53 protein-coding genes (1 of these 53 cut by a window edge) are annotated in these 56,314 nt (G+C 72.3%); 33 read left to right on the forward strand and 20 right to left on the reverse strand.

Features of this window, described 5'->3' with window-relative positions; all coding sequences use genetic code 11:
* Positions 1 to 418: 418 nt before the first annotated feature.
* The 3 genes from ACIRQH_RS32725 to ACIRQH_RS32735 form a co-directional block, all read right to left on the reverse strand.
* A complete protein-coding gene (locus ACIRQH_RS32725) occupies positions 419 to 1,876 on the reverse strand; it encodes a catalase (RefSeq protein WP_404228335.1) in 1,458 nt (485 codons plus the stop codon).
* A gap of 228 nt (positions 1,877 to 2,104) precedes the next feature.
* Positions 2,105 to 3,001: a 2-hydroxy-3-oxopropionate reductase gene (locus ACIRQH_RS32730; RefSeq protein ID WP_404228338.1), complete on the reverse strand. Its 897-nt coding sequence runs from the start codon at positions 2,999 to 3,001 to the stop codon at positions 2,105 to 2,107.
* 44 nt (positions 3,002 to 3,045) lie between these two features.
* Positions 3,046 to 3,885 carry a TIM barrel protein gene (locus tag ACIRQH_RS32735; RefSeq protein ID WP_404228341.1) on the reverse strand — a complete coding sequence of 280 codons (840 nt, stop codon included), beginning with the start codon at positions 3,883 to 3,885 and terminating at the stop codon, positions 3,046 to 3,048.
* A 220-nt stretch (positions 3,886 to 4,105) separates the two neighbouring features.
* Between ACIRQH_RS32735 and ACIRQH_RS32740 the strand changes: the two genes are divergently transcribed.
* The 7 genes from ACIRQH_RS32740 to ACIRQH_RS32770 all read left to right on the forward strand — a co-directional run bounded on the left by ACIRQH_RS32740 (position 4,106) and on the right by ACIRQH_RS32770 (position 10,055).
* Positions 4,106 to 4,366, forward strand: coding sequence for a hypothetical protein (locus ACIRQH_RS32740; protein WP_358820850.1), 261 nt, complete (start codon positions 4,106 to 4,108; stop codon positions 4,364 to 4,366).
* Positions 4,363 to 4,731: a helix-turn-helix domain-containing protein gene (locus ACIRQH_RS32745; protein ID WP_164370301.1), complete on the forward strand. Its 369-nt coding sequence runs from the start codon at positions 4,363 to 4,365 to the stop codon at positions 4,729 to 4,731. The genes ACIRQH_RS32740 and ACIRQH_RS32745 overlap by 4 nt, the downstream gene beginning before the upstream one ends.
* A gap of 174 nt (positions 4,732 to 4,905) precedes the next feature.
* Complete coding sequence (gene uraD, locus ACIRQH_RS32750; protein ID WP_388871312.1) at positions 4,906 to 5,421, forward strand: 2-oxo-4-hydroxy-4-carboxy-5-ureidoimidazoline decarboxylase; 516 nt, start codon at positions 4,906 to 4,908, stop codon at positions 5,419 to 5,421.
* Positions 5,418 to 5,819: a hydroxyisourate hydrolase gene (gene uraH / locus ACIRQH_RS32755; protein WP_358820848.1), complete on the forward strand. Its 402-nt coding sequence runs from the start codon at positions 5,418 to 5,420 to the stop codon at positions 5,817 to 5,819. The genes uraD and uraH overlap by 4 nt, the downstream gene beginning before the upstream one ends.
* Positions 5,820 to 5,824: 5 nt before the next feature.
* A complete protein-coding gene (gene pucL / locus ACIRQH_RS32760) occupies positions 5,825 to 6,748 on the forward strand; it encodes a factor-independent urate hydroxylase (RefSeq protein WP_358820847.1) in 924 nt (307 codons plus the stop codon).
* 259 nt (positions 6,749 to 7,007) lie between these two features.
* The gene (locus ACIRQH_RS32765) at positions 7,008 to 8,384 is read left to right on the forward strand and encodes an 8-oxoguanine deaminase (protein ID WP_358820846.1); all 1,377 of its coding nucleotides are present in this window, start codon (positions 7,008 to 7,010) and stop codon (positions 8,382 to 8,384) included.
* Positions 8,385 to 8,720: 336 nt separating this feature from the next.
* A complete protein-coding gene (locus tag ACIRQH_RS32770; RefSeq protein ID WP_388871656.1) occupies positions 8,721 to 10,055 on the forward strand; it encodes a nucleobase:cation symporter-2 family protein in 1,335 nt (444 codons plus the stop codon).
* 70 nt (positions 10,056 to 10,125) lie between these two features.
* Here ACIRQH_RS32770 and ACIRQH_RS32775 read toward each other — a convergent pair whose 3' ends face one another.
* Both ACIRQH_RS32775 and ACIRQH_RS32780 read right to left on the reverse strand, forming a co-directional pair.
* Positions 10,126 to 10,941: a chitosanase gene (locus tag ACIRQH_RS32775; RefSeq protein WP_388871307.1), complete on the reverse strand. Its 816-nt coding sequence runs from the start codon at positions 10,939 to 10,941 to the stop codon at positions 10,126 to 10,128.
* A gap of 91 nt (positions 10,942 to 11,032) precedes the next feature.
* Positions 11,033 to 12,538, reverse strand: coding sequence for an MFS transporter (locus ACIRQH_RS32780; RefSeq protein WP_404228347.1), 1,506 nt, complete (start codon positions 12,536 to 12,538; stop codon positions 11,033 to 11,035).
* Between the two features lie 118 nt (positions 12,539 to 12,656).
* Between ACIRQH_RS32780 and ACIRQH_RS32785 the strand changes: the two genes are divergently transcribed.
* Positions 12,657 to 13,058: a winged helix-turn-helix transcriptional regulator gene (locus ACIRQH_RS32785; RefSeq protein WP_404228350.1), complete on the forward strand. Its 402-nt coding sequence runs from the start codon at positions 12,657 to 12,659 to the stop codon at positions 13,056 to 13,058.
* Between the two features lie 95 nt (positions 13,059 to 13,153).
* On the opposite strand, the gene ACIRQH_RS32790 is transcribed toward ACIRQH_RS32785, so the two are convergent.
* From ACIRQH_RS32790 to ACIRQH_RS32805, 4 genes are all read right to left on the reverse strand, one after another.
* Entirely contained in the window at positions 13,154 to 13,576 is a 423-nt protein-coding gene (locus ACIRQH_RS32790) for an acyl-CoA thioesterase (protein ID WP_358820393.1), read from the reverse strand.
* Between the two features lie 162 nt (positions 13,577 to 13,738).
* Positions 13,739 to 14,389 (reverse strand): hypothetical protein, encoded by a 651-nt coding sequence (locus tag ACIRQH_RS32795; RefSeq protein WP_388871298.1) that lies wholly within the window; start codon positions 14,387 to 14,389, stop codon positions 13,739 to 13,741.
* A gap of 51 nt (positions 14,390 to 14,440) precedes the next feature.
* Positions 14,441 to 15,091 carry a histidine phosphatase family protein gene (locus ACIRQH_RS32800; protein WP_388871296.1) on the reverse strand — a complete coding sequence of 217 codons (651 nt, stop codon included), beginning with the start codon at positions 15,089 to 15,091 and terminating at the stop codon, positions 14,441 to 14,443.
* Between the two features lie 115 nt (positions 15,092 to 15,206).
* Positions 15,207 to 16,415: a pyridoxal phosphate-dependent aminotransferase gene (locus tag ACIRQH_RS32805; protein ID WP_358820390.1), complete on the reverse strand. Its 1,209-nt coding sequence runs from the start codon at positions 16,413 to 16,415 to the stop codon at positions 15,207 to 15,209.
* 84 nt (positions 16,416 to 16,499) lie between these two features.
* On the opposite strand from ACIRQH_RS32805, the gene ACIRQH_RS32810 reads away from it, so the two are divergent.
* Entirely contained in the window at positions 16,500 to 17,138 is a 639-nt protein-coding gene (locus tag ACIRQH_RS32810) for a winged helix-turn-helix transcriptional regulator (RefSeq protein ID WP_404228354.1), read from the forward strand.
* A gap of 115 nt (positions 17,139 to 17,253) precedes the next feature.
* Here ACIRQH_RS32810 and ACIRQH_RS32815 read toward each other — a convergent pair whose 3' ends face one another.
* From ACIRQH_RS32815 to ACIRQH_RS32825, 3 genes are read right to left on the reverse strand one after another with little or no spacing between them, the layout of a single operon-like run.
* Positions 17,254 to 18,105: a hypothetical protein gene (locus ACIRQH_RS32815; RefSeq protein WP_358820388.1), complete on the reverse strand. Its 852-nt coding sequence runs from the start codon at positions 18,103 to 18,105 to the stop codon at positions 17,254 to 17,256.
* On the reverse strand, positions 18,105 to 19,367 hold the full coding sequence (locus ACIRQH_RS32820; protein ID WP_358820387.1) for a VWA domain-containing protein: 1,263 nt from the start codon (positions 19,365 to 19,367) through the stop codon (positions 18,105 to 18,107). The genes ACIRQH_RS32815 and ACIRQH_RS32820 overlap by 1 nt, the downstream gene beginning before the upstream one ends.
* 54 nt (positions 19,368 to 19,421) lie before the next feature.
* Positions 19,422 to 20,945 (reverse strand): IucA/IucC family protein, encoded by a 1,524-nt coding sequence (locus ACIRQH_RS32825; RefSeq protein ID WP_388878485.1) that lies wholly within the window; start codon positions 20,943 to 20,945, stop codon positions 19,422 to 19,424.
* A 92-nt stretch (positions 20,946 to 21,037) separates the two neighbouring features.
* Between ACIRQH_RS32825 and ACIRQH_RS32830 the strand changes: the two genes are divergently transcribed.
* The 4 genes from ACIRQH_RS32830 to ACIRQH_RS32845 all read left to right on the forward strand — a co-directional run bounded on the left by ACIRQH_RS32830 (position 21,038) and on the right by ACIRQH_RS32845 (position 25,924).
* The gene (locus ACIRQH_RS32830; RefSeq protein ID WP_404228357.1) at positions 21,038 to 22,567 is read left to right on the forward strand and encodes an IucA/IucC family protein; all 1,530 of its coding nucleotides are present in this window, start codon (positions 21,038 to 21,040) and stop codon (positions 22,565 to 22,567) included.
* Between the two features lie 204 nt (positions 22,568 to 22,771).
* Entirely contained in the window at positions 22,772 to 24,523 is a 1,752-nt protein-coding gene (locus tag ACIRQH_RS32835; protein WP_404228360.1) for a glycosyl hydrolase family 18 protein, read from the forward strand.
* Between the two features lie 193 nt (positions 24,524 to 24,716).
* On the forward strand, positions 24,717 to 25,631 hold the full coding sequence (locus ACIRQH_RS32840) for a HipA family kinase (RefSeq protein ID WP_404228363.1): 915 nt from the start codon (positions 24,717 to 24,719) through the stop codon (positions 25,629 to 25,631).
* 8 nt (positions 25,632 to 25,639) lie between these two features.
* Entirely contained in the window at positions 25,640 to 25,924 is a 285-nt protein-coding gene (locus ACIRQH_RS32845; RefSeq protein WP_358820383.1) for a SelT/SelW/SelH family protein, read from the forward strand.
* Positions 25,925 to 25,930: 6 nt separating this feature from the next.
* Here ACIRQH_RS32845 and aceB read toward each other — a convergent pair whose 3' ends face one another.
* On the reverse strand, positions 25,931 to 27,565 hold the full coding sequence (gene aceB, locus ACIRQH_RS32850) for a malate synthase A (protein ID WP_388878473.1): 1,635 nt from the start codon (positions 27,563 to 27,565) through the stop codon (positions 25,931 to 25,933).
* Positions 27,566 to 27,806: 241 nt separating this feature from the next.
* A complete protein-coding gene (locus tag ACIRQH_RS32855) occupies positions 27,807 to 28,406 on the reverse strand; it encodes an NTP transferase domain-containing protein (RefSeq protein ID WP_388878470.1) in 600 nt (199 codons plus the stop codon).
* A gap of 294 nt (positions 28,407 to 28,700) precedes the next feature.
* On the opposite strand from ACIRQH_RS32855, the gene ACIRQH_RS32860 reads away from it, so the two are divergent.
* Entirely contained in the window at positions 28,701 to 29,024 is a 324-nt protein-coding gene (locus ACIRQH_RS32860; RefSeq protein ID WP_358820380.1) for a DUF5955 family protein, read from the forward strand.
* Positions 29,025 to 29,063: 39 nt separating this feature from the next.
* Here the strand turns inward: ACIRQH_RS32860 and ACIRQH_RS32865 are convergent, their stop codons facing one another.
* Positions 29,064 to 29,696 (reverse strand): response regulator, encoded by a 633-nt coding sequence (locus ACIRQH_RS32865; RefSeq protein WP_404228367.1) that lies wholly within the window; start codon positions 29,694 to 29,696, stop codon positions 29,064 to 29,066.
* Positions 29,693 to 30,958 carry a sensor histidine kinase gene (locus ACIRQH_RS32870; protein WP_388878467.1) on the reverse strand — a complete coding sequence of 422 codons (1,266 nt, stop codon included), beginning with the start codon at positions 30,956 to 30,958 and terminating at the stop codon, positions 29,693 to 29,695. The genes ACIRQH_RS32865 and ACIRQH_RS32870 overlap by 4 nt, the downstream gene beginning before the upstream one ends.
* A 192-nt stretch (positions 30,959 to 31,150) precedes the next feature.
* Here ACIRQH_RS32870 and ACIRQH_RS32875 point away from each other — a divergent pair, with 192 nt between their 5' ends.
* Both ACIRQH_RS32875 and ACIRQH_RS32880 read left to right on the forward strand, forming a co-directional pair.
* Positions 31,151 to 32,188 (forward strand): ABC transporter permease, encoded by a 1,038-nt coding sequence (locus ACIRQH_RS32875; RefSeq protein ID WP_388878464.1) that lies wholly within the window; start codon positions 31,151 to 31,153, stop codon positions 32,186 to 32,188.
* A 41-nt stretch (positions 32,189 to 32,229) separates the two neighbouring features.
* Positions 32,230 to 32,916 (forward strand): ABC transporter ATP-binding protein, encoded by a 687-nt coding sequence (locus ACIRQH_RS32880; protein ID WP_388878461.1) that lies wholly within the window; start codon positions 32,230 to 32,232, stop codon positions 32,914 to 32,916.
* A gap of 42 nt (positions 32,917 to 32,958) precedes the next feature.
* Here the strand turns inward: ACIRQH_RS32880 and ACIRQH_RS32885 are convergent, their stop codons facing one another.
* Positions 32,959 to 33,765, reverse strand: a complete 807-nt coding sequence (locus tag ACIRQH_RS32885) for an IclR family transcriptional regulator (protein ID WP_358820375.1) — start codon at positions 33,763 to 33,765, stop codon at positions 32,959 to 32,961.
* Between the two features lie 325 nt (positions 33,766 to 34,090).
* On the opposite strand from ACIRQH_RS32885, the gene allB reads away from it, so the two are divergent.
* Together allB and alc are read left to right on the forward strand one after the other, a co-directional pair.
* Positions 34,091 to 35,431 carry an allantoinase AllB gene (allB, locus tag ACIRQH_RS32890; RefSeq protein ID WP_358820374.1) on the forward strand — a complete coding sequence of 447 codons (1,341 nt, stop codon included), beginning with the start codon at positions 34,091 to 34,093 and terminating at the stop codon, positions 35,429 to 35,431.
* Positions 35,432 to 35,588: 157 nt separating this feature from the next.
* Positions 35,589 to 36,719 (forward strand): allantoicase, encoded by a 1,131-nt coding sequence (alc, locus tag ACIRQH_RS32895; RefSeq protein WP_358820373.1) that lies wholly within the window; start codon positions 35,589 to 35,591, stop codon positions 36,717 to 36,719.
* A 220-nt stretch (positions 36,720 to 36,939) separates the two neighbouring features.
* Here alc and ACIRQH_RS32900 read toward each other — a convergent pair whose 3' ends face one another.
* On the reverse strand, positions 36,940 to 37,671 hold the full coding sequence (locus ACIRQH_RS32900; RefSeq protein ID WP_388878516.1) for a 3-oxoacyl-ACP reductase family protein: 732 nt from the start codon (positions 37,669 to 37,671) through the stop codon (positions 36,940 to 36,942).
* Positions 37,672 to 37,900: 229 nt separating this feature from the next.
* Here ACIRQH_RS32900 and ACIRQH_RS32905 point away from each other — a divergent pair, with 229 nt between their 5' ends.
* The 3 genes from ACIRQH_RS32905 to ACIRQH_RS32915 all read left to right on the forward strand — a co-directional run bounded on the left by ACIRQH_RS32905 (position 37,901) and on the right by ACIRQH_RS32915 (position 40,099).
* A complete protein-coding gene (locus ACIRQH_RS32905) occupies positions 37,901 to 38,731 on the forward strand; it encodes an AIM24 family protein (RefSeq protein WP_358820372.1) in 831 nt (276 codons plus the stop codon).
* Positions 38,732 to 38,866: 135 nt separating this feature from the next.
* Complete coding sequence (locus ACIRQH_RS32910) at positions 38,867 to 39,487, forward strand: dihydrofolate reductase family protein (RefSeq protein ID WP_358820371.1); 621 nt, start codon at positions 38,867 to 38,869, stop codon at positions 39,485 to 39,487.
* 219 nt (positions 39,488 to 39,706) lie between these two features.
* Positions 39,707 to 40,099, forward strand: a complete 393-nt coding sequence (locus tag ACIRQH_RS32915) for a ribonuclease domain-containing protein (protein WP_358820370.1) — start codon at positions 39,707 to 39,709, stop codon at positions 40,097 to 40,099.
* A gap of 152 nt (positions 40,100 to 40,251) precedes the next feature.
* Here the strand turns inward: ACIRQH_RS32915 and ACIRQH_RS32920 are convergent, their stop codons facing one another.
* Positions 40,252 to 40,455, reverse strand: a complete 204-nt coding sequence (locus ACIRQH_RS32920; protein ID WP_358820369.1) for a hypothetical protein — start codon at positions 40,453 to 40,455, stop codon at positions 40,252 to 40,254.
* A 178-nt stretch (positions 40,456 to 40,633) separates the two neighbouring features.
* Here ACIRQH_RS32920 and ACIRQH_RS32925 point away from each other — a divergent pair, with 178 nt between their 5' ends.
* From ACIRQH_RS32925 to ACIRQH_RS32940, 4 genes are all read left to right on the forward strand, one after another.
* Positions 40,634 to 41,917 (forward strand): sensor histidine kinase, encoded by a 1,284-nt coding sequence (locus ACIRQH_RS32925; protein WP_404228375.1) that lies wholly within the window; start codon positions 40,634 to 40,636, stop codon positions 41,915 to 41,917.
* Between the two features lie 333 nt (positions 41,918 to 42,250).
* Positions 42,251 to 42,922, forward strand: a complete 672-nt coding sequence (locus tag ACIRQH_RS32930; RefSeq protein WP_358820367.1) for a response regulator transcription factor — start codon at positions 42,251 to 42,253, stop codon at positions 42,920 to 42,922.
* Positions 42,923 to 42,966: 44 nt separating this feature from the next.
* Positions 42,967 to 44,142, forward strand: coding sequence for a cytochrome P450 (locus ACIRQH_RS32935; protein ID WP_358820366.1), 1,176 nt, complete (start codon positions 42,967 to 42,969; stop codon positions 44,140 to 44,142).
* Between the two features lie 34 nt (positions 44,143 to 44,176).
* A complete protein-coding gene (locus ACIRQH_RS32940) occupies positions 44,177 to 44,668 on the forward strand; it encodes a hypothetical protein (RefSeq protein ID WP_404228378.1) in 492 nt (163 codons plus the stop codon).
* A gap of 70 nt (positions 44,669 to 44,738) precedes the next feature.
* Here the strand turns inward: ACIRQH_RS32940 and ACIRQH_RS32945 are convergent, their stop codons facing one another.
* Positions 44,739 to 45,752 carry a Gfo/Idh/MocA family oxidoreductase gene (locus ACIRQH_RS32945; RefSeq protein WP_388878441.1) on the reverse strand — a complete coding sequence of 338 codons (1,014 nt, stop codon included), beginning with the start codon at positions 45,750 to 45,752 and terminating at the stop codon, positions 44,739 to 44,741.
* Between the two features lie 128 nt (positions 45,753 to 45,880).
* Here ACIRQH_RS32945 and ACIRQH_RS32950 point away from each other — a divergent pair, with 128 nt between their 5' ends.
* The 8 genes from ACIRQH_RS32950 to ACIRQH_RS32985 form a co-directional block, all read left to right on the forward strand.
* On the forward strand, positions 45,881 to 46,618 hold the full coding sequence (locus ACIRQH_RS32950; RefSeq protein WP_358820400.1) for a GntR family transcriptional regulator: 738 nt from the start codon (positions 45,881 to 45,883) through the stop codon (positions 46,616 to 46,618).
* 278 nt (positions 46,619 to 46,896) lie between these two features.
* Positions 46,897 to 47,901, forward strand: coding sequence for a sugar ABC transporter substrate-binding protein (locus ACIRQH_RS32955; protein ID WP_358820363.1), 1,005 nt, complete (start codon positions 46,897 to 46,899; stop codon positions 47,899 to 47,901).
* On the forward strand, positions 47,898 to 48,953 hold the full coding sequence (locus ACIRQH_RS32960; RefSeq protein ID WP_358820362.1) for an ABC transporter permease: 1,056 nt from the start codon (positions 47,898 to 47,900) through the stop codon (positions 48,951 to 48,953). Before ACIRQH_RS32955 ends, ACIRQH_RS32960 begins: the two co-directional genes overlap by 4 nt.
* Positions 48,954 to 48,967: 14 nt before the next feature.
* Entirely contained in the window at positions 48,968 to 49,774 is an 807-nt protein-coding gene (locus tag ACIRQH_RS32965) for an ATP-binding cassette domain-containing protein (protein WP_358820399.1), read from the forward strand.
* 129 nt (positions 49,775 to 49,903) lie between these two features.
* Entirely contained in the window at positions 49,904 to 51,091 is a 1,188-nt protein-coding gene (locus ACIRQH_RS32970) for an ROK family glucokinase (RefSeq protein ID WP_388878436.1), read from the forward strand.
* A complete protein-coding gene (locus ACIRQH_RS32975) occupies positions 51,088 to 51,669 on the forward strand; it encodes a sugar kinase (RefSeq protein ID WP_404228382.1) in 582 nt (193 codons plus the stop codon). Before ACIRQH_RS32970 ends, ACIRQH_RS32975 begins: the two co-directional genes overlap by 4 nt.
* Before the next feature lie 228 nt (positions 51,670 to 51,897).
* Positions 51,898 to 54,891 (forward strand): DEAD/DEAH box helicase, encoded by a 2,994-nt coding sequence (locus tag ACIRQH_RS32980; protein WP_404228384.1) that lies wholly within the window; start codon positions 51,898 to 51,900, stop codon positions 54,889 to 54,891.
* 1,094 nt (positions 54,892 to 55,985) lie between these two features.
* Positions 55,986 to 56,314, forward strand: partial view of an SWIM zinc finger family protein gene (locus ACIRQH_RS32985; RefSeq protein WP_404228387.1) — the start only. 1,465 nt of this gene lie beyond the right edge of the window; only the first 329 of its 1,794 coding nucleotides appear in the window; it begins with the start codon at positions 55,986 to 55,988; its stop codon lies beyond the right edge, outside the window.

Below are 56,314 nucleotides of genomic sequence, written 5' to 3' on the forward strand. Positions count from 1 at the left end.
CCCCCCCCCCGGGCGGGCGCCGGCCCCCCCCCCCCCCCCCCCCCCCGGGGGGGGGGGGGGGCGGGGCCCCGCCCCCCCCCCCCCCCCGGCCGGTGAGCTGTGGAGTTGTTGCCGTCCGACGGCGCGAGGCTGGGCGCGACAGGACGTTCGCGCCGCCGGACGGAGCAGGGGGCCCGTACGGGCCGGTGGGACGGGTGTGGCTGGGACCGCGGCGGATGCGACGGAACCGTGACGCCTCTTCCCTCAGGTCGAGAAGGGGGTCGCGGGACCTTCACCACCGCACTGGCTCGTATGCCGCCGCGGTCCTCGCCTCGCCCGCGGATCGTCCTGCGGCCACCCCTCATCCGGGCCGCATGGTTTCCGCGGGCTACGCGCACCGCCCTGACCTCCCGTCAGGAGCGGCACGCGAGCCGGGGTCTCAGTCCTCGCGCAGGGCGCGGACCGCCTCCTCCACGCGCTTGCCGTACTCCGGGTCGGCGGCGTGGAAGTGGGCGAGGTTCTTCTCGATGACGTCGTCCAGGGAGACCTGGGCGAGGCCGCCGGCGATGTTCGCCACCAGCCGGGAGCGCTCGTCGGCCGACATCAGCCGGTAGAGCTCGCCCGCCTGGAAGAAGTGGTCGTCCTTGGTGTGCAGCGGGGCCTCGTGGGTCCCGGTGTGGCCGTTCACGGCGAGCGGAGCGGTCGGCGGGCGGCCGGTCTCGACGGGGCCGTCGTAGGAGTTCGGCTCGTAGTTCTTCGCGGCGCGGCCCTGGGCGTTGGACGCCATGAGACCGTCACGGCCGTAGTTGTGCGCGGTCGTGGCCTTCGGCGCGTTCACGGCGAGATGCGTGTGGTTGACGCCCAGGCGGTAGCGGTGCGCGTCCGCGTAGGCGAACAGCCGGCCCTGGAGCATCTTGTCGGGTGAGGGGCCGATGCCCGGAACGAAGTTGTTCGGGGAGAAGGCGGCCTGCTCGACCTCGGCGAAGACGTTGTCGGGGTTGCGGTCCAGGACCAGCCGGCCCACGCGCCGGAGCGGGTAGTCCTTGTGCGGCCACACCTTGGTGAGGTCGAACGGGTTGAAGCGGTAGTCCTCCGCCTCGGCTGCCGGCATGAGCTGCACGTACAGCGTCCAGGACGGGTTCACACCGCGCTCGATGGCCTGGAGCAGGTCCGTCTGGTGGGAGTTCGGGTCCTTGCCCGCGAGCTCCTGCCCCTGCTCGCTGGACAGGCTGCGGACACCCTGGTTCGTCTTGAAGTGGTACTTGACGAAGAAGGCCTCGCCCTCGGCGTTCGTCCACTGGTAGGTGTGCGAGCCGTAGCCGTTCATGTGGCGGTACGAGGCGGGGATGCCGCGGTCACCCATCAGCCACGTCACCTGGTGCGTGGCCTCGGGGGCGTGCGCCCAGAAGTCCCAGACGTTGTCCGGCTCCTGCTTGCCGGTGAACGGGTCGCGCTTCTGGGAGTGGATGAAGTCGGGGAACTTGATGGGGTCCTTGATGAAGAAGACCGGGGTGTTGTTGCCGACGAGGTCGTAGTTGCCCTCCTCGGTGTAGAACTTCAGCGCGAAGCCACGGGGGTCGCGGACCGCGTCGGCGCCGCCGAGGTTGTCGGCGACGGTCGAGAAGCGGAGGAAGACCTCGGTGCGCTTGCCCACCGTGTCCAGGAAGTCGGCGTGCGTGAAGCCGGTGACGTCGTCGGTGACCTCGAAGTAGCCGTAGGCGCCGGAGCCGCGGGCGTGCACCACACGCTCCGGGATGCGCTCGCGGTTGAAGCGGGCGAGCTTCTCCAGGAGGTGCTGGTCCTGGAGGAGGAGCGGGCCACCGACGCCGGCGGTGGCGGAGTTCTGGTTGTCGGCGACTGGGGCGCCGGACTCGGTCGTGAGCACGCGCTTCGACATCGTGGACCTTCCGTACGTGTGGGCAGCGGGGTCAGCGGAAACCTTCTTCCGCTATGTGGACCACTTCCGCTTCGTGGAGCCTAGGTTCGGGGCGAACGAGACGTCAACAGTTTGTTGAAGAGGTTCCGGGCCGCGGTGGCGCCTGGGCGCGACAGGACATGTGTCAGCGCCACCGCGGCCCGGAGGTTCGGGGGACCCGGGCGGAACCGGGCCGGCTCTTCGCCTGGCTCAGATCTGCGAGCCGGAGAGGCGCTCGACCGCGCGCAGCAGCGCGGAGTGGTCCAGGCCACCGTCGCCCTGCGCGCGCAGGCTGGCGACGAGCTGGGCGACCACGGCGCCGACGGGCAGGGCGGCACCGACGTTGCGGGCGGCGTCCGTGACGATGCCCATGTCCTTGTGGTGCAGGTCGATCCGGAAGCCCGGCTTGAAGTCGCGGTTCAGGAAGTTGTCCTTCTTGCGCGCCAGCACGGTGGAGCCCGCGAGCCCGCCGCCGAGGACGTCGAGCGCGGCCTTCAGGTCGACGCCGGACTTCTCCAGGAAGACCACGGCCTCGGCGCACGCCTGGATGTTCACGGCGACGATCAGCTGGTTGGCGGCCTTCACGGTCTGGCCCGAGCCGTGCGGACCGCACAGCACGATGGTCTTGCCGAGCGCCTCGAAGATCGGCTCCGCCGTGTCGAAGTCGCCCTGCTCACCGCCGACCATGATGGACAGGACGGCCTCGATCGCGCCGGCCTCACCGCCGGACACCGGGGCGTCCAGGACGCGCAGGCCCTTGTCCTTCGCCGCCTTCGCGAGGTCCACCGAGGTCTGCGGGGTGATCGAGGACATGTCGATCAGCAGCGCGCCGGACCGCGCGTTCTCCAGGATGCCGTCGGGGCTGTACGCGATGGCCTCGACGTGCGGGGAGGCGGGCACCATCGTGATCACGACGTCGGCGTCCCGGACGGCCTCGGCGATCGATCCCGCGGCGCTGCCGCCCGCGGCGGACAGGCGCTCCAGCTTGTCCTTCTCCAGTGTGAAGCCGGTGACGTCGTACCCGGCCTTGATCAGGTTCTCCGCCATGGGTGAGCCCATGATGCCGAGACCGATCCACGCGACCTTGGGCAGATTCGTGTTGCTCATGAGGGTGCCTCTCTGGAATCTCTGCTACGTCTTCGGGGTGCCGCTCAGCGGGCGGCTCGGGCGGCGGCGGGCAGCCAGTCGAAGGCCTCCGCGCTCGGCCGGTCGCCCGGCTTGTACTCCAGGCCGACGAAGCCCTCGTAGCCGGCCTTGGCCAGCTGGTCGAGGAGCTCCTCCAGCGGGAGCGTGCCGGTGCCCGGGGCGCCGCGGCCGGGGTTGTCGGCGATCTGCACGTGACCGGTCCGGTCGGCGTACGCGGCGATCGCCTGCGGCAGGTCCTCGCCGTTCATGGACAGGTGGTAGAGGTCCATGAGGAACCTGGCGTTGCCGAGGCCGGTCGCCTCGTTGACCTTGTCGACGACGGCGATGCCGGCCGGAGCGTTGACCAGCGGATAGCGCGGCGACTCCGGCTGGTTGAGCGTCTCGATCAGGAGGACGGCGCCGATCCGGTCCGCGGCGCGTGCCGCGAGAACCAGGTTCTCCAGCGCGAGCGCGTCCTGCTCGGCCGGGTCCACGCCCTCGACGCGGTTGCCGTACAGCGCGTTGAGCGCCGTGCAGCCGAGCGAGCGGGCGAAGTCGGCGGCCACGTCGATGTTGGCGCGGAAGCGCTCCGACTCCGCACCGGGGAGCGACAGGGCGCCCCGGTCCGGGCCGGGCAGCTGCCCGGCGTAGAAGTTCAGCCCCGTGAGCTGGACGTCCGCGTCCTCGATCGCCTTCCTGAGGGCGTCGAGCTCGGACTGCTCGGGGGTGGGGGAGTCGACCCAGGGCCACCACAGCTCGACCGCGGTGAAGCCCGCCGCGGCGGCGGCCGCGGGGCGCTCCAGGAGCGGGAGTTCCGTGAAGAGGATCGACAGGTTGACGTTGAAGCGCTGGTCTGCGAATCCCATGGGGGTCGGCGCTCCCTTCCGTACTGGCGGCCGTGTTGTCGGCCGGGCCGGCTGTTTCGCAGCGACTCCGCACTCGCTGATTCCGTATTGCGGAAGTTCGTTTCTGCTTAATGGAAGATTGCCGCCGTGTGTCGGAGCTTGTCAAGGGGGTGCCGCCGGAAAGCCGCCCCCGTCCGGAGGGGACTGCCGGGACGCAGGCGCCGCGCAGTAGGTTGACCCCGTGCGATTGAGAGTGGAGTTCACGACCGAGCCCTTCGATCTCGACGAGGCGCCCCGGCACGCGCTGGTCGCCCGTGAGGTCATCGAGGCGGCCGACCTGGAGGCCGTGGACGTCGGCCCGTTCGGCAACACCGCGGAAGGCGGCGCGGACTCCGTGCTGACCGCGGTCGACGCGCTGCTGCGCAGAACCCTGGAGGCGGGCGCCACCCGGGTCTCCCTCCAGGTCAACGTCGTGGGTGTCGTCGGGGAGGGCGATAAGTGACCGGTATCGGGGACGACCCCTTCGTCACGGCGGTCAAGCCGCTGGTCGACGCGATGGGGGGCGAGATGCTGCCGCCCGAGCAGGCCGGCGCCGACGACGTCGTGCTGTCCTGGGAGGGTGCCGACGTCGTCGCCGTACGCCTGCCCCAGCTCGCCGACTCGCTCGACCACATCCTCGCGGCCCTGGAGCGCAAGCAGGGCAAGCCGCTCGCGGACCTCGACCGCAGGGCCAAGCAGGAGGTCGTCCGCATCCTGGAGGCGCGCGGCGCCTTCTCGGTGCGGCACGGCGTGGAGACCGTGGCCGGTGCGCTCGGCGTCAGCCGCTTCACCGTCTACAACTATCTGAACCGCGAGAAGGGCGCCTGACCAGCGAGAATGCCCTCCGTGGCGGCGGACTTCGGACTGCCGCCGGTCGCCGCCGCCCGGACGTTCCGGGCGGCGGCTTTTGTTACCCGAAGTTTTCAACAAAGTGTTGACGTGGTGTTTCCGAGAGCGTTAGCTATCCGCAGCCCGTCCAGCACAAGGCCACGGAGGCTTCCCGTGACGTCGAGTACGACACCTGGCGGCCTCGCCCGGTTCAACGCACTCGCGGAGCACGCGGCCCTCGCCGCGCTCCACGAGGCATGCGCCTCCCGGGCGTGGGCCGAGCGGCTCCTCGCCGCCCGCCCGTACGCCACCGCCGACGACCTGTACACCGCGAGCGACGCCGCCATGGCCGAGCTGACCGACGCGGACCTGGCCGAGGCGATGGCCGGGCACCCGCCCATCGGGCGGCCGAAGCCCGGCGACCCCACCTCCTCCCGGGAACAGCGCGGCATGGCCGGCGCCTCCGAGGAACTCAAGGAGGAGATGCTCGAACTGAACCTGGCCTACCAGGAGAAGTTCGGCCACGTCTTCCTCATCTGCGCCACCGGCCGGACCGGCGAGCAGATGCGTGACGCGGTCAAGGAGCGGATCGCGAACTCCTCCGAGCAGGAGCGCGGGATCGTCCGCGTCGAACTGGGGAAGATCAACCGCATCCGGCTCGGCAATCTCGTACAGGAAGAAGAGGCATGAGCACCGACACCACCGCCTCCGTGTCCACCCACATCCTGGACACCAGCGTCGGCCGCCCCGCCGAGGGCGTCGCCGTCCAGCTCGCCGCCCGCGCCGGGCGCGAGGACAACTGGCAGGCGCTCGGCGGCTCCGCGACCGACGCGGACGGCCGGTGCAAGGACCTTCCGGCCCTGCCGGAGGGCACGACCCACGTACGGCTCGACTTCGCGGTCGAGGCGTACTTCGAGTCGGATTCAGCGACACAGCAAGCCGATGCGCAGCAGGACGCCCCCGCGAATCGGGACAGCGAGACGTTCTTCCCCGAGGTGGCCATCACCTTCGCCGTCAGGCCGGGCGAGCACTACCACGTACCGCTGCTGCTCAACCCGTTCGGCTACTCCGTTTACCGAGGGAGCTAGCAGACATGCCCACGATTCTGGGACAGAACCAGTACGGCAAGGCCGAGAACCGCGTCGTCAAGATCACCCGTGACGGCGACACGCACCACATCAAGGACCTGAACGTGTCCGTCGCGCTGAGCGGCGACATGCAGGAGGTCCACCTCTCGGGCTCCAACGCGAACGTCCTGCCGACGGACACCACCAAGAACACGGTGTACGCCTTCGCCAAGGAGTACGGCATCGAGTCCGCCGAGCAGTTCGGCATCCACCTGGCCCGGCACTTCGTCACCAGCCAGGAGCCGATCAAGCAGGCGCGCATCCGCATCGAGGAGTACTCCTGGGAGCGGATCGCGACCTCGGACGCCAATTCCCGCTTCATCGGCGCCGACGAGGTCAAGCACTCCTTCGTCCGCCAGGGCCAGGAGACCCGGGTCACCCAGATCACCTACGACGGTGAGAACTGGGAGGTCATCTCGGGCCTGAAGGACCTCGTCGTGATGAACTCGACCAACTCGGAGTTCTGGGGCTACGTCAAGGACAAGTACACGACGCTCCAGGAGGCCTACGACCGCATCCTGGCCACCCAGGTCTCCAGCCGCTGGCGCTTCAACTGGACCGGCGACGACCAGAAGATGCCCAACTGGGAGAAGTCCTACGACCAGGTCAGGAAGCACATGCTCCAGGCCTTCGCGGAGACCTACTCGCTCTCGCTCCAGCAGACCCTGTACCAGATGGGCTCGCGGATCATCAACAACCGCAGCGAGATCGACGAGGTCCGCTTCTCCCTGCCGAACAAGCACCACTTCCTGGTGGACCTGAAGCCGTTCGGCCTCGAGAACGACAACGAGGTCTACTACGCGGCCGACCGACCCTACGGGCTGATCGAGGCCACCATCCTGCGCGACGGCTGCGAGCCGCACATCCCGGTGGACCTCACCAACCTGTAGTACTGCACCGGTGGTCCGCACGGACCGCCCTCGCGGTACTGCCGCTGTACCCCCGACGCGTGCGCCGGCGTCAGGGGCCTGTCGTTCGGTTCGGGTGGCGCCGAGGTGCCCTGCCCCACGTGCCGCCGCATGATCCGAACGACAGGCCCTGGTCCCAGGGGAGAGCGGGGGCATCTGCGCAACAACAGCACCACGGACCCGGTCGTCACCCCGCTCGGCCCCCGGATCCGTCCACCAATGGGAAGAACGAGGAACCGTCGTGGCAGTCCAGCGCATCGTCATCGAGAACTGCGCCATCGCGACCGTGGACGCGGGTGACACCGAGTACGCCTCGGGTCACATCGTCGTCGCCGACAACAGGATCGAGTCGGTGGGTGCCGGAAAGGCCCCCGGGAACCTGGAGAACGTGGTCCGCCGCATCGACGGCACCGGGCATCTGGCCACCCCCGGCCTGGTCAACACCCATCACCACTTCTACCAGTGGATCACCCGCGGTCTCGCCACGGACCACAACCTCTTCAACTGGCTCGTCGCGCTGTACCCGACCTGGGCGCGCATCGACGAGCAGATGGCCTACTCGGCCGCCCAGGGCTCCCTCGCCATGATGGCCCGCGGCGGAGTCACCACGGCCATGGACCACCACTACGTCTTCCCGAAGGGCTCCGGCGACCTGTCCGGCGCCATCATCCGGGCCGCCCGCGAGACAGGCGTCCGCTTCACCCTCGCCCGCGGCTCGATGGACCGCAGCGAGAAGGACGGCGGACTGCCGCCGGACTTCGCCGTCGAGACCCTCGACGGCGCGCTCGCCGCCACCGAGGCGACCGTCGACGAGCACCACGACGCCTCCTTCGACGCCATGACCCAGGTCGCCGTCGCGCCCTGCTCGCCCTTCTCCGTCTCCACCGAACTCATGAGGCAGGGCGCCGAGCTGGCCCGCCGCAAGGGCGTACGGCTCCACACGCACGGCTCGGAGACCGTCGAGGAGGAGCAGTTCTGCAAGGAACTGTTCGGGATGGGCCCGACCGACTACTTCGAGTCGACCGGCTGGCTCGGCGAGGACGTGTGGATGGCGCACTGCGTCCACATGAACGACTCCGACATCGCCGCCTTCGCCCGTACGAAGACGGGCGTCGCCCACTGTCCGTCCTCCAACGCCCGGCTCGCCGCCGGTATCGCGCGGGTCCCCGACATGCTCGCCGCCGGCGTCCCGGTCGGCCTCGGCGTCGACGGCACCGCGTCGAACGAGTCCGGCGAACTCCACACCGAACTGCGCAACGCGCTCCTCATCAACCGTCTCGGCGCCCACCGCGAGGCCGCCCTGAACGCCCGTCAGGCGCTGCGCCTCGGCACCTTCGGAGGCGCCCAGGTCCTCGGCCGCGCGAGCCAGATCGGCTCCCTGGAGGCGGGCAAGCTCGCCGACCTCGTGCTGTGGAACCTGGACACCCTGGCGCACGCGTCGATCGCCGACCCGGTGACGGCGCTCGTCTTCGGCGCGGCGGCGCCGGTCTCCCTCTCGCTCGTCAACGGAAAGCCGGTCGTCGAGGACAGCCGGCTCCTCAACGTCGACGAGGACGCCATCGCCCGCTCCACGCGGGCGGAGGCTCAGCGCCTCGCGCGGATCGCCGCGCAGGCCTGACAACCGAAGATCTCCGGCTGAGGGGGACGGCCCTCGGCCGGTAGCCGTGGACCCGAGCGGGGTCCATGGCGGCCGTATCCGGGGCGTGCATGGACGTGCGCGCCCCGGAACGGTCTCCGCCGCGTGGACACCGCGTCCGCGCGACGGCCATCGTCCCGGTCCCGCACGACCGCGCATCACCTCCCTGACACCCACGTCGACGACGACGTGTACCCGACCGGAGGAGCCGCCGTGGCCGCCCAGCCCGAGCCCAGCACCGATGCACGACCAACTGGAGCAACTGGAGCAACTGGCCAGTCGAAGCATCCGGTTGACGAGAAACTGCCCGCCCTCAAGATGGCGACGAGCGGCCTGCAGCACGTGGCCGCCATGTACGCCGGAGTCGTCGCGCCGCCCCTGATCGTGGGCGCCGCCGTCGGCCTCTCCGCCACCGAACTCACCTTCCTCACCGGCGCCTGCCTGTTCACCGCGGGCCTCGCCACCTTCCTCCAGACGCTCGGCTTCTGGAAGATCGGAGCCCGGCTGCCGTTCGTCAACGGCGTCACGTTCGCCGGCGTCGCCCCGATGACCGCGGTCGTCGCCGCAGCCAAGGACAAGAGCGACGCCCTGCCGATCATCTACGGCGCGGTCATCGTCGCCGGTGTCCTCGGTTTCCTCGCGGCCCCCTTCTTCAGCAAGGCCGTCCGCTTCTTCCCGCCCGTCGTCACCGGCAGCGTCATCACGCTCATCGGCGTCTCCCTGCTGCCGGTCGCCTTCGGCTGGGCGCAGGGCCCGGACCCCGCGGCGCACGACTACGGTTCGCAGACCTACCTCGGCCTCGCGGCGGTGACCCTCGTCATCGTCCTGCTGCTGCGCCGCTTCACCCGCGGGTTCGTCAAACAGATCGCGGTCCTGCTCGGCCTGATCGTGGGCACGCTCGTCGCGATCCCGTTCGGCGTCACGGACTTCGGCCCGGTGGCGGACGCGGACGTCGTCGGCTTCCCGACGCCGTTCCACTTCGGCGCCCCGCAGTTCCATCTCGCCGCGATCCTCTCGCTGTGCGTGGTGATGGTCGTCTCGATGACCGAGTCGACCGCGGACATGCTGGCGCTCGGCGAGATAGTCGAACGGCCCGCCGACGAGAAGACCATCGCGGCCGGTCTGCGCGCCGACACCCTCGGCTCCGCGCTGAGCCCGTTCTTCAACGGCTTCATGTGCAGCGCCTTCGCGCAGAACATCGGCCTGGTCGCGATGACCCGGATCCGCAGCAGGTACGTCGTCGCCACCGGAGGCGGCTTCCTGGTGCTCATGGGGCTGTGCCCGATGGCGGCGTCCCTGATCGCCGTGGTGCCGCGCCCGGTGCTCGGCGGCGCGGGGGTCGTCCTGTTCGGCTCGGTGGCGGCCAGCGGCATCCAGACCCTGGTCAGGGCCGGCCTGGAGAGGGACAACAACGTGCTGATCGTGGCCGTCTCCCTCGCGGTCGGCATCATCCCGATCACCGCGCCCGGGTTCTACCACGCGTTCCCGGAGACCGCGCGGATCGTCCTCGACTCCGGCATCTCGACGGGCTGCGTCGCGGCCGTGGTCCTCAACCTCGTCTTCAACCACCTCGGCAGGGGCCGCGAGGAGGCCGGCGAGGTCACCCACCCCATGGAGGCGGGCGAGGACCTCAAGGCGGTACCGGCCCACTGAGCGAAGGGCGGCGGCACACGGAGGGCGCGGCACGAAAACGTGCCGCGCCCTCCGCCGTTCCCTTGCCGGATCAGCCGATGTGGAAGCTGTCGCCGTAGACCTTCCAGTCCAGCGGCGTGTTCAGGTTCAGGTTCCGGTTGCGTACGAAGACACGCTGCGCGGTGTCGACCCGGCTCGTGTCGGAGTGGGCCTCCTCCTGCTTCATGGCCCACACCCGCGCGTCGAGGAACGCGTTCAGGTACGTCACCTCGTCGCCGCCCTGGGCCGGGGTCCTGGCCTTCGCCAGCGCGCGCTTGCGGATGTTGCTGAAGCTGGTGCTGTCGCCGCCGTCGCCGTGCATGACGATGGCGTCGTAGTACGTGAACTGGCCGAGCACGCCGATGCCGTCGGTCTTGCCCTGCTTCACGGCGGGGTTGAAGTAGACCCGGTCGCGCTCGTCGTTCTGGGCCTGCTGGAACGCGGTGTCCTGGGCGGCCTTGCGCCAGTCGGCCGGGAAGCCGGGGTCCAGTCCCTCGTGGGAGTCGCTGCCGTCGACCTCACGCAGCGCGGGCAGGTACTTGGCCAGTACGTTGCCGGGCTTGCGCTGGGTGTACAGCTCGACGAGGTCGAGCATGTCGTGGGTGCCGGAGCAGAAGCCGATGATCCCGGCGGTGTAGCCGCGGCCGTCGCCGATGTCCTCGATGTACTTGTACTGCGCCTTCCAGTCCAGCGAGGAGTTCTCCGCGCTGGAGACCAGCTTCATGGCGATCTCCTTCTTCGCCGGGTCGTCCAGTCCGACGGGCGCGGCGGTCGCGCTCTGGGTGGTGAGGAGGGGGACTGCCACGAGCGACGCGCCGAGCAGGCCGAGCAGGGCGCGACGCGACGTGCCTATGTGGGGGGTGTTCACGGTGCCTCCGGTAGGGGAGTGATGGTGCCGCGTATTGTTAGGAAGGTTTCCTACCAGAGATTCGGAAGGGCGTACACCCGTTCGGCGAGGGCTAGTTGAACGCCTCGCGCACCTCACGTGTCCCGGATTCCGCTTCCGCGGGGGGAGTCGAGGTGTTCCGGCCGGGGCGCAGCAGGGCGGCGGCCGAGGTCAGCGCGGTGGCCGCGACCACCGCCGCGACGGTGAAGGCCAGCCGGTACCCGTCCGCCGTCGCCGCCACGACGTGTTCACCCGCGCCGGTCAGTTTCTCCGTACGGCTCGCCGCCAGCGTCGTCAGGACGGCCAGTCCGAGCGAACCGCCCACCACCTGGGTGGTGTTGAAGAGGCCCGACGCCAGCCCCGCGTCCTCCGGGCGGGCACCCGACATCGCGAGCCCCGTCACCGCGGGCATCGCGGCCGCGAACCCCGCGGAGAGCAGCAGGAGGGCGGGCAGCACGTCGAGGGCGTAGGACCCGTCGACCGGCGCCCGGCCGAGCAGGGCGAGACCCGCCGTGATCAGGGTCAGTCCGGCGAGCAGGACCCGGTACGGGCCGAAGCGGGCGACCGTGCGCGCCGACAGGGTCAGCATCAGCACGCCGATGGCGACCGGCGCCGGAAGGAACGCCGTGCCGGTCAGCAACTCGCTGTATCCGAGCACCCGTTGCAGATAGAGGGCGCCGATGTACTGGAAGCCGTACATCCCGGCGATCATCAGGATCTGCACCCCGTTGGCGCTCGTCAGGGTCCGGGAGCGGAACAGCCGCAGGCGCAGCAGCGGCCGGGCGGCCCGGGCCTGGCGGAGGGTGAAGCCGGCGAAGAGGGCGAGCGCGACGGCGCCGAGGGCGAGCGTGCCGCCGAGGCCGCGGTCACCGGCGCCCACGATCGTGTACACCGTCAGCATCAGCGCGCCCGTGACGAGGGCCGCGCCGGGGTGGTCGGCGCCGCGGCCGACGCCGCCCTCTCGGCCCGGCCGCTCCGGTCGGTCCGGCGCGAGGATCCGCAGCGCGGCGACCCAGGCCACCACGCCGATCGGCAGGTTGATCAGGAAGATCCAGTGCCAGCCGAGTGCCTGCGTCAGCGCGCCGCCGAGAAACGTTCCGAGCGCTCCGCCCGCCGCGCCGACCGCACTGAACACCGCGATGGCGCGGCCCTGTTCGCGGGGACCGGGGAAGAGCGACACGAGCATGCCGAGGACGACCGCCGAGGTCATCGCGCCGCCGACCCCCTGCAACGCACGGGCGGCGACCAGCACGGCGGGGCCGGTCGCGACCCCGCACAGGACGGACGCCGCGGTGAACACGGCGAGCCCGGCGGTGAACATCCGCCTGCGGCCCACCAGGTCGCCGAGCCGCCCGGCGAGAAGCAGCAGCCCGCCGAACGGGATCAGGTAGGCGTTCACGACCCAGGCCAGTCCGGCGGCCGAGAAACCCAGGTCCTCCTGGATCGCGGGCATGGCGACGGTGACGATGTTCCCGTCCAGGACGGTCATCAGCGTTCCCGCGCAGAGCACCACGAGCGAGGCCCGGCGCGAGTACGTTCGTGGTGTCGGGGGGCTGGTGGGCCCGGTCCGGGACGACATGACGACCTCCGTGTTCTCCACGGACGGTGACCGGCCCGTGGACGCTCTCCCTTGGTGCACGACTTGTAACGGGGTACATCGTGAGTGACCATGGGAAGCGGCATAAGGAGGCACCCGGATGTCCCAGGGGAACACCGGTGTTACGTCGCAGGCAGTGCTCGCCCAGGCGTGCCCGGTCCGCGAGGTTCTTGACAGGGTCGCCGGAAAGTGGAGCGTGCTGATCATCGTGGCCGCGGCACACGGTCCGATCCGCTTCACCGAACTGGAGCGCAGCATCGAGGGGATCAGCCGGCGCATGCTGACCCTCACGCTGCGGCACCTGGAGCGCGACGGACTCGTCACGCGCACCGTGTACCCGACCGTGCCACCGAAGGTCGAGTACGAACTCACTCCGGTGGCACGGGAGTTGCATGTGACACTGCTCTCCCTGACCGACTGGGCCGAGCGGCACCGCGTCACCATCGCCGAGTCGCGCGCGGCCTACGACGCCGAGCACCGGCCGGAACTGCTGGACACGTAGGGCCCGCCGGTCCTGACCGGGCGCGTGCGGGGGACGCACCCGCCTCCCGGCGGGTGCGCTTCGCGGGGAGGGGCTCAGGTCCCCTCCGGCCGGGTCTACAGGCCGAGCGGGCCCGGGTCGGTGGCGAGCGCCTTGAAGGCGTCGCGCGGGCCGGAGACCAGCCGGCGCTCCCCGAGGTCCATCAGACCGCCGACGGCCGTGATCTCCGCCGCGACCGTGCCGTCCGTCCTGCGGATGGTCTGCTCGATGCGGAAACTCTTGCCCTCACCCCACAGGAAGACGCACGTCACCTCGACCTCGTCGCCGGCCCGCAGTTCGCGCCGATAGCGGATGGTCGTCTCCAAGGTGACCGGGCCGACCCCTCGGGCCGCCAGGGCCGCCTGGCTGATTCCGGCCGCCCGGAGCACCGACCAGCGGGCGTGCTCGGCGTACTGGAGGTACACGGCCTGGTTGAGATGGCCCTGCACATCGGTCTCGTACCCGCGCACGGTCACGGGCACGGAAAACGGTTCTGCCACGACGTTCCCTTCGATGACGGCGGTGCGGCGGCCCGGCGGCCGTTCGGCCGGTGCTGCGACCCTCGCACGGCGGAGCCGGTCCGCCGCTCCGGAAGCCGCCAACTCCCTTGTACATCACACCCGTCCGCGCGCGAGACACGTGCCCCGCGGAGGCGGGGCACGTCAGGCCCTGCGGGGCGAGGCCAGAAGGTAACGGGCGCCGGTGCGCGGCTCGGTGTGTTCGCCCGTCTGCCAGCCCGCCCCCTCCAGGGTGGCCGCACAGGCGCGCAGCGCCGCGGGGTCCGGTTCGTGGACGGCGACCGCCTCCGGCTGAGGGGTCGCCCGTACCCGGTATCCGCCGCCCTCCGCCGCGGCCGGACGGTGGCCCGCGGCCTCCAGGGCGAGCGCGGCGGCCTGCACGAGATGCGCACGCTCCCAGGCGCACGGACGGTCGGTGGCGCCGTCCGTGCGGGTCATGCGGCGCAGTTCCAGCAGGCCTTGCCAGGCGCTGTGCACCTCCCGCAGCCGGGCCGGGCCCGCCTCGGCCCCTTCCTCACCGCCGATCCGCGCGGAGAAGACCCCGGAGGCCGCCACGGCGGACGGCGCCGCGACTCCCGCCGGTGCGGAGGGCGAGGGAACGGAGTCCTGCGGAGCGTCGCGCACCCGGTGCCCGGCCGGCGTGAGGAAGTGGTCGCGTGGGGGACGCGGATGGCGGAACGCGAGCCCCCGCTTCACCAGCGCGGCGAGCTGCGTCTCGGTTCCCCGCAGCCGCCCGGTCACGGGATCGGCGGCCTCGATCAGGCGCCGCTGCGCGGCGGTCGGCGGTCGTGTCACGGCGCGCTCCCTCCACCCGGTGGTGCCACGGCGCTCCGCCTCCGCCGCAGGTCACTGCCGCTCGGGCAGCTCCCCGGCGGGGGTGAGCGGACCATGCGAACAGTACGCGTCGGGTCTGACATTCCACCCGGCCACCACATGACGCCGGTGCTCGGTGCTCAGCCGGCTCATCGTCCCGGTGCCGAGCTGGAACAGCGCGCCGCACTGGGCGGTCAGCCCGAGACGACGCGCGGTCAGCACCCGCAGGAAGTGGCCGTGCGAGACGACGACCACGCTGCCCTCCGACTCCGCGAGCGCCGCGTCGATCCTGGCCAGCATCCGTTCGGCGCGCGCCCCGACCTCCTCGGGGCTCTCCCCGGGATGCTCCGGCGGTCCGGCCGTGACGCCGTCGGTGAAGAGGAACCACTCGGGCCGCTCGCGGTGGATCTCGACGGTCGTGATCCCCTCGTACCCGCCGTAGTCCCACTCGGAGAGGTCGGCGTCCACGCGGGCGCCGCCGACCCCGGCCAGCTGGGCCGTCTCCCGGGCCCGCCGCATCGGGCTGACGAACGCCGCCGCGATGTGGTGCCGGGCGATCAGCGGGGCGAGCCGCCGCGCCTGCTCCCGGCCGTTGTCGGTCAGCGGGACATCGGTCGACCCCGTGTGCCGTCCGGACATCGACCACTCGGTCTCGCCGTGCCGTACGAGGAGCAGGTCACCCATCGCCGCACCCTTTCCGTCCCTGCGTCAGATGCTGTCCCCCGTACGGTGACACCGACCGGGCGGGAACGCAGCACCGGCTCCTCCGGTCGGCCCTACCAGGACCGCCGGGCCGGCTCTACTGCCGGTACCCGCCGAGGAACCGTCCGATCCTGCTGATCGCCGCGTCCAGGTCGTCGGCGTGCGGGAGGGTGAGGATGCGGAAGTGGTCGGGGCGCGGCCAGTTGAAGCCGGTGCCCTGGACGACCTGGATCTTCTCGCGCAGCAGCAGGTCGAGGACGAACTTCTCGTCGTCGTGGATCGGGTGCACCGCCGGGTCGATGCGCGGGAACGCGTACAGGGCGCCCTTGGGCTTGACGCACGAGACGCCCGGGATCTCGTTGAGCTTCTCCCACGCGCGGTCGCGCTGCTCGCGCAGCCGTCCGCCGGGCCCGGTCAGCTCGTGGATCGACTGCGGGCCGCCGAGCGCGGCCTGGATGGCGTACTGCGCCGGAGCGTTGGCGCACAGCCGCATGGAGGCCAGCATCGTCAGCCCCTCCAGATAGCTGCGGGCGTGCTGCTTGGGGCCGGTGACGACCAGCCAGCCGGACCGGAAACCGGCGACGCGGTAGGTCTTCGACAGACCGCAGAAGGTGAGGACGACCAGGTCGGGGGCGAGGGCGGCGGCCGAGTGGTGCACCTCGTCGTCGTACAGGATCTGGTCGTAGATCTCGTCCGCGAACACCATCAGGCCGTGCCGGCGGGCGAGGTCGAGGATGCCCTCGACGATCTCCTTCGGATAGACCGCGCCCGTCGGGTTGTTGGGGTTGATGATGACGACCGCGCGGGTCCGGTCGGTGATTTTCGACGCCATGTCGTCCAGGTCCGGGTACCAGTCGGCCTGTTCGTCGCAGAGGTAGTGCACCGCCTTGCCGCCGGCGAGGGTGGTGACGGCTGTCCAGAGGGGGAAGTCCGGTGCGGGGATGAGGACTTCGTCGCCGTCCTCGACGAGCGCCTGGACGGCCATGGAGACCAGCTCGGACACGCCGTTGCCGAGGAAGACGTCGTCCACGTCGACGGCGATGCCCCGGTCCTGGTAGCGCTGGGCGACCGCGCGGCGGGCGGACAGGACGCCGCGGGAGTCGGTGTAGCCGTGCGCCCGGGGCAGCATCCGGATCATGTCCTGGAGGATCTCCTCCGGCGCCTCGAAACCGAACAGTGCCGGGTTGCCGGTGTTGAGGCGCAGCACGCTGTGGCCCGCCGCCTCCAGAGCGTCGGCCTGCTCGATCACCGGACCGCGGATCTCGTAACAGACCTCGCTGAGCTTGCTCGACTGCCGGAACTCCATGCGCTGCGCCCTCCGGTTGTGGTGTTGCTTGGTTTTACCAAGTAGGAGCTTGGAAAGTCCAACAAGATAGCTAGACTGCGTCGCATGTCACCGCGCCGAAGCTACGACCAGTACTGTTCCGCCGCCCGTGCCCTCGACGCCGTCGGCGACCGGTGGACCCTCCTGATCGTCCGCGAACTGCTCGGCGGCCCGCGCCGCTACACCGACCTGCACGCCGATCTGCCCGGCGTCAGCACCGACGTGCTCGCCTCCCGGCTGAAGGACATGGAGCGGGACGGCCTGACCACCCGCCGCCGCCTGCCGCCGCCCGGCGCGGCCTACGTCTACGAACTGACCCGGCGCGGCGCGGAGTTGCTGCCGGTCCTCCAGGCCCTCGGGGAGTGGGGCGCGCCCGCGCTCGACGAGCGGCGGCCCACCGACGCCGTACGGGCGCACTGGTTCGCGCTGCCCCTGCTGCGAGGACTGGGGGCGCTGGGAGTGGGGGAGGGGCTCCTCGAAGTCCGCCTGGACGAGGGGCGGTTCCATGTGCGGCTCGGCGACGAGGACGCACCGCCCTACGGTGACGGCGAGGCTCCCGGGGAACCTGACGCCCGGCTGACGCTGGACACGCGGACGTGCGAGGCGGTGAGCCGCGGCGAGGCCACGCTGGTCGATTCGCTGCGGGCGGGCCGCGTCGAGGTGGACGGCGACGGACCCCTGGCGAAGGAACTGCGCGCCGTGTGACGGCCGTCGGCCTCCCCCGGAGGCGGGCCGACCGGGCCGGGGCCGCCGCGGCGACGGAGAGGCCCGCCGCATCCCCGGAGCGGGGGTACGGCGGGCCGTGGGCGGAGCGTTCCGGTCAGGCGCCCGGCGGCATCCGGTTCGGGCGGCCGCGGCCGCGCGTCAGCGCGTAGCCGCCGATCCCCGCGAGGGCCGCGAGGACACCGCCGACCCCGGTCCACACCCAGCGGTCGGACCACCAGCCGGACGTCCAGCCGTCGTCGGGTTCGAGCGAGGACAGCGCGGCCGAGGCCGAACCGGACTCCTCGTCGGAGTCCTCCGACTTCTCGGACGTCGTCGCGACGCCCGGGACGAGCGGCTTGGCGAGCGAACCGTCCACCGCGGCCGAACCGCCGATGTCCTTGGAGTCCACCCGCACCTCGGCGCTCACCGGCTGCCCGAGGTCACCCGCGCCGAGCCCGACCGCGGTGAGCCGGATGTAGTACGTGCCGGGCAGCGGGTCGTCGGCCCACGGCTCCGACCAGGCGCGGACCGTGCGCAGGGTGCAGGCCAGCTCCACCGAGGCGGCGTCCGTGGCCACAGTGCGGGTCTGTGCCCCGTACTGGCAGGCCTGGCGTCGGCGCAGACCGTCGTAGACGTCGATCTGCCAGGTCTGCGAGGCCGAGGGCTTGGAGGCCTCGGGCAGTTTCACCGTCGCCTTGACGGTGGGCCGCTGCCCGGCGTCCGCGGGGAACTGCCAGTACAGGTAGTCACCCGTGGAGCCGTTGGCGGTCGCCTGGGTGCCCTGCTCGACCTCGGTCGCCGTACGGAACGACGTACCGGCCTCGGTGGGCGCGCTCTCGTCACCGGACGGGCTCGCCGACGGCGAGGCGTCGGCGGCGGCGGGGGAAGCGGCCGCTCCGAGCAGGGCGGGCGCCGCGGCGACCCCCGACAGGAGCACGGCCGTGCTCAACACACGTCGGACACGCATCAGTTGGTCCTCCAGACCGCGAACCGCCAGCGTGAGATCCAGCCCCACAGGACACCCGCGAGGAAGCCGGCGAGCACCAGGGCGCCGAGCAGCCACCAGCCGCGTCCGAGGCCGAACGAGGCCACGTCCGCGGCCTGGTCGGGACCGTCGACGACGTCGACGGTCAGTTCCAGCGGCAGGCCGGGCGTGGTCTTCACGCCCGCCGCCGCGGAGAAGGAGTTGGAGACCTGGAGACACACGACCTCGGCGGGCGCGTCCTCGTCGTCGCTCTCGGCCTTCGGGTAGCGCAGACCGGTCGACACCACGTCGGTGCGGCCGTGGCCGGCCGCCTCGCCGCGCACGATCTCCCGCCCGTGCAGAGTGACCGCCCGCAGCAGCACCCCGTGGTCCGGGTTGACCTGGCGGTCGGCGCCGATGCTCACCGAGGCGCGCAGCTCCTTGCCGGGGTCGAGCTCCACGCGGTACCAGCGCTGCTGCGTGAACTCCTCGCGGTCGGTGTACAGGCCCGACTTGACGACGGGGGCGCCGGTGCACGCGGAGGCACCCTCGACCGCCACCGGCTTCACCACCGGATCGGCCGCGCGGTCGACCAACTGATTGACCCGGTCGCTGAGTTGTTCCTTGTGCTCGACCGAGGTGTACGTACCGCCGGTCGCCTCGGCGATGCAGCTGAGCTGCTTGCGCATCTTGACGTTCGGGACAAGGCCGAGGGTGTCGATGGTGAGGTCGATGCCCTTGGCGGCGATCTCGCGTGCCACCTCGCACGGGTCGAGGGGCTGGCAGGTGTCCTCGCCGTCGCTGATGAGGACGATCCGCCGGGTGCCCTCACCGCCCTGAAGGTCGTCGGCCGCCTTCAGGAGGGCGGGGCCTATCGGGGTCCAGCCGGTCGGGTTGAGGGTCGCGACGGCGGTCTTGGCCTCGGTGCGGTCCAGTGTGCCCACCGGGTACAGCTGGGCCGTGTCCTTGCAACCCGTCTTGCGGTCGTCCCCGGGGTAGTTGGCCCCGAGTGTGCGGATGCCGAGCTGCACCTCCTCCGGCGTCGCGTCGAGTACCTCGTTGAACGCCTGCTTGGCCGCGGACATCCGCGACTCGCCGTCGATGTCCCGGGCGCGCATCGAGCCGCTGACGTCCAGCAGCAGCTCGACCTTGGGCGCGGCCGCCGTGGTTTCGTCGGCGACCGCTCCGGCCGGGAACGCGATCCCCGCGGTCAGGGCGGCGAGCAGGGCGCAGACGCCCGCCGCCAGCCGTTGTCTTGTGATCATCGGCGGATCCTATTGATCAAAGGTGCCACGCTTCAAAACGAGAGGCGCCGCGTCTCACAACGAACGGGGCCCGCCGAGCGGTTGAGGCAGCAGTGTCCACTGGTCACCGGGGGTGCCGGGGGAGAGCCGCATCAAGGTGAGGGCCTTGGTGGGAAGTGGCTCACTCAGGAGCGCGGGCAGGTCCGCCGTGCGCGGAAGATCGGGTGCGACCGTCTCCAGCGCGTCGCGGAGCGCGGCCGTCGAGCCCGCTGTCGCGCCGAGCGCGCCGCCCACGAGCGAGCCGAAGAGCTTGCGGCGCAGCGCGGTCTCGTCGTCGGTGACGATGCGGCCGGACAGACCGCGGGCGGAGACGCCGTGGCGGGCCAGCCGGGCCGGGCTGACCCGGATGTCCGCCAGATCGCGGTAGACGAGCCGCACCGGGGCACCCGCGCCGTCCAGCACCACCAGCAGGTTCTGGCCGTGCGCCTCCAGGGCCACGCCCAGCTCCAGCAGCCGCAGCCCCACTCCGAGGACGAGCCGGGTGAACTCGGCCAGCCACGCGGGCTTTTCGGGCAGCCGGGTCAACGGCAGCGCGGCCACCGGGACGCAGCTTTCGCCCTCGCCGGCATACTCGTCGGGGGACTCACGCACCACCGCGGCGAGATCGGCGACCCCCGCGGAGGCCGCGCCGAGCGTGCGGGTGACGTGCAGCGGCGCGTCCAGCCGGGCCGTCAGTCCCTCCATGAACGCCGAGACCGCGTCCGCCGTCCGGACCGAGTACACCGAGATGTCCCGCACCGACGAGGTCAGCCGGGCGCTCAACGCCGTCTTCACATGCGGCCCGTCGGGCACGGCGAGGGTGCGCAGGGACATCAACGGAAGGGCGGAGAAGCCCTCCAGGACCTCGGCGTCGAGCACGTGCGCGGTCTGCCAGGGATGCACGGGGATCAGCACCCGCTCCCCGTCCCGCAGCCACTTCGGCCACTCGCCCGTCACGAGAGCGTCGTCCGCCGCCACCAGACCGAGCCGCACCGACGGCCGGTGCTCCGGACCGTAGGCGAACTGCTCGGCCAGCGAGAACCCCGGCCGGGAGCGGCAGTTGGGGTGATACGGATGTCCGTCCACGACCCGCTGCTCCCACTCCCAGCTCGCCGCGGACACCCCGGGGACACCGTTCACCCGGTCGGCCCGCGACAGCGCCAAGGAGGCGACGCTGTTGCCGAGTTCGGCCGAGAAGGAAGCCCCGTGCGGGACATCGAGGGCGTCCACGAGCCGCTCCGGCCGCTCGTACCGCGTCCCGTCGAGCAGCACTTCGCCGACGTACCCGTCGGTCGCGTACGGGTCGGGGCGCGGCCCGTGCAACCGGCGGCCGTCCCGCAGAAGCACCGTCAGGCCGCCACCGGCACGGTCACCGGCGTCGCCGTACCGGCCGGCGATCCACGGCAGCGGCTCGTACGCCAGCGCGCGCCACAGCCGCGTCAGCACGGCCGCCCGGGCGCCGGGCAGCGCGGCGGCGTACGGCAGCGACAGTTCGGGGCGCACACCGCTCAGTTCCTCGGCGAAAGCGGCCTCGGTGTCGGGCGTGGAGGGACGGGGCACGGGCGGGCTCCTCGGGTACGGGACTGCGTCGCGGTCGTCCGCCGGGGCAGACATACTGGTCACCAGTGCACCGTATGGATCGAACGGACCGGATGGATCGCGTGGACTTCAAGCCGACCGTGTTCCCCGCGCTCACCTGGGGCGACACGGACGAGGCCGCCGACGCGTACGCCGCCGCGCCGTTGCTCAATTGTCTCCTTCGCGAAGTCGCGGAGCCCACACCGGAACCGGGCGTTCACCGCCTGCCCGCCGACGGCACGCTGCTGCGGGTACGGGGCACCCGACGCCCCGTCGAACCCGAGGTGTACGCCGACGGGGCCTGGCGCCCGCTCGGTCACGCGGAGCTGGTCCGGCTCACGGCCGACGCGCTGTTGCGGGCCACCGGCGTCGCCAACTCCGAGCTGGCCGCCGAGATGACCGGCAGCCGGGACGTCGTCGCCGCGCTGCTGCGCGCCCGCGCGCGGACGACACCGCCCGAGGACCCGTACCGCCGCTCCGAGCAGTCCCTGATCCTCGGCCATCCGCACCATCCGGCGCCCAAGGTCCGCGGTGGCGGCCTCGTCGCCGACTGGCTGCCCTACGCCCCCGAGGCGTACGCCTCCTTCCCCGTGGACCTCCTCGCGGTGCGCGAGGACGCCGTCGCCGAGGACGGCGACACGACCGCCCTCGACGTGTTCGGCGAGGCCCCGCCCGGCTACCGGCTGCTGCCCGCCCACCCCTGGCAGCTCGCGCTCACGCGGTCCTCCCCGGAGATCCGCGCGGCGTTCGCCGACGGCCGGCTCCTGCGGCTCGGACGCACCCGCCGCCCCCTGTGGCCCACCGCGGCCATCCGCACGCTCTACGCCCCCGAGGACGACGTGTTCGTCAAGTTCAGCCTCGATGTGCGGATCACCAACGACATCCGCCGGCTGTGGCGGCACGACCTGCTGGAGCTGCGCGCCACGGACGCGGCTACCGCCGCCGCCTTCGCCGCCCGGCGCGGGCCCGCCGCCTGGCTGAGCGACCGCGGCTATCGCACCGCCGACTTCGCCTTCGAGGAACTCGCCGTCTTGGTCCGCGACGGACTGGCCGGCCACCTCGTCCCCGGAGCCACCCCGCTGCTCGCGGCCGCCCTCGTGGAGGGCTTCGACGGCAGCCCGCTCGACCGGCTCGCCGACCCCGCGGACTGGTGGGCCGCGTACCTCCGTCAGGTGGTGCCCCCGGTCCTGGAGGCGTTCGCCCGGCACGGTGTCGTCGTCGAGGCGCACCTGCAGAACACGGTGGTGGCCGTCGACGCGGCGGGACGGCCCGTACAGGCCCTGTTCCGGGACGCGGAAGGCGTGAAACTCCTGCCCGGCGTGACCCGCGAGGCCGGCTGGGAACGGCTCGTGTACTGCCTGGTCGTCAACCACCTCGCCGAGCTGGCCGCGCTGCTCGCCGAGCGGTTCCCCGGCGCCGACCCCTGGCCCGCCGTACGGGCCGAACTCCTGCGCCACGACGGGGAGGGGGACCTCCCCGAGATCGCCGCCCTGCTCACCTCGCCCACCCTGCCCGGCAAGACCAACCTGCTGCTGCGCTGGACGGGCGCGGACGGCGCGGACGCCCGCTATGTGCCGCTGCCGAACCCGCTGGCCGCCCTCTGATGCCGGCCGGAGAGGTAAAGCTTTTCCGCTGAACGGGCAACGGCATTCCCTTCAGCCGCAGGTGAGCACCGCGGCCGAAGCGGGGAGCGGGCGCGACATCTTGACCACCCGGTTGGTCCAGACCAATCATGGGGCCGCTTGCAGTCCGCCCCGGCGCGCAGGGCGGTCCCCGCACCGTCCACCCCCCCATTGCCGGGAGTCTCCGTGAGACCAGCCGTCACCACCCGCCCCCTCGCCGCGCTGACAGCGGTGCTCGCCGGGGCCGGCGCCCTGCTCGCCACCGCCGCACCGGCCCACGCCGACGCCACCCCTCTGCCCGCGCACGTGGTCGCGCCCTACTTCGAGACCTATCAGCCGGACGACGCCTCAGACCTGGCGGCGGCGTCCGGCAACCGCTACCTGACCCTGGCGTTCCTGCAGACCGAGAAGAAGGGTTCGTGCACCCCCTACTGGGACGGCGACACCTCCCTGCCGGTCGGCCAGGCTGCGTTCGGCAGCGACATCACCGACCTGCAGGCCCGCGGCGGCAACGCCATCCCGTCCTTCGGCGGCTACGCCGCGGACAACGGCGGCACCGAACTCGCCGACAGTTGCACCGACGTGGACGCGATCGCCGCGGCGTTCGAGAAGGTCATCAGCACCTACAACGTGCCGCGCATCGACCTGGACGTCGAGGACAACTCCCTGACGAACACGGCCGGCATCGACCGCCGCAACCAGGCGATCAAGAAGGTGCAGGACTGGGCCGCCGCCAACGGGCGCGCCGTCCAGTTCTCGTACACCCTCCCGACCACCACCGACGGCCTGGCCGCCAGCGGTCTGAAGGTGCTGAAGAGCGCGAAGACCGCAGGCGCCCGCATCGACGTCGTCAACCTCATGACGTTCGACTACTACGACGGCGCCACGCACCACATGGCGGACGACACGAAGACCGCGACGGCCGGGCTGGCGGGCCAACTGGCCACCCTGCAGCCGGACCTGACGCCCGCGCAGATCTGGGCGTCGATCGGCGTCATCGAGATGCCGGGCATCGACGACTTCGGCGCCGCGGAGACGTTCACCACCGCCGACGCCGCGGCGGTGGACTCCTGGGCGAAGACCCAGGGGATCAACACCCTCTCGTTCTGGGCCCTCCAGCGGGACAACGGCGGCTGCCCCGGCACCGGCGGCAGTGACACGTGCTCCGGCATCGCTCAGGACACCTGGGCCTTCAGCCACGCCTTCGCCGACTTCAACGGTTCCGGCACGCCGGTCTCCGACGACTTCGGGGTGGCCGTCGCCCCCGGCGCGGCCTCGGTGGCGCCCGGCGGCAGCACCTCGGCCACCGTCTCCACCTCGGTGGTCTCCGGCTCGGCGCAGCAGGTGGCCCTGAAGGTGACAGGTGCCCCCACTGGAGTGACCGCCACGCTCAGCCCGGCCTCGGTCACGGCCGGGGCCGCCTCCCGGCTCTCGGTGACCACCACGTCGGCCACGGCGCCGGGGACCTACCCCCTGACGGTCAGCGGTACGGCGGGCTCCACGTCGCACACGGCGACGCTCACCCTGACCGTCACCGGCGCGGGCGGCGGTGACGGCGGCGCCGTCGTCAACGGCGGCCTGGAGACCGGCTCGCTCGCCCCGTGGACCTGTGCCGCGGGCAGCGGGATCACCGGCACGACGGCGCACACCGGCACCCACGCGCTGGAGTCGGTGCCCACCTCCTCGGCGACCGGCCAGTGCGGACAGACGCTGACGCTGCTGCCGAAGACGAAATACACCCTCAGCGGGTGGGTGCAGGGCTCCTACGCCTACCTGGGCGTGAGCGGAGGCGCGACGGCCAGCGGCTGGGCCTCGTCCGGTGCCTGGACGAAGGTCTCGGTGCCGTTCACGACCGGCACCTCCGGAACCGTGACCGTGTACCTGCACGGCTGGTACGGCCAGGGCGCGGTGCACGGGGACGACCTCAGCGTGAGCTGAGCCCCCGAGGGGCCTGTGAGGGGCCTGCGCGCGCAGGGCTCCGCCGGTTCCGCGTACCGCCGGCGGGGACGGCCCGGTCACGAGGGCCGTCCCCGCCGGATCAGGCCTCGTCCGGTGCCGAAGAGGTCGCCGCCCCGCTCGCCGCACCCCGCGGCCCGAGGGTGAGGGGGCCGGCTGTTTTACAGTGGCGAGTGTGCTGCGCGACGTGACTGCTGTTCGATACGTGACCCCGCTGACGGCGGGCGGCTCCGTGCCCGGAGTCGTCGAGGCCGACGACCTGGGGACCTACGTCGTGAAGTTCACCGGCGCCGCCCAGGGCCGCAAGGCGCTGGTCGCCGAGATCGTCGTCGGCGAACTGGCGCGCGCCCTCGGGCTGCGCTTCCCCGAGCTGGTCCTCGTCCACTTCGACCCGGCGGTCGGCGGACACGAACCCCACCAGGAGGTCCAGGACCTGTTGCGGGCCAGCGCCGGGCTCAACCTCGGCATGGACTACCTGCCGGGCGCGCGGGACTTCACCCCCCAGGTCGCCCGGGCGTTCCCTGTCGACCCGCTGGAGGCGGGCAAGGTGGTCTGGCTGGACGCCCTCACCGTCAACGTGGACCGCACCGTGCACAGCTCCAACCTGATGGTGTGGCCCACCCTCGGCGTCGCGCCGCCCCGGCTGTGGCTGATCGACCACGGCGCCGCCCTCGTCTTCCACCACCGCTGGGACGCCTCGGCGCCGGACAAGGCGTACGACTTCAGGAGCCACGCGCTCGGCGGCTACGGCCCGGACACCCGCGCCGCCGACGCAGCACTCGCGCCGGAGGTCACCGAGGAACTGCTGCGCGCGGTACTGGCGCAGGTGCCCGACGCCTGGCTCGCCGACGAGCCGGGCTTCGCGAGCCCCGACGCCCTGCGCGAGGCGTACGTCGGCTATCTCCTCGCGCGCGTGCGGGCCTCCGCGGCGTGGCTCCCCACGGACTTCCCGAGCCGTGAACAGCTCGCGGCCGAGGACGCCGACCGCGCGGAGCGGACCCGGCAGGGCCGCCCGGACTGGCTCAAACGCGTCCCTGACCTGCATGGCAAACCGGCGGCGGAACAGGATTGGTCGGTACACCTCGGATGACGGACCGGATGAACGACACCCAGCGCGTGCAGATCGAGTACTGCACGCAGTGCCGCTGGCTTCCCCGTGCGGCCTGGCTGGCCCAGGAACTGCTCACCACCTTCGAGACGGAGCTGGACGAGCTGTCCCTGAAGCCGGGCACCGGCGGCGTCTTCGTCGTCCGGGTCAACGACGAGGTGGTGTGGGACCGCCGCGAGCAGGGCTTCCCCGAACCCACGGCGGTCAAGCGCCTCGTACGCGACCGAGTGGCCCCGGAGAGATCCCTGGGCCACTCGGACCGTACGACGGAGTGAGCGGACTCAGCCGGCCAGCTGCTCGTAGGCCGGCAGCGTGAGGAAGTCCGCGTAGTCCTCGTCCAGCGCGACCTTCAGGAGCAGGTCGTGCGCCTGCTGCCAGGAGCCCGCCGCGAAGGCCTCCTCGCCGATCTCGGCGCGGATGTCCGCTAGCTCCTGCGCGGCGATCTCGCGGGCCAGCTCCGGGGTGGCCGCCACGGTCCGGCCGTCGTGCTCGAAGACGACACCGGCGTTGATCCACTGCCAGATCTGCGAGCGCGAGATCTCGGCGGTGGCGGCGTCCTCCATGAGGTTGAAGATCGCGACCGCGCCGAGCCCGCGCAGCCAGGCCTCGATGTAACGGATGCCGACCTGGACGGCGTTGACGAGGCCGTCGTACGTCGGGCTGGCGTCGAGCGAGTCGACGGCGATCAGGTCGCCGGCCGCCACCGACACGTCCTCGCGCAGCCGCTCCTTCTGGTTCGGCCGGTCGCCGAGCACCGCGTCGAAGGAGGCCATCGCGATCGGGACGAGGTCCGGGTGGGCCACCCACGAGCCGTCGAAACCGTCGCCGGCCTCACGGTCCTTGTCGGCCTTGACCTTCTCGAAGGCGACCTTGTTGACCTCCTCGTCACGGCGCGAGGGGATGAACGCGGCCATGCCGCCGATCGCGTGCGCGCCGCGCCTGTGGCAGGTGCGGACGAGGAGTTCGGTGTAGGCGCGCATGAACGGCGCGGTCATCGTGACCGCGTTGCGGTCCGGCAGGACGAACTTGGCGCCGCCGTCGCGGAAGTTCTTGACGATGGAGAACAGGTAGTCCCAGCGGCCCGCGTTCAACCCGGCCGCGTGGTCGCGGAGTTCGTAGAGGATCTCGTCCATCTCGTAGGCGGCCGTGATCGTCTCGATCAGGACGGTCGCGCGGACAGTTCCCTGCGGGACGCCGACGTAGTCCTGGGCGAAGACGAACACGTCGTTCCACAGGCGGGCTTCGAGATGCGACTCCGTCTTCGGCAGGTAGAAGTACGGGCCCTTGCCGAGGTCGATGAGCCGCTGCGCGTTGTGGAAGAAGTACAGACCGAAGTCGACCAGCGCGCCGGGCACGGGCGTGCCGTCGGCGGCGACGAGGTGACGTTCGTTCAGGTGCCAGCCGCGCGGACGCATCACGACCGTCGCGAGCTCCTCGTTCGCCTTGAGGGCGTACGACTTGCCCGACCTCGGGTCGGTGAAGTCGATGTTCCGGGTGTACGCGTCGATCAGGTTGACCTGACCGAGGATCACGTTCTCCCAGGTGGGAGCCGAGGCGTCCTCGAAGTCCGCGAGCCACACGCGGGCACCGGAGTTGAGGGCGTTGATGGTCATCTTGCGGTCGGTGGGGCCGGTGATCTCGACACGGCGGTCGTTCAGTGCGGCCGGAGCGGGGGCGACCTTCCAGGAGTCGTCCGCGCGGATGGCGGCGGTCTCCGGGAGGAAGTCGAGTGTGGAGGTGCGGGCGATCTCGGCGCGGCGCTCGGCGCGGCGGGCGAGGAGCTCGTCACGCCGGGGCGTGAACAGCCGGTGCAGCTCGGCCACGAAGGCGAGGGCCGCGTCGGTGAGGACCTCTTCCTGCCGGGGCAGGGGCTCGGCGTCGACGATGGCCAGCGGGGACGGCGCTGGTGCGGACATGAGCTGTCACTTCCTTCAGCGAACTACGTGCGGGCTGCTACGGGCTGTGCGGGTGGATCACGGCGGCGTCGACGCGCCGTGGCACCCGGTGCCAGGGCGCGGGGGAACGGCGCCGGGCGCCCTCGACACGGCGGGGCGCTTCTGATCAGTGGATACTAGTTTCCTCATGGTGGAAGTTCAATGGTTTGTTGATGTCGAGATTCTCTGAGTCGACAGAAGGTGGCGCTCAGTGCCATCCCGTTCACTCAAGGTGGACCAGGTCGGCCTCCGTGTCGATGTCGAAGGCCTGCGCGACATCGCCGCACTCCACGAGTGTGATCGCGTCCTGGTGGGCCTTCAGGTAGGCGCGCGCACCCCGGTCGCCGGTGGCGCTCGCCGAGATCCCCGCCCAGTGGCCGGCGCCGAAGAGCACCGGATGGCCGCGCTCCCCGTCGTACGCCGCTGCGGCGAGCGTCCGCGGCGAGTTGTAGGCCCCGAGCACGCGGGCCACCGCCTGCGGGCCGATCCCCGGCTGGTCGACCAGCGACACCAGCGCGGCGCGGGCTCCGGAGTCCGTCAGTGAGCCGAGTCCCACCCGCAGCGAGGAGCCCATGCCCTCCTCCCAGTCGGGGTTGTCCACGAGCACGCATCCGGACAGCTCGGCCCGTTCCCGAACCTCCTTCGCCCGCGCGCCCAGCACGACATGGACGCTCCCGCAGCCACCCGCCCGCAACACCTCGACCGCGTGTTCGATGAGGGGGCGTCCCCGGTGGGGCAGGAGTGCCTTGGGGCGACCCCCGAGGCGCCGCCCGCCACCGGCGGCCAGCAACAGCCCGACCACCTGGTTCTTGTTCTCCGTCATGTCTCCTGCATACCGGACCGGCCCCCGGCGCGCCTCGGAACCCGGGCCGTCGCCCGCGATGTCCCCGGGCTGAATTTCGGTCCGGGCAGTGGCGCCCGGCGCACCGGGTGGCGTTTACTGGCCCGCGTCCCTGGGTCCTGTCGTCGCATCCCCGTCGTTCGCCCGGAGTGCGTGCATGGCGTCGACGGGCAGACGAGGGTGTGACGACAGGACCCAGGCGCCCGACCACCGCCACGGGGCGCGGGGGCCGACGCGAGAAGGACCGACGCACAACGGCGTGCGAGGGGGAGAGCTGTGTTGCGGAGCTTGGGGCAGAGACCAGTGACGGGCAGCGACGAGGACCCGAGGGTGGCGGAACTACGCACCGCCGTCTCCCGGCTGCGCCGTGAACTCGCCGCGCATCCGGCCGAGTTCCCGGACCGAGGCATCGCCGAGGAGGAGCTGGCGGCGCTCGCCGCGATGGCCGCCGGCGGCCTTCCCGAGACACCCCGGCTGCGCCGCTCGCTCTTATTGATCGCCGGTTCGATCGGCTCGGTCAGCGCCCTCGCGACCCGTCTCGCGGACGTCCGCAACGCGGTCGACCTCTTCGGGGAGCCCCCGCGCGAGAACCGCCGCTGACGCGACGACGGGGCCACCGCACGGCCCCCGACCGGCGTTTCAGCCCCGTCTGCGGATAACCCCGCGCTCGGTGGCCGCCGCCACCGCCGACGTGCGGGAGTCCACGCCCAACTTGGCGTAGATGTGCACCAGATGGGACTTCACGGTGGCCTGGCTCAGGAACAGCTTCTTGCTGATCTGCTGGTTCGAGAGGCCGTTCTTGACCAGTTCGAGGACCTCCAGCTCGCGGCGGCTCAGCGCGGCGGCCGGCGTGCGCATCCGGTCCATGAGGCGGTCGGCGACGGTCGGGGCGAGCGCCGAGTGACCCGAGGCGGCCGTGCGCACGGCCGCCGAGAGCTCCTCGGGCGGGGCGTCCTTGAGGAGGTAGCCGCAGGCGCCCGCCTCGACGGCGGCGAGGATGTCCGCGTCCGAGTCGTACGTCGTGAGGACCAGGACCCGCGGGGCACCGGGGCGCGCCGTGATCGCCGCGGTGGCCTCGGCGCCGTGCAGGCCGGCCCCGAACTGCAGGTCCATCAGGACGACGTCCACCCCACCCGCTCCGGCGCGTTCCACCGCCGCCTCCGCCGTCGGCGCCTCCGCGACGATCTCGAAGTCCGGCTCCGCGGAGAGCACGGCGCGCAGCCCGGCGCGGACGACCGGATGATCGTCGGCGAGCAGCAGCCGGACGCTCATGCGGTGCTCCCGACGGTGTGCGGCCCGGGAAGGCGGCCGTGGCCTGTGGACGTCATCCCCGCGGGCTCCGCCGCGGTGGGCAGCGGCAGGGTGACAGCCACCGCCGTACCCTGCCCGGGCGCCGACTCGACGGTGAACGTGCCGCCCAGCGACTCCGCGCGCGAACGCATCGCGGGCAGGCCGAAGCCCCCGTCCGCCCGGTCCCCGTCCGTCCCGCGCGGGTAGGGTCCGACCGCACCGGGGGCGAAGCCGACGCCGTCGTCGACCACGTCCAGAGCGACGGCGGTGTCCATGAAGCTGAGCGTGATCTCCGCACGGTCCGCCCGCCCGTGCCGCAGCGTGTTGCCGAGCGCCGACTGCGCGATCCGGAGCAGGGCGACCTCGTACGGGGTCGGGAGCGCGGCGGGTGGCCCGCTCACCGAGAAGCGAACCGCGGGAGCGTCCACGGCGGCCGCACGGCACAGCCGCTCCAGCGCCGCGCCGAGCGAGCCGCCGTCCAGACCGGGAGGCGTGAGGGCGCGGACGAACCGGCGGGCCTCGGCGAGGTTGTCCTGCGCGGTCGAGCGGGCCTGTTCCAGGTGCGGGGCCGCCGGGGAGTCCGCGGGCAGCAGGCGCTGCGCGGCCCGCAGCAGGAGCTGGATGCTGGACAGACCCTGGGCGAGCGTGTCGTGGATCTCGTGGGCGAGCCGTTCGCGCTCGGCGAGCGTGCCCGCGGTGCGCTCGGCCTCGGCCAGTTCCGCGCGGGTGGCGACGAGTTCCTCGATGAGTGCGCGGCGCCGCTCGCTCTCCTGGTACAGCGCCTCGTAGCCGAGCACCGTGGCCGCCGCGACCGCGGCCCCGAGGAGCGGCCCGATGAACGCCCCGGGAGTGAGGGGCGCGCCGTGCGCCACGAAGCTCGCGATGGCCGCCCCGGCGGTCAGCGTCACGGCCGGCACGCTCCAGCGCGCGGGCAGCAGGTGCAACTGGAGGAAGTAGAGGGGGAACGCCACCCACAGCGCGTCCGGTGACAGCGCGACGAGGACCAGCCAGCTCGCGCTCAGCGCGGCCAGCCAGAGCGCGGCGGCACGCCGCGAGCGCCGTACGGTCGTGCTGAACGCGCCCGCCGCGAAGACCGCGCCGGTCGCGAGCACCGACAGGACGACACCCCGCGGATGGGCGCTGTCCCCGGAACGGACGGCGGCCAGTGCCAGCAGCCCCGCGAGCAGGGCGTACAGACACAGGCGCAGGGTGGCCGCGACGGGGGAGCGGCGGGGGACATTCATGGTCGTTCCAGGGTAGGCGGGTCTCCGCGGACCCCGGTCAACCGAAAGGTTGAAAGCCGGCGCCCTCCTTCGCCGCCTCCGCCGGCCCCGGCCGGTCCGCCTTCCGGCACGGTTGCGCTCCGCCTTTCGACGCGGCGGAACCATGCCCGGGCGCGATGCCCCGGACGGGGTCCCGGCGACAGGGTGGGAGGCATGTTCGTCGCATGGAGAGACCTCCGGTTCGCCAAGGGGCGGTTCACCCTCATGGGAGGCGTGGTCGTGCTGATCACCCTGCTCGTCGGGCTGCTGTCCGGACTGACCGCCGGGCTCGCCGAGGAGAACACCTCGGCCGTCACCGGGCTGCCCGCCGACCACCTCGCCTTCGCCGCTCCGCCCGCCGGGCAGTCGGTGTCCTTCACCGGCGCCGAGGTCTCGTCGCGCGCCGTACGGAGCTGGGCCGACCGGCCGGGGATCGCCTCGGCCGAGCCGATCGGCGTCCGCACACTGAACGCGTCCGCCGGGCACCGTAGGGCCGCGGTGTCGTCGTTCGCCGTGCGGCCAAGTTCCGGGATCGCGCCGGACGGGGTCGGCCCCGGCCACGTCGTCCTGTCCGAGAAGGCGGCCGCCGAGCTGGATGCCGGCCCCGGGGACCGGGTGCGGCTCGGCGGAACCGAGCGGACCGTCGCCGCCGTGTCCGGGCGCGCCGCGTACAGCCACACCCCGGTGGTGTGGACCGAGGCCTCCGGGCCGGCGACCGTGATCGCCCTGCGGACCGACGGCGCGGACCTGACGGCCGGTGACCGGGCCGCGGGCACGAAGACCCTCAGCCGGGACGACGCCCTCACCGCCATCGGCTCCTACCGGGCCGAGAACGGCTCCCTCCAACTCATGCGCGGCTTCCTCTTCGTCATCTCGGCGCTGGTCATCGGGGCGTTCTTCACGGTCTGGACGATCCAGCGGTCGCCCGACATCGCCGTCCTGAAGGCGCTGGGAGCCTCGACGCCGTACCTGCTGCGCGACGCGCTCGGCCAGGCGGCGCTGATGCTCACCGGCGGAACCCTGCTCGGCACGGGACTCGCCGTCGGGGCCGGAGCCCTCGTGCGCGGCGGTGACGTGCCCTTCGTCCTGGACGGTCCGACCGTGCTCGTACCCGCCGCCGTGCTGGTCGCCCTCGGCACGCTCGGCGCGGGTCTCTCCGTCCGCCGGATCACCGCCGTCGACCCGCTGACCGCACTGGGAAGCGCCCGCTGAAGGCGCCGGAACCACCGGACCGACCACCAGGAAGTGCCCACATGAGCCTGACCCTCGACACCGTCACCCTCACCTATCCGGACGGCGACGGGCGCCTGACCGCCTTGGACGAGGTCGGCCTCGTCGTGCCGCCCGGAACCACCACAGCCGTCGTCGGCCCCTCGGGATCCGGCAAGTCCAGCCTCCTCGCGGTCGCGGCGACCCTGGTCACCCCCGACCACGGCCGCGTCCTCGTCGGCGGTACGGACACGGCGACGCTGAGCGCCGCGGAACGGGCCGTCCTGCGGCGCCGAGAGATCGGGATCGTGTTCCAGCAGCCGAACCTGCTGCCCTCGCTGACCGCCCTGGAACAGCTCCAGGTCATGGGCCACCTCGACGGAAGGCGTCAAGTGACGTCCCGTGCACGGGAGTTGCTCGGGTCGGTCGGGCTCGGCGACCTGGCCCACCGCCGGCCCCACCAGCTCTCGGGCGGTCAGCGGCAGCGGGTGAACATCGCCCGTGCCCTGGTCAACGAGCCGTCCGTGCTCCTGGTGGACGAACCGACCAGCGCCCTCGACCACGAGCGCGGCGCCGCCGTCCTCGGCCTGCTGCTGCGGCTCACCCGCGAACGCGGCACGGCCACCGTCCTCGTGACGCACGACCGCGCCCGTCTCGAAGAGGCGGACGCGGTGCGGGAGATGAGGGACGGGCGCCTGGGCCCGCTCGCCGTGACGGCCGGGAACGGCTGAGCCGGGCGACAGCCGCGGAGGCCGGAGCCCCCGGTCGAGCGGTCAGGCGGCGCCGGTTCCCGAACTGGCCAGCGCCTGCGACAGCTCGGCCGCGACCTGCTGGAGCACCGGCACGATCTTGTCGGTGGCGGCCTCGGTGACCCGGCCCGCGGGACCGGAGATGGAGATCGCCGCGGCGGTGGGGGAGTCGGGCACCGGGACGGCCAGGCAGCGGACGCCGATCTCCTGCTCGTTGTCGTCCACCGCGTACCCGGTGCGGCGCACGTCCTCCAGCGCCGCGAGGAAGCCGTCCGGCGTGGTGATCGTCTTCTCCGTCGCCGCGGGCATGCCCGTACGGGCGAGGAGCGCGCGCACCTCGTCGGCCGAGGCGTGGGCCAGCAGTGCCTTGCCCACGCCCGTGGAGTGCGGCAGCACCCGGCGGCCCACCTCGGTGAACATGCGCATCGAGTGCTTGGAGGGCACCTGGGCGACGTAGACGATCTCGTCGCCGTCGAGCAGTGCCATGTTCGCCGTCTCGCCGGTCTCCTCGACGAGGCGCGCCAGATAGGGGCGGGCCCAGGTGCCGAGCAGCCGGGAGGCGGACTCGCCGAGCCGGATCAGGCGGGGGCCGAGCGCGTACCGGCGGTTGGTCTGCTGGCGCACGTAACCGCAGGCCACCAGGGTGCGCATCAGGCGGTGGATGGTGGGCAGCGGGAGCCCGCTGCTCGCGGAGAGCTCGCTCAGGCCGACCTCGCCCCCGGCGTCCGCCATGCGCTCCAGCAGATCGAAGGCACGCTCCAGGGACTGGACGCCACCACTGGGAGCGGGCGATTTGGCGGCGTCGGTGGTGCTGGCGCTGGACGGCGACACGGCGGCGGTCCTTTCAGGGCGCAGAATCGAGAGGCATGACCCGAAGGCTCTCGATCAGGGCGGTGGCCGGTGACGGACGGGCAGAGACGCAGCCTACCCGGCGGTCGGTCGACCACCTGGTTGTACGTCACTACGTTCTGCTTGCCGGAAGTCTACTTCCGCTTTGTGGAAACATCCAGAGAATGCGGATGACGGGTGCAGAGTGAAGGGGACTCTTGACGGCGCGGAGGTCGGAGTGAAGACTCCTTCAACAGAACGTTGAATTTCGTTACGTGGAAGTAAACCCGCGTCACGGGCGTCAACGGCGGCAGAGAGAGGGGTCCGGGTGTCCGACGTCGAACTGGTGCTGCGCTCGACACGCGTCATCACTCCCGAAGGGACGCGTGCCGCCTCGGTCGCGGTCACCGCGGGGAAGATCACGGCCGTGCTTCCGCACGACGCCGAGGTACCGGCCGGTGCCCGGTTCGAGGACTTCGGCGACGACGTCCTGCTGCCCGGCCTGGTCGACACGCATGTCCATGTGAACGACCCCGGCCGCACCGAGTGGGAGGGGTTCTGGACCGCGACCCGCGCCGCGGCCGCCGGCGGCATCACCACCCTCGTCGACATGCCGCTCAACTCCCTCCCACCGACGACGACGGTCGACAACCTCCGCACGAAGCGGGATGTCGCCCGCCCCAAGGCGCACATCGACGTCGGCTTCTGGGGCGGCGCGCTCCCGGACAACGTCAAGGACCTGCGGCCGCTGCACGAGGCGGGCGTCTTCGGCTTCAAGGCGTTCCTGTCGCCCTCCGGTGTCGAGGAGTTCCCCGAGCTCGACCAGGAGCAGCTGACCCGCTCCCTCGCCGAGATCGCGGGCTTCGGCGGCCTGCTGATCGTCCACGCCGAGGACCCGCACCACCTGGCCGCCGCCCCGCAGAAGGGCGGCCAGAAGTACGCCGACTTCCTCGCCTCGCGCCCCCGCGACGCCGAGGACACCGCCATCGAGAGCCTCGTCGGGCAGGCCCGGCGCCTCGACGCGCGGGTGCACGTGCTGCACCTGTCGTCGAGCGACGCCCTCCCGCTGATCGCCGCCGCGAAGGCCGACGGCGTCCGCCTCACCGTGGAGACCTGCCCGCACTACCTCACCCTGACCGCCGAGGAAGTCCCTGACGGCGCCAGCGAGTTCAAGTGCTGCCCGCCCATCCGCGAGGCCGCCAACCAGGACCTGCTCTGGCAGGCGCTGGCCGACGGCACCATCGACTGTGTCGTCACCGACCACTCGCCGTCGACCGCCGACCTCAAGACGGACGACTTCGCCACCGCGTGGGGCGGCATCTCCGGCCTCCAGCTCAGCCTGTCCGCCGTCTGGACCGAGGCCCGCAGGCGCGGCCACGGACTGGAGGACGTGGTCCGCTGGATGTCCTCCCGCACGGCCGAACTGGTCGGCCTCGGTGACCGCAAGGGCGCCATCGCGCCGGGCCGGGACGCCGACTTCGCCGTCCTCGCCCCCGACGAGACGTTCACCGTCGACCCGGCGGCGCTCCAGCACCGCAACCGGGTCACGGCCTACGCCGGCAAGACCCTCAGCGGTGTCGTCAAGTCGACCTGGCTGCGCGGCGAACGCATCGTCGCCGCAGGCGAGTTCACCGAACCCACCGGACAGCTCCTCACCCGGAACCCGTAGCCCCACCCACGCCAGGGGCCCTCCCTCCCCCCTCGGGTGACGGGCCGACTCCACCCCCCATTCCCCTTTCTTCCCGCGAACCGCACCACCGACCGCCGCACCGCACTCCGGCACCCGCACCCGCAACGGCCGACCCCCGAAAGGCAGATCGATCATCGTGACGGCGCAGAACCCGCCCGTTTTGGCCACCTTCACCGGAGACGCGAACCCCTACGGAGGCGGCGACCCGTACGCCGACTACCGCACCGCCGACTTCCCCTTCACCCAGTACGCCAACCTCGCCGACCGGCAGCTCGGCGCCGGGGTCGTGGCGGCGAACGACGAGTTCTTCGCCCAGCGCGAGAACCTCCTCGTGCCCGGCGCCGCCGAGTTCGACCCCGAGCACTTCGGGCACAAGGGCAAGATCATGGACGGCTGGGAGACCCGGCGGCGCCGCGGCGTCTCCGCCGGGCACCCGTGGCCGACCGCCGACGACCATGACTGGGCCCTGGTCCGCCTCGGTGCCCCCGGCGTGATCCGCGGCATCGTGGTCGACACGGCGCACTTCCGCGGCAACTACCCGCAGGCGGTGTCCGTCGAGGGCACCTCGCTGCCGGGTTCGCCGTCCCCCGAGGAACTGCTCGCGGACGACGTGAAGTGGACGACTCTCGTACCGCGCACGGCGGTCGGCGGCCACGCTGCCAACGGGTTCGCCGTCCTGGCCGAACAGCGCTTCACCCACCTGCGCGTCAACCAGCACCCCGACGGCGGCATCGCCCGGCTGCGTGTGTACGGCGAGGTCGTGCCCGACCCGCGGTGGCTGTCCGTCCTCGGCGCCTTCGACGTCGTGGCCCTGGAGAACGGCGGCCAGGTCGAGGACGCCTCCGACCGCTTCTACTCCCCGGCCACGAACACCATCCAGCCGGGCCGCTCCCGCAAGATGGACGACGGCTGGGAGACCCGCCGCCGCCGTGACGACGGCAACGACTGGATCCGCTACCAGCTCGTCGCCCAGTCCGAGATCCGCGCGATCGAGATCGACACGGCGTACCTGAAGGGCAACAGCGCCGGATGGGCGTCGGTGTCGGTGCGCGACGGCGACGCGGGGGAGTGGACCGAGGTCCTGCCCCGCACCCGCCTCCAGCCCGACACCAACCACCGCTTCACCCTCGACGCACCGGTCGTCGGCACCCACGCGCGCGTGGACATCTTCCCGGACGGCGGCATCTCCCGCCTGCGTCTCTTCGGCTCGCTGACGGAGGACGGCGCCTCCCGGCTGGCGGCCCGCCACCAGGAACTGGGCGGCTGACCTTTCCCGCCCGACCCGACCGCCGTACCGCGTCACCGCCCCACCCGGCCGGTGACCGCGCACCTGTGGGCCGCACCGGAATCGGTGCGGCCCACAGGCCGTGACGGCTCGCGCACCCGTCCGGTCCCCGTCCTCGGGGTGCGTTCGCCGGGCGCCGCGCGTGACGGTCCACTTCAGGCGCGGACGCCCACCCTCGTAAGGGGACCTCCGTCCGGCCGCGTCACGCCGCGTGGCCGCCGTCCACGGCGAACTCCGCCCCGGTGACGAAGGCGGCCTCGCTCCCGGCCAGGTACGCGACCATCGACGCCACCTCGTCGGCCGCGGCGAAGCGGCCCACCGCTGTCAGGGCGACCTGACCGGACGCGAACGGGCCGTCCGCCGGGTTCATGTCGGTGTCGGTCGGCCCGGGGTGGACGATGTTGGCGGTGACCCCGCGCCCGCCCAGTTCCCGGGCGAGCGCCTTGGTCAGGCCGATCAGCGCGGACTTGCTCGTCGCGTAGAGGGTCCCGCCGGGGCCGGGGACCCGCTGGGACATGCAGCTGCCGATCGTGATGATCCGCCCGCCCGTCCCGAGGTGCGGCGCGGCCGCCTGCGAGGTCAGGAAGACCCCCCGGACATTGACGGCGAGCACGTGGTCGACGTCCGCCAGGGACAGCGATCCAAGGGGTCCCAGCACACCCGTGCCCGCGTTGTTGACGAGCACGTCGAGCCGCCCGAACTCCTCGACGACGCGGTCCACCACCCCACCGGCCTCGACCGCGTCCGAGGAGTCCGCGCACAGTGCGAGCCCCCGGACGCCGAACGCCTCGACGGCCCGTACGACCTCCGCCGCGGCCTCCTTGCCGCGCACATACGTGACGGCCACGTCCGCACCCTCGCGGGCGAGGCGCAACGCGGTCGCCGCCCCGATGCCCCGGCTGCCCCCGGTCACGAGGGCCACCTTGCCCTTCATCGCTTCTCCGCCCTCCGTGTCGTTCGTTCCCTTGCCGCTGTTCGTGCCGCTCGCGATGTCCTGAGTAGTCATGGGTCCATCCCAGCGGGCGCGAGCCGGCGAAGCTGGCGGCGAACGGACGCCGAGCTCACCGCACCCGGCGCCGGGCCCGGCGGCGGGTGAGCCGCCGGGCCCGACAGCTCACCCGATGGGCCGGAACTCTTCGCTCCGCTTCTCTCGTTCTTCCGGCGTGACCCTTCAGCAAGAGATCGTCGGCAGCGCCATGCAGATGGCGGTCGTGAGCCTGCGCCCCGGCCAGACCGTGTACTGCGAGGCGGGGAAGTTCCTGTTCAAGACGACCGGCGTGACCATGGAGACCCGGCTCTCCGGCCCGCCGGGCGGCGGGGGCGGTGCGCCGCAGGCCGGCGGGGGTGGCGGCGGCGGTGGTGGCATGGGCGGCATGCTGCGCCAGGCCATGGGCACCGCCATGCAGGCCGGGCAGCGCGCCCTCGCGGGCGAGTCGCTCGCGTTCCAGTACTTCACGGCGGTGGGCGGCGAGGGCACCGTCGGGTTCGCGGGCGTGCTGCCCGGCGAGATGCGCGCCCTGGAGCTGGACGGCACGCGCGCGTGGTTCGCCGAGAAGGACGCCTTCGTGGCGGCGGAGTCGAGCGTGCGGTTCGGGATCGCCTTCCAGGGCGGCCGGACGGGGCGGAGCGGCGGCGAGGGATTCGTCCTGGAGAAGTTCACCGGGAACGGCACGGTGATCATCGCGGGCGCGGGCAACTTCATCGACCTGAACCCGGCGGACTTCGGCGGCCGCATCGAGGTGGACACCGGTTGCGTCGTCGCCTTCGAGGACGGCATCCGCTACGGCGTCCAGCGCATCGGCGGCCTGAACCGGCAGGGCCTGATGAACGCGGTCTTCGGCGGCGAGGGGCTGTCGCTCGCCACCCTGGAGGGCAACGGCCAGGTCATCCTCCAGTCCCTCACCATCGAGGGGCTCGCCAACGCCCTGAGGAAGGCCCAGGGCGGCGACAAGCAGGGTCCGACGGGCGGTCTCTTCTCGACCGACGAAGGGTGACGCGGGCGGGCGTCCGCCGTCCGGGCCGGCCGAGGGGGCGATGCGGTCGGGCCGGCCGGGGACCGATGAGTCGCGGGAGCCGGTGGAGTCTGCAGAGATGACCGAGGACCCCACGGATGGAAGCAGGCACGCGTCATGGGCAAGCTCACCCTCACCGCATTCGTCTCCCTCGACGGCGTCCACCAGGCCCCCGGCGGCCCCGAGGAGGACACGGCCGGCGGCTTCGACCAGGGCGGGTGGACCGTCCCGTACGACGACGAGGACTTCGGGCGCTTCATCACGGGCGTCTTCTCCGGCGTGGACGCCTTCCTGCTGGGCCGGCGCACCTACGAGATCTTCGCGAACTTCTGGCCCAAGGTGACCGATCCGGCCGACCCGGTCGCCTCCAAGCTGAACTCCCTGCCCAAGTACGTCCCGTCGTCGACCCTCACGGAGCCCGCCTGGGAGGGTACGACCGTGCTCACCGGTGACCTCGGCAAGGAGGTCACCGCCCTCAAGGAGCGCACCGGAGGCGAACTCCAGGTGCACGGCAGCGCCGCGCTCGCCCAGTCCCTGTTCGCCCTCGACCTCGTGGACACCCTGCACCTGCTGACCTTCCCGGTCGTCCTCGGCGCGGGCCGCCGTCTCTTCGCCCAGGGCGCGCTGCCGACAGCGTTCCGGCACGTCTCCGGCAGCACCACCGGCACCGGCGTCACGATCAACACCTACGACGCCGAAGGCCGGGCCACGTACGGGAGTTACCTGCACGAGTCCTGATGACGCGGCACGGCGGGCCGGCCGGCCCCAGGGATGTGATCAGGGGACCGGCGGCCGGCGCCCGCGCGTGGCGGCGCGCCGGGGTTGTGGGGGTCGTGAGGATGCCCTGCGGGGGCGCCGTGCAGGCCGTTAACTCGGGGAAAAATCATCGGGCGGGCCGGGAGAAAACCGTCACCTTGACATTGACATGCCATGGTCTACGCGCGTCATCCTGGATCCATGAGATTCCCCCCACGTACCACTCGTACCGGTGCCCTCGTGGCCCTCATGTCCGCCCTCCTCGTGGGCGGCACCGCCGTGATCCCGGCCGACGCGGCGGCAGCCTCCGTCGGCAGCATCTGTTACAGCGCGCTGCCGTCCCAGGCGCACGACACGCTCGACCTGATCGACGCGGGAGGACCCTTCCCCTACTCGCAGGACGGCGTCGTCTTCCAGAACCGTGAAGCCGTCCTGCCCTCCCAGTCCTCCGGCTACTACCACGAGTACACGGTCATCACCCCGGGCTCGTCGACCCGGGGCGCCCGCCGCGTCGTCACCGGCGAGGAGACCCAGGAGGACTACTACACGGCCGACCACTACGTGACGTTCGACCTGGTCGACTTCGGCTGCTGACGCCCCGATGCCGAGTCCCCCACGGCTCGGTGTGACGGTGCGACGGCCCGGCGGTTCGACGGCCCGAGGAACGGAGCGAATCCGCGGGGCCGGCCACGCGCGGGTGCGGGTGGCCGGCCCCGCGGTCCGTCTTCGGCCCGCTCCGGACTTCTTCACGTGCGGCTGCTCTCCGCGGCCGCGAACAGGGCGAACGCAAGGACGACGAGTGTGGCGCTCGCGTAGATCTCATGGCCGTCCAGGAAGTCGAGCCGCTGCACGAGCCCCCACCCGCGCAGCCGGCCGGTGATCTCCTGGACCAGGCCGAGAACGCCCTGCACCAGGGCGACGAATCCGAGCACCTCCAGCAGCTGCTTCATGGCACGACCCTCGCCCCGCGGGCCTCCCACGCGCATCGGCCGCGAGGCGAGGCCCTGCCGCGGAAAGTCGACCGTGCCCCGGCCTCGTTCCGACGAAAGTCTGAAGCGGGCCGACTTTGGTCGGTGAAGGCCCTCACGGGGAGGTGGCGACGGGTTCGGCTGCGTAGATTTGTCGACCGTGAGTGGTGATGAACCGGCCCGTGGGCCGCGAGACGTTCCGGTACCGGCCCTGTCCGGCCGACGCTGGCTGCTGCCGTCCGCCGTGGCCGCGGAACTCGACCCCGACGCCGAGCGGGCCGGCCGTTCCGGGCGGCCCCGGCGCACCGTGCGCGACTGGGCCGTCGACTTCGGCTGCTTCCTCCTGGCCGTCGCCGTCGGCGTCGCCGCCGCGAACACGCTGACCGAGGACCCGAACACCCCGCACGCCCTCGCGGTCGCCGACCAGTGGATCGGCGCGCTCGCCTGCGCGGCGGTCTGGCTGCGCCGCCGCTGGCCGCTGGGACTCGCCATCGCCCTGATCCCCGTCGGGCTCATCTCGAGCACCTCGGGCGGTGCCGGACTCGTCGCCCTCTTCACCCTCGCCGTCCACCGGCCCTTCCGGTACGTGGCCTGGATCGCCGGCATCCAGATCGCGCTGCTCCCGGCGTACTTCCTGCTCCGGCCCGACCCCGACCTGTCCTACCCCGCGGCCCTCGGCGTCACCGCGCTGCTCACCTCTGCGGTGGTCGGCTGGGGCATGTTCGTACGGTCCAAGCGCCAGCTCATGCTGAGTCTGCGGGACCGGGCGCGGCGGGCCGAGACCGAGGCGGCGCTGCGGGCCGAGCAGGCGCAGCAGCTCGCCCGCGAGGCCATCGCGCGCGAGATGCACGACGTGCTCGCACACCGGCTCACCCTCCTGAGCGTGCACGCCGGGGCCCTGGAGTTCCGGCCCGACGCGCCCCGGGAGGAGGTCGCCCGGGCCGCCGGGATCATCCGGGAGAGCGCGCACGAGGCCCTGCAGGATCTGCGGGAGATCATCGGGGTCCTGCGCGCGTCGGACTCCGAGGACGGAGGGCGCCCGCAGCCGACGCTGGCCGCGCTCGACGGGCTGGTCGCGGAGTCGCGCTCCGCGGGCATGAGGGTGGTCCTCGACAACCGGGCTTCCGATCCGGACGCCGTGCCCGCGTCCGTCGGCCGCACCGCGTACCGCATCGCCCAGGAGGGACTGACGAACGCGCGCAAGCACGCGCCCGGTACGGAGGTCACCGTGTCGGTGCGGGGAGCGCCCGGAGACGGTCTGACCGTGTCCGTCGTCAATCCCGCGCCGTCGGGAGAGGTGCCTGTGGTGCCGGGGTCCGGGCAGGGGCTGATCGGGCTGCGGGAGCGGGCCACGCTCGCGGGTGGGCGGCTCGAGCACGGGGCTCAGGAGGGCGGGGGGTTCCGGGTCTTCGCCTGGTTGCCGTGGGGGGTGCCTGGTTCATGAGGGGCGGCTGCCCGCCGGGCGGTGCGGGTGGGTTGCGGTGCCGGTCCGGTGGGGGATCGGGGCCGTGCCGGTACATCCGCCCGTCGCCGTTGAACCAGACGTCGGACGAAACGGAACCGCCGCTGGATCCGGGCGTGAGCGACGGGCGTTCGATGTACCGGCACGGCCTTTCACGCCGCATGCCGGCCGCAGGTACGGAGATCTTGGTGCTCACGCGGCAGTCCTCAGCCCTTCCGGCGATCGCGGAGCGGGGTCCGGGGCGTGGCCCCAGGGATGGGACGGGGACGGGTGGAGGGGGCGAGGAACGTGGTGGGGAGCTGGTTAGGTGGGGGGATGACTGCGATTCGGCTGGTGCTCGTCGATGACGACCCTCTGGTGAGAGCGGGGCTGGCCCTCATGATGGGCGGCGCCGAGGACGTCGAGATCGTCGGCGAGGCCGCCGACGGCGCCGAGGTCGAGGCGCTGGTGGACCGCACGAGGCCCGACGTCGTCCTGATGGACATCCGGATGCCGAACGTCGACGGCCTCACCGCCACCGAGCGGCTGCGCGCCCGCGAGGAGGCTCCCCAGGTCGTGGTCCTGACGACGTTTCACGCCGACGACCAGGTGCTGCGTGCCCTGCGAGCGGGCGCGGCCGGGTTCGTCCTGAAGGACACCCCGCCCGCGGAGATCCTGGACGCGGTGCGCCGGGTGGCGGCCGGGGACCCGGTGCTGTCGCCCACCGTCACCCGACAGTTGATGGAGCACGCCGCGGGTTCCTCCGCCGACGCCCGCAAGTCCGGGGCCCGTTCGCGGATCGCCGCCCTGAACGAGCGCGAGCGCGAGGTCGCCGTGGCGGTCGGACGGGGCGGTTCGAACGCCGACATCGCCGCCGAACTGTTCATGAGCGTCGCCACGGTCAAGACGCACGTCTCCCGGATCCTCGCCAAGCTCGGCCTCAACAACCGTGTCCAGGTGGCGTTGTTGACGTACGACGCCGGGTTGCTGGAGGAGGACGGGCACTGAGCGGGAGGCTCGTGCGTTGTGCGGGGTGACGGGGAGGGGACGGCGTGATCGATCTGGGGGAGTACGGGGTGGGGTTCACCGAGAACCCGCACCCGGTCTACGCCGAGTTGCGCACGCTCGGCCCGGTGCACCGCGTGCGGCTGCCACCGCCGGACGCGCACCACGAGACCTGGCTCGTGGTCGGGTACGAGGAGGCACGGGCCGCGCTTGCCGATGCACGGCTGGCCAAGGACGCGGAGAAGATCGGGATCACGTTCCTCGACGAGGAGCTGATCGGCAAGTATCTGCTGGTCGCCGACCCACCGCAGCACACCAGACTGCGAAGCCTGATCGCCCGTGAGTTCACCCCGCGACGAGTCGCGGCACTGGCTCCGCGGATCCAGGAGATCACCGACGACCTGCTCGACGCGATGCTGCCGCACGGGCGCGCCGACCTGGTCGAATCGCTCGCCTATCCACTCCCGCTGACCGTCATCTGCGAGCTGCTCGGTGTGCCCGGGCCGGACCGGGCCACCTTCCGCGCGCTGTCCACCGAGGCGGTCGCGCCCACCAGCGCCGAGAGCGAGTACGACGCCTTCGTCCGGCTCGCCGCCTACCTGGGCGACCTGATCGAGGACAAGCGCTCCGCCGGACCCGCGGACGACCTGCTCAGCGGACTGATCCGCACCACCGCCGAGGACGGTGACCGGCTCTCGCCCGAGGAGCTGCGCGGCATGGCCTTCGTGCTGCTCGTCGCCGGACACGAGACGACGGTCAACCTCATCGCCGGCGCGGTCCACGCCCTGCTCACCCACCCGGACCAGCTCGCCGCCCTGCGAGCCGACACGACGTTGCTGGACGGCACGATCGAGGAGACCCTGCGCTACGAGGGACCGGTGGAGAACGCGACCTTCCGCTATGCCACGCAGCCCCTCGACATCGGCGGTACGGCGATAGCCTCCGGCGACGCGGTGATGGTCGGCCTCACAGCGGCCGACCGCGACGGCACGCGGTACCCGGCCCCCGACCGCTTCGACATCCGGCGCGAGGCCCGCGGGCACCTCGCCTTCGGACACGGCATCCACTACTGCCTCGGCGCCCCGCTCGCCCGGCTCGAAGCCCGCGTCGCGCTCGGCTCCCTGCTGGAGCGCTGCCCGGACCTGGCCCTCGACGGACCGCCGAGCGGCTGGCTGCCCGGGATGCTGATGCGCGGGGCGCGCAGGGTGCCGGTGCGGTGGTGAACCGGGACCCCGGGGCAGGAGGGGAGCGTCGACCGTGCTGCGTACGGCGGAGATCAGAGCGGAGCTGACGGAGCGGGAGGACACCCACCGGCTCTACTGGCGTTCCTCGCTGGAGTTCAGCCTGGACTGCTTCATCTGCGAGCGGACCGGGCGGACGACGCTGTTCGAGCGCGGAGCCGAGCAGGCGCTGTGTTCCGGCAGCCGCAGCGGGTTCAAGCGGCACCACGCCCCCGGCAGGATCGCCGGGTTCGACACCACGAGCGGCCGGGAGCGACTGGCGGTCCGGGCGCTCCTCGACTTCTGGTGGGCGCCTTTCACCGACCTCCGCGACGGAGGGAAGGCCGCCGTACCCACAGGCCACGCGTGGGTACGGCTGCACCTCGCCTATCACTGTCCGACAGCGAAGGAGGCCGGCACCGCCGGCACCCAGACCAACCTGGTCCGGCCCCACCGGATCACCTGCAAGCACTGTGACCTGCTGCTCGCCGTCGACCAGGAGACTCCCGCCGTGCGGCTTCTCGCCTGAGGGGGGCGTGAGCGGAGCCTGCGGTGCGACGCGCGATCGGGCCGAGGCCGGTGCCTGCCGTGAGGCCGGCTCAGTCCCGGCCGCCCGGGATCTCCGCCGGGGACACCGGACGACGTTCGCGCCGGGACAGTTCACAGGCCTCGGCGATGCGGAGGGCCTCCAGTGCCTCGCGGCCGTCGCAGGGGTTGGCGCGTTCGCCGCGGACCACCTCGACGAAGGCGGCGAGCTCCGCCTCGTACGCGGGGCCGAACCGTTCCAGGAACCCCGTCCACGGTTTGTCCGCGGCCGGCGGACCGGTCGGCTCGGTCGAGGCGATCGGTGTGCGGTCGTCCAGGCCGACGCCGATCTGGTCCTGTTCGCCGGCCAGTTCCATGCGGACGTCGTAGCCCGCGCCGTTCAGCCGGGTGGCCGTCGCCGTGGCGAGCATGCCGTCGTCGAAGGTGAGGACCGCCGCGGCGGTGTCGATGTCGCCCGCCTCGCGGAACATCGAGGGCCCGGCGTCGGACCCGGCCGCGTACACCTGGACGACCTCGCGGCCGGTCACCCAGCGAAGGACGTCGAAGTCGTGGATCAGACAGTCGCGGTACAGCCCGCCCGAGAGCGGGAGATAGCCGGCCGGCGGCGGCGACTGGTCGGAGGTCATCGCGCGCACGGTGTGCAGCCGGCCGAGCCGGCCCGACCGCACCGCCTCGCGGGCGGCCGCGTAGCCCACGTCGAAGCGGCGCTGGAACCCCATCTGAAGAACCGTTCCCGCGGCGTCGACCTCGGCGAGCGCGCTCAATGTGCCCGGCAGGTCGAGGGCTATGGGCTTCTCGCAGAAGACCGGGAGCCCGGAGCGAGCCGCCCGGCCGATCAGCTCGGCGTGGGCCGACGTGGCGGCGGTGATGACCACCGCGTCCACACCCCAGGTGAAGATCTCGTTCACGCTCGGCGCCGCTGTCGCGCCCAGCCGGTCCGCCAGCCGCTGGGCCCGTACCGGGTCCGCGTCCGTGACGATGAGGGAGCCGCCGACCTCACGGTGGCGGCTGAGAGTCGTGGCATGGAATGTGCCGATACGACCCGCTCCGATGAGTCCGATGCGCATGGGAACAAACTGAGGGCCGACCCGCCACCCTGTCAATGGTTTGTCCGGACAATCGAACTTCACAACTTCCCGTCAACATCTCACGGAGCTACGCTCGGGCCGTGCCGAAACCAGATGTGGATCCGACCGTGTCGCTCCAGCTCAGCGTCGACCGCAACAGCCCGGTCCCGCTGTACTTCCAGCTGTCGCAGCAACTCGAGGCCGCCATCGAGCACGGAGCGCTGACCCCGGGAAGTCTCCTCGGCAACGAGATCGACCTCGCGGGACGGCTCGGCCTGTCCCGCCCCACGGTCCGCCAGGCCATCCAGTCGCTCGTCGACAAGGGCCTGCTCGTACGGCGCCGGGGGGTCGGCACCCAGGTCGTGCACAGTCAGGTCAAGCGCCCCCTGGAACTCAGCAGCCTCTACGACGACCTGGAGTCGGCGGGCCAGCGCCCCGCCACCCAGGTGGTCGTCAACACCGTCGAGCCGGCGTCCACCGAGATCGCGGCCGCCCTCGGGGTCGCCGAGACCAGCGACGTCCACCGCGTCGAGCGACTGCGTCTCGCGCACGGCGAGCCGATGGCGTACCTCTGCAACTACCTGCCGCCCGGCCTGCTGGAACTCGACGGCGGCCGGATGGAGGCGACCGGTCTGTACCGGCTGATGCGCACCGCCGGCATCACCCTGCACAGCGCCCGCCAGTCCGTCGGCGCCCGCGCCGCCACCCAGGAGGAGGGCGAGCGGCTCGGCGAGCCGGCCGGCTCACCCCTGCTCACCATGCAGCGCACCACCTTCGACGACACCGGCCGCACCGTCGAGTTCGGCACGCACATCTACCGCGCCTCGCGCTACTCCTTCGAGTTCCAGCTCCTCGTCCGGCCGTGACCCGCCCGCCCCTCGGACCCCGGGACCGGGTCCGCCGAGGCCCCTGACCGACGAGTGCCCGCCGGGCCTCAGGGTGCCTCCACCGTCACCGGAAAGGACGTACCGCGCCGCGTGGACGCACCGCGCGCGGGACCCGCTGGTCGGACGGACGATCCCCGTGATTGATACTTGGTCGTTTGGGCCGGTACGAAGCCGGTCCGAAAGGGCCTGCGGAACGGCCCCCGGGCAGGACCGCAGGGCCCGGCACACCAAGGAGCACGCAAGAAGGGCACGGCCTCGTGGCACGGACTCGGACCTGGGTAAGCATCGCGCTCGCAGGGGCGCTGGGAGTGTCCCTCGCGGGATGCAGCAGCACCGGCGGGAAGCGGGCCGAGGACGCCCGCAAGGCCGCCGCGGCCCAGGGCAGGGCCGCGGTGAACACGCCCAAGTGGACCTTCGCCATGATCACCCACTCGGGCGACGGCGACACCTTCTGGGACATCGTCCAGAACGGCGCCAAGCAGGCCGCCGTCAAGGACAACATCAACTTCCTCTACTCGCACGACGACGAGGCCCAGCAGCAGGCCCAGCTCGTGGACGCCGCGATCGACAAGAAGGTCGACGGCATCATCGTCACGCTGGCCAAGCCCGACGCCATGAAGGCCGCCGTCGCACGCGCCAACAAGGCCGGCATCCCGGTGATCACGGTGAACTCGGGCTCCGCGGAGTCCAAAACCTTCGGCGCGCTCACCCACATCGGCCAGGACGAGACGATCGCCGGCGAGGCCGTCGGCGATGAGCTGAACAAGCGGGGCCGCAAGAAGGCGCTGTGCGTCCTGCACGAACAGGGCAACGTCGGCCACGAGCAGCGCTGCGCCGGCATCAAGAAGACCTTCCACGGCACCGTGCAGAACATCTACGTCCAGGGCACGAGCATGCCGGACGTGCAGTCCTCCATCGGCGCCAAGCTCCAGGCCGACGGGTCCATCGACTCCGTCGTCACGCTCGGCGCGCCCTTCGCGGACACCGCGGTCAAGGCCAAGAAGGACGCGGGCAGCAAGGCCGAGATCGACACCTTCGACCTGAACGCCAAGGTGGCCGCCGAACTCAAGGACGGCACCCTCGGCTTCGCCGTCGACCAGCAGCCCTACCTCCAGGGCTACGAGGCCGTGGACCTGCTCTGGCTGTACAAGTACAACGCGGACGTCCTCGGCGGCGGCAAGCCGGTCCTCACCGGGCCGCAGATCATCACCAAGGACCAGGCCTCCAAGCTGGAGCAGTACGCGGACCGGGGGACCCGATGACCGCCACGGCACCCGCTCCGGCGCCCGGCCCCGAGACCGACGAGCGCCTGCTGAAGACCTCGCCCCTGCGCCGGCTGATGGGCCGCCCCGAGCTCGGCTCCGTGGTCGGCGCGATCGCCGTCTTCCTCTTCTTCGCGATCTTCGCCGACAGCTTCGTGCGCGCCGCGAGCCTCAGCACCGTCCTGTACGCCGCGTCGACCATCGGCATCATGGCCGTCCCGGTCGCGCTGCTGATGATCGGCGGGGAGTTCGACCTCTCCGCGGGCGTCATGGTGACCAGCTCCGCGCTGATCTCCTCGATGTTCAGCTACCAGATGACGGCCAACGTCTGGGTCGGCGTGTTCGTGTCGCTGCTCGTCACCCTCGCCATCGGCGTCTTCAACGGCGTCATGCTCACCCGGACCGACCCGCCGAGCTTCATCATCACGCTCGGCACCTTCCTCATGCTCACCGGCATCAACCTCGGCTTCACCAAACTGATCAGCGGCACCGTCTCCACCAAGTCGATCTCCGACATGGAGGGCTTCTCCTCCGCCAAGGACGTCTTCGCCTCCACCCTCACCATCGGTGGCGTCGACTTCAAGATCACCATCCTGTGGTGGCTGGCCCTGGTCGCGGTCGCCACCTGGATCCTCCTGCGCACCCGCGTCGGCAACTGGATCTACGCCGTCGGCGGCGGCGAGGAGGCCGCCCGCGCGGTCGGTGTCCCCGTCGACAAGACCAAGATCGGCCTCTACATGGGCGTCGCGTTCGGCGCCTGGATCTCCGGCCAGCACCTGCTGTTCTCGTTCGACGTCGTCCAGTCCGGCGAGGGCGTCGGCAACGAACTGATCTACATCATCGCGGCCGTCATCGGAGGCTGTCTGATCACCGGCGGCTACGGCTCCGCGGTCGGCGCGGCCGTCGGCGCCCTGATCTTCGGCATGGTCAGCAAGGGCATCGTCTTCGCCGAGTGGAACCCGGACTGGTTCAAGTTCTTCCTCGGCGTGATGCTGCTCCTCGCGACCCTGCTCAACCACTGGGTCCGCAAGCGCGCGGAGGCGACGAAGTGACCACGGACAAGAACATGACCAAGGAACCCGCCGCCGCGGAACGCGCGCCGCTCGTCGAACTCGACGACGTCAGCAAGTACTACGGCAACATCCGCGCCCTCGAAGGGGTCTCGCTGGAGGTCCACGCGGGCGAGATCACCTGCGTGCTCGGCGACAACGGCGCGGGCAAGTCCACCCTCATCAAGATCATCGCGGGCCGGCACCAGCACGACGCGGGCACGCTGCGCATCGACGGCGAGGAGACCCGCCTCTCCTCCCCGCGAGAGGCCCTGGACCTCGGCATCGCGACCGTCTACCAGGACCTCGCCGTCGTCCCGCTGATGCCGGTCTGGCGGAACTTCTTCCTCGGCTCCGAGCCCCGCAAGGGCGTCGGACCCTTCAAGCACCTCGACGTCGACTTCATGCGCCGCACCACCCACGCGGAACTCCTGCGCATGGGAATCGACCTGCGTGACGTCGACCAGCCCATCGGCACCCTCTCCGGCGGCGAACGCCAGTGCGTGGCGATCGCCCGCGCCGTCCACTTCGGCGCCAAGGTCCTCGTCCTCGACGAGCCGACCGCGGCCCTCGGCGTGAAGCAGTCCGGTGTCGTCCTCAAATACGTGGCCGCCGCCCGTGACGCCGGACTGGGTGTTGTTTTGATCACCCACAACCCGCATCACGCGTACCTCGTGGGCGACCGCTTCGTCCTCCTCAAGCGCGGAGCCATGTCGGGCAGCCACACCCGTGACGCGATCACCCTCGACGAGCTGACACGCCAGATGGCGGGCGGCAGCGAGCTCGACGACCTGCGGCACGAACTGGAGAACCGCACGGCGTGAGGGGCGCGGGGGAGTGACCCGTTCGGCTCCGCCGGCGTGCCGGGACCGGCCCCGGACGAGCCGCGGGTCACCGCCGTCCCCGCCCTTCCGCGGTGCGGCCCCGGTACGGCGTAAGGCAGAATCGGCGCGATGAGCACCTACCGCGACCTCGCGCTCCCCCGAGCTCTCGGCTCCGCTCGGGCAGGGAGCACCTCCATGGGCTCCGCGCGGGCCACCGTCCTGCGGACCGTGGGAACACGTGAGCGCCGTTCGCACCTGACGGCACCCCGTGTCCCCACCGTCGGCATCGACATCGGCGGCACGAAGGTCATGGCGGGTGTCGTGGACGCCGACGGCAACATCCTGGAGAAGGTCCGCGCCGAGACGCCGGACAAGTCCAAGAGCCCCAAGGTCGTCGAGGACACCATCCTCGAACTCGTCCTGGACCTCTCCGACCGGCACGACGTGCACGCCGTGGGCATCGGCGCGGCCGGCTGGGTCGACGCCGACCGCAACCGCATCCTGTTCGCCCCCCACCTGTCCTGGCGCAACGAGCCGCTGCGCGACCGCCTCGCCGGCCGCCTCGCCGTGCCCGTCCTCGTCGACAACGACGCGAACGCCGCCGCCTGGGCAGAGTGGCGGTTCGGCGCCGGCCGGGGCGAGGACCACCTCGTCATGATCACGCTCGGCACCGGCATCGGCGGCGCGATCCTGGAGGACGGCCAGGTCAAGCGCGGTAAGTTCGGCGTCGCCGGCGAGTTCGGCCACATGCAGGTCGTGCCCGGCGGCCACCGCTGCCCGTGCGGCAACCGCGGCTGCTGGGAGCAGTACAGCTCCGGCAACGCGCTGGTCCGCGAGGCCCGCGAGCTCGCCGCCGCCGACTCCCCGGTGGCGTACGGGATCATCGAGCACGTCAAGGGCAGCATCGGTGACATCACCGGCCCGATGATCACCGAGCTGGCCCGCCAGGGCGACGCCATGTGCATCGAACTCCTCCAGGACATCGGCCAGTGGCTCGGCGTCGGCATCGCCAACCTGGCCGCCGCCCTCGACCCCTCCTGCTTCGTCATCGGCGGCGGTGTCAGCGCCGCGGACGACCTGCTCATCGCGCCCGCCCGTGAGGCGTTCCGCCGCCACCTCACCGGCCGCGGCTACCGCCCCGAGGCCCGGATCGCGCGCGCCCAGCTCGGGCCCGAGGCCGGCATGGTCGGCGCCGCCGACCTCGCGCGCCTCGTCGCCCGCCGCTTCCGGCGCGCCAAGCGCCGCCGCGTGGAGCGCTACGAGCGGTACGAGCGCTACGCCGAGTCCCGCCGCTCGACCCAGCAGGAGTCGATGTGACGGCCTCCCTGCCCCGCCAGGCGACCTCCCCGGACGAGCCCGAGCGGCCCCCGGAGGACCCCCGGCACAGGTTCCGCCGCCGCGCCCTGACGCTGCTGATCATCGTGCTGCTCATCGGCGTACCGGCCGGCTATCTGGTGATCTCCGCCAACCAGAGCCGCGACAGCGGCAAGGACAAGGAGGAGAAGTACTCGGCGACCGGCCTCACCGCGGGCTGGCCCTCCCGCGTGCAGCGCCGCCTCTACCAGATCCCGATCCCCGGCCGGTCCACCGACGTCGCGTACTACGAGACGAACAACTGGAAGACCAGCCGCCTCTACGTCCAGTTCGGGACGACCGAGGCGGGCCTCGAAGGGTTCCTCAAGGGCGTCGGCGCCCGGGGCGACAACCTGAAGAAGGACGACATCACCATCGGCGACCGCGACCAGAAGGTGGTCGGCTGGGAGTTCACCGGGCCCGGCCCCTGGTCGGGTCTCGTGCACAAGCAGAAGGACCCCGCGCCCACCCAGGACATCGTCGTGAACCGCTCCGAGCCCGGACACCCCATGGTGTACGTCGTCTCGCGCACCATTCCGTAGGACGCCCCGCAGACCCGCCTCCCACGGCCCCGATCCGCGCGGGTTCCCGCAGTCCGGCGGGCGCATGAAGGGCGGCAGCGGCACCGCCGCGGCACCTCGTCACCGACCCGCGGAACCCCCGGACCGTGGCCCTGGCCGGGCCCGTCCCCGCCCCGCACGGCCGTGGGAGCCGATTGTCCGACCCCGCCCGTAGAGTCGAAGACAACTGACGCGACACAGGGGCGGGAGGTGACCGGACGTATGCGCGACGCGATGGACGCGGTGGCCGAGCGGGCGCTCGCCTGGCCCTCCCCGGCCCGGGTGCCCGCAGCGCCCGCCCTCCCGGCCCGGGCGCCCTTCGCCGAGCCGCCCTCCGACCCGCTGCCCTCCGTCCGGCTCGCCGCCGTCTTCCTGCCCGCGCCGCTGCCCCGGGAAGGGCGGATCGCGTTCTGGGACCCGGACGGCGAACCGACGCCGGCGGGCGACCACGACGAGAAGGCACCCGCAGCGGAACCGGAGAGCGCCGCGCCGGCCGGGAAGGAGGCGGGTCCGCTCGCGCGCGGACGGACCGAGCTGACCGTCGTACGACCGCACGGCTCCGGAGTCCGCAGGGTCGCCGTTCCCGCCCTCACCCTCTCCGTCGGCGAGGCCCTGCCCCTGCTGGCCGCGGCCCGCCGCAACCCCGCCGCCCATCCCGCCACCGCCTGCTGGGGCGCCGCCGCCCTGCACGCGCTGCGCCTCGTCGCCCGAGGACGGCTGCTTCCCGGGCTCACCGCCGACGGCTTCGACTCCTGGCGCGCCGGCCCCCTCGACCAGGACGACGTCGCCCACCTGCGGGCGATCGCCGGGGCCCTCCCGTACGAGGGGCACGCCGTCCCGCTCCCCGGCAAGGGACCCCTCCGGCTGCCCGAGCCGGAAGCCCTCATGCGCTCCTTCCTGGACGCGGTCGCCGACACCCTCCCCCGCACCCCCGCCGCGCCCTACGTCTCCGGCCTCCCCTTCGCGGCACGCGCGCCCCAGCGGCTGCCCGGAGCCCACGACTGGGCGGCCGAGGTCGCCGCCGGCATGGACGCGGGCGTACGGATCTCACTCCGCCTGGACCTGTCCGCCTACCAGCTGTTCGACGACGGCGAGGGCGCCCGGCGCGCCGGCGCCGCCGTCGTCCAGGTGCACAGCCTCGCCGACCCCACGCTCGTCATCGACGCGGCGGCCCTCTGGGCAGGGGAGGCCGACGACGTCTTCGGGCCCCGCGCCCGCGTCGACGCCGCCCTCGCGGTCCGTCGCGCCGCCCGCGTCTGGCCCCCGCTGGACCGCCTCTCCGAGCAGGACGTGCCGGACGTGCTCGCCCTGTCGGAGGAGGAGCTGTCGGACCTCCTCGGCGTCGCCGCGGCCCGTCTCGGCACGGCCGGCGTCGCCGTGCACTGGCCGCGAGACCTCGCCCAGGACCTCAGCGCCTCCGCGGTGGTGCGCCCCGCGCCCGGCTCGGCGACGGACGGCACCGGCTTCTTCGAGAGCGAGGAGCTCCTGCAGTTTCGCTGGCAGCTCGCCCTCGGCGGAGACCCCCTCAGCGAGGCCGAGATGGACGCCCTCGCCGAGGCCCACCGGCCCGTCGTCCGGCTGCGCGACCAGTGGGTGCTCGTGGACCCGGCACTCGTCCGCAAGGCACGCAAGCGCGAACTCGGCCTCCTCGACCCCGTCGACGCGCTCTCCGTCGCCCTCACCGGCACCGCCGAGGTGGACGGCGAGACCGTCGAGGCCGTGCCGGTCGGCGCGCTCGCCACCCTGCGCGACCGCCTCACGGCCGGCCTCACCCCCGTCGAGCCGCCCCCCGGGCTCCAGGCCCACCTGCGTGACTACCAGTCGCGCGGCCTCGCCTGGCTGGACCTCATGACCTCCCTCGGTCTGGGCGGCTGCCTCGCGGACGACATGGGACTCGGCAAGACGGTCACCCTCATCGCACTCCACCTGCGGCGGGCCCGCAGGGAACCGACCCTGGTGGTCTGCCCCGCCTCCCTCCTCGGCAACTGGCAGCGGGAGATCACCCGCTTCGCGCCCGGCGTCCCCGTGCGCCGCTTCCACGGTTCCGACCGCACCCTCGCCGACCTGGACGGCGGCTTCGTCCTGACCACGTACGGGACGATGCGCTCGGCCGCCACCCACCTCGCCGAGCAGCCGTGGGGCATGGTCGTCGCGGACGAGGCGCAGCACGTGAAGAACCCCTACTCGGCGACGGCGAAGGCCCTGCGCACCATCCCGGCCCCCGCGCGCGTGGCCCTCACCGGCACCCCCGTGGAGAACAACCTCTCCGAGCTGTGGGCCCTGCTGGACTGGACGACCCCCGGGCTGCTCGGCCCCCTCAAGTCCTTCCGCGCCCGCCATGCCCGCGCCGTGGAGAACGGCGAGGACGAGGAGGCGGTGGCCCGGCTCGCGCGGCTGATCCGCCCGTTCCTGCTCCGCCGCAAGAAGTCCGACCCGGGCATCGTCCCCGAGCTGCCGCCCAAGACGGAGACGGACCATCCCGTCCCGCTGACCCGCGAACAGGCCTCCCTCTACGAGGCCGTGGTCCGCGAGTCGCTGCTCGCGATCGAGACCACCGACGGCATCGCCCGCAGGGGACTCGTCCTCAAGCTCCTGACCTCCCTCAAGCAGATCTGCAACCACCCGGCCCTGTTCCTGAAGGAGGACGCGGAGGCCGCCGCCCACGGGCCGTCCGCCCGCTCCGGCAAACTCGACCTGCTGGACGAGCTGTTGGACACCCTGCTCGCAGAGGACGGCTCGGCTCTCGTCTTCACGCAGTACGTCGGCATGGCCCGCCTCATCACCGCCCACCTGACCGCCCGCGCCGTTCCGGTGGAGCTGCTTCACGGCGGCACCCCGGTCGCCGAACGCGAACGCATGGTGGACCGCTTCCAGAGCGGTGAGACCCCGATCCTGGTGCTGTCCCTCAAGGCCGCGGGCACCGGCCTGAACCTCACCCGCGCCGGCCATGTCGTCCACTTCGACCGCTGGTGGAATCCCGCGGTCGAGGAGCAGGCCACCGACCGCGCGTACCGCATCGGCCAGACCCAGCCCGTGCAGGTCCACCGCCTCATCACCGAGGGCACGGTGGAGGACCGCATCGCCGAGATGCTCGAAGCGAAGCGCGCCCTCGCCGACGCGATCCTCGGCTCCGGCGAGGCCTCCCTCACGGAGCTGACCGACCGCGACCTGTCCGACCTCGTCTCGCTCCGGAGGCCGACGTGAGCGGCACCGAGGGGGAGGAGCGCCGCGTGGACGGGACCGGGTCCGGCGAACCGGCCGACGGCACGGACCTGCCCCGCCCCGTCTCGGCGGACCGCCCCGCGGACGTGGCCCGCCGGGCGCTGCGGGCCGCTCGGAAGCGGGACGGCCGGGAGCGGGACGGGGAGAGGGAGAGCGGGGCGGCCGACGGGCCGGCGGGGGCGGGTGTGGGAGTTGGTTCGGGCGCGGGTTCGGCTTCGACTTCTGCTTCGGGGGAGGGGGCTGTCGGGCGGGGTGCGGCCGGTGAAGGGTCCTCGTCCGCCGGGCTGTCCGAACCTTCGGCGTCTTCGCCGTCGTCCGGCTCGTCCCCCTCGATCGCGGGGGACGGTGCGGTCGGGGCTTCTCAGCCGGGGTCCGCTGCCGGACCGCGTCCCGGTGACGTGGCGCGCGAGGCCCTGCGACGGGCGACCGAGACGGCGAGGAATGCCGGTGCCGGTGCGGCCCGTACGGATGCTGTCGGGTCTGCAGGTGTCGGTGACGACGACCAAGCCGACACCGGCGGGCGGGCGTCGTCGGGCGGCCGTGCCGCGGCCGGCGCGACCTCCCGTGCGGCGGTGGAGACCGGCAGGACCGGCCGCGATGCGCGTGCCGACGCGGGTTCTCCCGCGCGCAGCCGGCGTGACAGCCGTGATGTGTCGGGTTCGGTGTCCGGCGATGAGGACACTGCGGAGGCGGTGACCGGGGGCGGCGGCCACGAGGACGTCGAGGCCGACGGTTCGGGCCGGGACGGTGACCGGGGCGCGGCGGGAGGTGCCGCTGCGAGAGGTGTCGAGGCGGCGGGGTCCGTCCCGCCCGGTGTCCCGGGCGCCGGGGCGACCGAGGGCGCGCGCCCAGGTGACATCGCCCGCGAGGCGTTGCGCGCCGCGCGGGACGGGGCGAAGCGAGCCCGGACCGCGGGGGGCGATGAAGGGGGAGCCGCAACAGATGCGGTGGGCGGCGCAGTTGGTCCGGAGCGAGGTGCGCGGACACGCCCCGACAAGAGGTCGGCCGGCGGCACCCGGGGGCGGCGCAGCGGCGCGAGCGCTGTGCACCCCGAAGGAGCCTCCCGTGCTCAGGAGTTGAGGGAGCTGCTCGCAGGTGCCTTCCAGCTCCCCTCCGACGTGTCCGACCCCGGGCTCCCGCCGCACCCCGCCGACGCCGGGGGCGACGAGGGCGCGGACGGACGCCCCTTCGCGCATCCGGAGGGGGAGGGGCAGGGCGAGGCGACGACGGTCGACGCCCCCGTCCCGGAGGCGGCCGACAGATCCGACCACCTCACCCCCGGGCCTCACGCGCGCACCCGGACCGGCTCATGGACCGCGACCGGCGACCCCGTCGACTCCGCTGTGGAACAGCTCGGCCACGGGGCTTCCGAGTCCCGGGCATCCGATCCCGCCATGCCGGCGGC

Origin of the sequence: Streptomyces sp. NPDC102279, from assembly GCF_044766365.1 — a bacterium.
In the GTDB taxonomy this organism is placed as follows: Bacteria; Actinomycetota; Actinomycetes; order Streptomycetales; family Streptomycetaceae; genus Streptomyces.

Excerpts from the sequence above, each read along its gene's own strand:
- ACIRQH_RS32875 (WP_388878464.1), top strand. The coding sequence starts at position 31,151 with ATGTTCGTCGCATGGAGAGACCTCCGGTTCGCCAAGGGGCGGTTCACC.
- ACIRQH_RS32780 (WP_404228347.1), bottom strand. The coding sequence starts at position 12,538 with ATGTCGTCCCGGACCGGGCCCACCAGCCCCCCGACACCACGAACGTAC.
- aceB (WP_388878473.1), bottom strand. The coding sequence starts at position 27,565 with ATGTCCGCACCAGCGCCGTCCCCGCTGGCCATCGTCGACGCCGAGCCC.
- ACIRQH_RS32815 (WP_358820388.1), bottom strand. The coding sequence starts at position 18,105 with ATGCGTGTCCGACGTGTGTTGAGCACGGCCGTGCTCCTGTCGGGGGTC.
- ACIRQH_RS32970 (WP_388878436.1), top strand. The coding sequence starts at position 49,904 with ATGAGCACCTACCGCGACCTCGCGCTCCCCCGAGCTCTCGGCTCCGCT.
- ACIRQH_RS32915 (WP_358820370.1), top strand. The coding sequence starts at position 39,707 with ATGAGATTCCCCCCACGTACCACTCGTACCGGTGCCCTCGTGGCCCTC.
- ACIRQH_RS32910 (WP_358820371.1), top strand. The coding sequence starts at position 38,867 with ATGGGCAAGCTCACCCTCACCGCATTCGTCTCCCTCGACGGCGTCCAC.
- ACIRQH_RS32805 (WP_358820390.1), bottom strand. The coding sequence starts at position 16,415 with ATGGAGTTCCGGCAGTCGAGCAAGCTCAGCGAGGTCTGTTACGAGATC.
- ACIRQH_RS32870 (WP_388878467.1), bottom strand. The coding sequence starts at position 30,958 with ATGAATGTCCCCCGCCGCTCCCCCGTCGCGGCCACCCTGCGCCTGTGT.
- ACIRQH_RS32845 (WP_358820383.1), top strand. The coding sequence starts at position 25,640 with ATGAACGACACCCAGCGCGTGCAGATCGAGTACTGCACGCAGTGCCGC.
- uraH (WP_358820848.1), top strand. The coding sequence starts at position 5,418 with ATGAGCACCGACACCACCGCCTCCGTGTCCACCCACATCCTGGACACC.
- ACIRQH_RS32930 (WP_358820367.1), top strand. The coding sequence starts at position 42,251 with ATGACTGCGATTCGGCTGGTGCTCGTCGATGACGACCCTCTGGTGAGA.
- ACIRQH_RS32880 (WP_388878461.1), top strand. The coding sequence starts at position 32,230 with ATGAGCCTGACCCTCGACACCGTCACCCTCACCTATCCGGACGGCGAC.
- ACIRQH_RS32900 (WP_388878516.1), bottom strand. The coding sequence starts at position 37,671 with ATGAAGGGCAAGGTGGCCCTCGTGACCGGGGGCAGCCGGGGCATCGGG.
- ACIRQH_RS32965 (WP_358820399.1), top strand. The coding sequence starts at position 48,968 with ATGACCAAGGAACCCGCCGCCGCGGAACGCGCGCCGCTCGTCGAACTC.
- ACIRQH_RS32945 (WP_388878441.1), bottom strand. The coding sequence starts at position 45,752 with ATGCGCATCGGACTCATCGGAGCGGGTCGTATCGGCACATTCCATGCC.
- ACIRQH_RS32855 (WP_388878470.1), bottom strand. The coding sequence starts at position 28,406 with ATGACGGAGAACAAGAACCAGGTGGTCGGGCTGTTGCTGGCCGCCGGT.
- ACIRQH_RS32800 (WP_388871296.1), bottom strand. The coding sequence starts at position 15,091 with ATGGGTGACCTGCTCCTCGTACGGCACGGCGAGACCGAGTGGTCGATG.
- ACIRQH_RS32960 (WP_358820362.1), top strand. The coding sequence starts at position 47,898 with ATGACCGCCACGGCACCCGCTCCGGCGCCCGGCCCCGAGACCGACGAG.
- ACIRQH_RS32725 (WP_404228335.1), bottom strand. The coding sequence starts at position 1,876 with ATGTCGAAGCGCGTGCTCACGACCGAGTCCGGCGCCCCAGTCGCCGAC.
- ACIRQH_RS32770 (WP_388871656.1), top strand. The coding sequence starts at position 8,721 with ATGGCGACGAGCGGCCTGCAGCACGTGGCCGCCATGTACGCCGGAGTC.
- ACIRQH_RS32920 (WP_358820369.1), bottom strand. The coding sequence starts at position 40,455 with ATGAAGCAGCTGCTGGAGGTGCTCGGATTCGTCGCCCTGGTGCAGGGC.
- ACIRQH_RS32785 (WP_404228350.1), top strand. The coding sequence starts at position 12,657 with ATGTCCCAGGGGAACACCGGTGTTACGTCGCAGGCAGTGCTCGCCCAG.
- ACIRQH_RS32820 (WP_358820387.1), bottom strand. The coding sequence starts at position 19,367 with ATGATCACAAGACAACGGCTGGCGGCGGGCGTCTGCGCCCTGCTCGCC.
- pucL (WP_358820847.1), top strand. The coding sequence starts at position 5,825 with ATGCCCACGATTCTGGGACAGAACCAGTACGGCAAGGCCGAGAACCGC.
- ACIRQH_RS32810 (WP_404228354.1), top strand. The coding sequence starts at position 16,500 with ATGTCACCGCGCCGAAGCTACGACCAGTACTGTTCCGCCGCCCGTGCC.
- ACIRQH_RS32830 (WP_404228357.1), top strand. The coding sequence starts at position 21,038 with ATGGATCGCGTGGACTTCAAGCCGACCGTGTTCCCCGCGCTCACCTGG.
- ACIRQH_RS32730 (WP_404228338.1), bottom strand. The coding sequence starts at position 3,001 with ATGAGCAACACGAATCTGCCCAAGGTCGCGTGGATCGGTCTCGGCATC.
- ACIRQH_RS32865 (WP_404228367.1), bottom strand. The coding sequence starts at position 29,696 with ATGAGCGTCCGGCTGCTGCTCGCCGACGATCATCCGGTCGTCCGCGCC.
- ACIRQH_RS32735 (WP_404228341.1), bottom strand. The coding sequence starts at position 3,885 with ATGGGATTCGCAGACCAGCGCTTCAACGTCAACCTGTCGATCCTCTTC.